This window comes from Allobosea sp. (genome assembly GCF_051860145.1).
Taxonomy (GTDB): Bacteria; Pseudomonadota; Alphaproteobacteria; order Rhizobiales; family Beijerinckiaceae; genus Allobosea.
In genome coordinates, this window is the sequence record NZ_JBHYEM010000023.1 from 1 (window position 1) to 55,949 (window position 55,949).

Below are 55,949 nucleotides of genomic sequence, written 5' to 3' on the forward strand. Positions count from 1 at the left end.
ATCGTCTGCAATATCGGCCATTTCGACTCGGAGATTCAGGTCGCCGGCCTGAAGAACTTCAAGTGGGACAACGTCAAGCCGCAGGTCGACGAGATCGAGTTCCCCGACGGCAAGCGCATCATCCTGCTCTCGGAAGGCCGCCTGGTGAATCTCGGCAACGCCACCGGTCACCCGTCCTTCGTGATGTCCTGCTCGTTCTCGAACCAGACGCTGGCTCAGATCGAGCTCTGGAACCACCACGCCAAATACGAGAACAAGGTCTACACCTTGCCGAAGCATCTCGACGAGAAGGTCGCGGCGCTGCATCTGGCCAAGGTCGGCGCCAGGCTGACCGTGCTCAACGATGCGCAGGCCAAGTATATCGGCGTGGCGCAGACCGGGCCGTTCAAGCCCGAGCTCTACCGCTACTGACACTCCGGCACGGCCGAAATCGACAAGCCCGGCGCTCGCGCCGGGCTTTTTTCATGCGCCGAGCGTCGAAAACCAGCGCGCAGAACTACTACTAATAGATGCAGAGAGCTTCTCAGCATCAACTTGTTGATTTCTTCGCGCGGATTGTCCTGCAACCCCGATTTTCTACTCATTTACCCGTCATTAAGCACTTCCTGCCGGACTCCCACGGTGAGTAGAGTGGGGCTGATTCGGGCGCCAGGCACAGGCGCGGGCCCGGCTATGCTCACCTTGGGTTGCGGCGGTGGTGTGGGTTGCGTCCGATCCGGACAGCGGCGGCTCGACCGATTCCGGCGCAGCGGCTCAGTGCGGCCGATCGCAGACATAAATGACGGAAGCAGGATGAAACGGGCGGCGCGAAGAGGACGAAACGGCGGCGCAGGACGCCATCTCGCGCTGCTGCCCGGCTTCGTCATCGGCGGCACCTCCCTGCCTGCTCGCGCCGAGACGGATTTTCTCGCGTCGCTGCAGCTCGACACGCTGAGCGCCGGCACTCTTTCGACGGTCCTCGTCGGTTTGGTCGTGTTCGCGGCGACGACCTCGATCGTCTATGTGCGCGAACGCGGGCGCTGGCAGCGCCGCGAGACCGAGCTCGCCAGCGAACTGGAAGCGGCGCGCGGCCATCAGGACCGGCTCGCGGCCCTGCTCGCGGCAGACCCGCAGGTCGTGGTGAGCTGGAACGGCCAGAATGCCGAGCCCGTCTTCGAGGGCGATAGCGGATTTCTCGGCGCGCCAGGCGCCGCACTGGCGCTGGCCTATGGCAGCTGGGCGCCGCCGGCCGACGCCAAGAGGCTGGAGCTGGCGACGGATGCGCTGAAGGAGCGCGGCGAGGCCTTCGGCTTCACGCTCCGCAGCCGCTCGGGGCCCTTCATCGATGTCGAGGGCCGGCCGGTCGCCGGCCGCGCCGTGATCCGCTTCCGCGAGGTCAGCGGCGAACGCGCCCGGCTGATGGCGCTGCAGAGCGAATTCGACCGGGTGAGCGCCGACCACGCGACGCTGTCGGCCCTGCTCTCGGCCTTGCCCCAACCGGTCTGGACCCGGGCGCCCGATGGCCGGCTGAACTGGGCCAATGCCGCCTATGCGCGCGCCGTCGAGGCGCCGGCCGGACCTGAGGCCGTGAAGGGCGGCGTCGAGCTTCTCGACCGCAGCGAACGCGAGAGCGCGGCGCGTGCGCGTGACGAGGGCCGCGCCTTCGCGATGCGGGCGCCGGCCGTCGTAGCCGGCCAGCGCCACACGCTCGACATCCTCGAGGTCCCGACGCCGACCGGCTATGCCGGGATCGCGACCGACATGAGCGAGCTGGAGGCGGTCCGCGCCGACCTGCAGCGCCAGATGGACGCGCATGTGCGCACACTCGACCGGCTGAAGACGGCCGTGGCCGTGTTCGACGCCTCGCAGCGGCTGGTCTACTGCAATCCCGGCTTCGAGACGCTGTGGTCGCTCGATCCCGCCTTCCTCGAAGGCAAGCCGAGCGATGGCGAGATCCTCGACCGGCTGCGCGCCGAGCGCCGCCTCCCCGAGCTCGGCGACTACCGCGCCTGGAAGGCCGGCGTGCAGGCCGCCTATGCCAGCCTGCGTGCCAGCGAGGACTGGTGGTTTCTGCCGGACGGGCGCACGATCCACGTCGTCTCCAGCCCTAACCCGCAAGGCGGCGTGACCTATCTCTTCGACGATGTGACCGAACGGTTCACGCTCGAATCCCGCTTCAACGCGCTCTCGCGGACGCAGCGCGAGACGCTGGACTCGCTGCGCGAGGGCGTCGCGGTGTTCGGGTCCGACGGGCGCCTCAAGCTCTCCAACCCGGCCTTCGCCCAGGCCTGGAAGATCCAGGCCGATCTCGCCAGCGCGGCGCCGCATATCGACGAGGTGGTGCGGCTGTGCCGGCCGCTCTATCCCGACGACGCGGTCTGGACGGAGCTGCACAGCGTCGTCACCGGCGTGCGCGACGCGCGCGAGGATTATGGCTGCCGGATGGAGCGCCGCGACGGCTCGGTGCTGGACTGCGCCGCGGCGCCGCTGCCGGACGGGGCGACGCTGATCACCTTCGCCGACGTCACCGCCAGCGTGAATGTCGAGCGCGCGTTGACCGAGAAGAACGAGGCGCTGGAAAAGGTCTCCCGCCTGCGCGAGGACTTTGTCCACCACGTCTCCTACGAGCTGCGCTCACCGCTGACCAACATCATCGGCTTCGCCCAGCTGCTCGGCGCCGAGACGATCGGCGCTCTCAACGAGAAGCAGCGCGACTACACCTCCCATATCGTGCGCTCCTCGGGCGCGCTGCTCGCCATCATCAACGACATCCTCGACCTCGCCTCGATCGACAACGGCGCGCTGGCGCTCGAATTCCAGGAGGTCGACGTCGCCGAGACGATCGCGCAGGCGGTCGAGGGGCTGCACGACCGGCTGACCGACAGCAAGCTGACGCTGAAGGTCGAGATCGCGCCGCAGACCGGGCCGCTGCGCGCCGACGGCAAGCGGCTGCGCCAGGTCCTGTTCAACCTGATCTCGAACGCGATCGGCTTCTCGACGCCGGGCCAGACCGTCCAGGTCACCGCCGGCCGCAGCGGCAGAGATGTCCGCATCACCGTCGCCGACGAGGGCCGGGGCATCCCGGCCGAGGTCAAGGAAAAGGTCTTCGACCGTTTCGAGAGCCATTCGCTCGGCTCCAAGCATCGCGGCGTCGGGCTGGGCCTGTCGATGGTGCGCTCGATCGTCGAGCTGCATGGCGGGCGCGTCGAGCTCGATTCGGCGCCCGGCCGCGGCACGCGCGTCACCGCCGTGTTCCCGTCGGAGGGCGTGCCGCTCTCGGATGCGGCGGAATGACGGACGAGACAGCGAGGACCGACGGGCATCGCGTCGCGCTGCCTGACGAGGCCGCCACGGAAAAGCTCGGCCGCGATCTCGCCGCGATCCTGAAACCCGGCGACATCGTCGCGCTCTCCGGCCATCTCGGCGCCGGCAAGTCGCTGCTGGCGCGCGCCATCCTGCGCGAGCTCGCCGACGATCCGGCGCTCGAGGCGCCGAGCCCGACCTTCACGCTGGTGCAGAGCTACGAGACGCCGCGCGGCGGGGTGATCCATGCCGATCTCTACCGCGTGCGCTCGCCCGACGAGCTCGACGATATCGGGCTGATCGAGGACCTCGAACGCGGGATCACGCTGGTCGAATGGCCGGACCGGGCCGGGACGCGGCTGCCGGCCGGCCGCCGGCTCGACATTGTGCTGGAGGTCGACCCGAAGGCGCCGGAGACCGGGCGCATCGCCCATCTCGCCGGCGGCGTGCTCTGGCGCGCGCGGCTCACGGTCGCGATCGCGACGCGGCGGCTCGTCGATGCGGCAGGCTGGGGCGATGCGAGGCGCGACTTCATGCTGGGCGACGCCTCGACCCGCGCCTATGAGCGGCTGACGCGCGAGGACGGGCAAAGCGCCATCCTGATGATCTCGCCGCCGCGGCCGGACGGGCCGGCGATCCGCCTCGGCAAGTCCTATAGCGCCATCGCGCATCTGGCCGAGACGGTCGACGCCTTCGTCGCGATGGACCGCGGCCTGCGCTCGCTGAGCTATTCGGCGCCGGAAATCCTGGCACAGGACCTGTCGACCGGCCTGCTGCTGATCGAGGACCTCGGCGACCAGGGCGTGATCGATGCGGATGGCCCGATCCCGGAGCGCTACGAGGCGGCCGCCCGGCTGCTCGCCGACCTGCACCGCCATACGCTGCCGACGATCCTGCCGGTCGCGGAAGCGCGCGACCATGTCGTGCCCGACTATGATCGCGGCGCGCTCGCGATCGAGACCGAGCTGGTGCTGGAATGGTATGCGCCCCACATCGCCGGCGTGACCCTGCCGGCCGTGACGCAGGCCGAGTTCAGCCGGATCTGGGGCCGTCTCTTCGACGAGGTCCTGGACGCACCCTGGACCTGGACGCTGCGCGACTTCCATTCGCCCAACCTGATCTGGCTGCCGGAGCGCGCGGGCCATGCCCGGCTCGGGCTGATCGATTTCCAGGATGCGGTGCTCGGCCATCCGGCCTATGACCTGGTCTCGCTCGGGCAGGATGCGCGCGTCGACGTGCCGGCCGCGCTCGAACTCAGGCTGCTCGCCGCCTATGGCGCGGCGCGGCGCGCGGTGGATGACGGGTTCGATCTGGCGGTTTTCGCCCGCGCCTATGCGATCCTCGGCGCGCAGCGCAACACCAAGATCGCCGGCATCTTCGCCCGCCTCGACAAGCGCGACGGCAAGCCGGCCTATCTCAAGCACCTGCCGCGCATCGAGGCCTATTTGCGGCGCAATCTCGAGCATCCGGCCCTGGCGGAGCTGAAGGCCTGGTACCAGGCGCATCTGCCGACGCTGTTCGAGGTGGAGTGAAGCACTCAGCCGTCATGCTCGGGCTTGACCCGAGCATCTCGTAAACCAGCGCCCTCTCGTCATGAGATTCTCGGGTCTGCGCTTCGCTCCGCCCGAGAATGACGCGTGATCATTCGACGAGGGCTTGAGTGATCGCCGCCAGCATGGCTGATACGATCATTGTCCGACGAGATGGAGATTCGCGTGACTGAGACCGGTTCGCGGCCGATCCGCCGGGCGATGGTGCTGGCGGCGGGGCTCGGCCAGCGCATGCGCCCGATCACCGATAGGCTGCCCAAGCCCCTGGTCGAGATCGGCGGCAAGGCGATGCTCGACCATGCGCTCGACCGGCTGGCGGAAGCGGGCGTCGAGCAGGCGGTGGTCAATGTCCACCATCTCGCCGGCCAGATCGAGGCGCATGTCGCCGGACGCACAAGGCCGCTCGTGACGATCTCGGACGAGCGGGCGCAGCTCCTCGAGACCGGCGGCGGCGTGAAGAAGGCGCTGCCGCTGCTCGGCGAGGCGCCGTTCTTCCACGTCAATTCGGATTCGCTGTGGAGCGAGACCGGCGCCTCCAACATCGCCGCGATGGCACGGGCCTGGTCGGCGCCGGAGATGGACATGCTGCTGCTGCTCGCAAGACGCGAGGACAGCATCGGCTTCGACGGGGCGGGCGACTTTTTTCGCGACGAGGACGGCCGCCTGACCAGGCGGGGCAAGGCTACGAGCGCGCCGCTGGTCTATGCCGGCGTCGCCATCCTGAAGCCGGACCTGTTCACCAATACGCCCGAGGGGCCGTTCTCGCTCAACCTGTTATTCGACCGCGCGATCGCCGCGAAGCGGCTGTTCGGCCTCGTGCTGCAGGGCCAATGGCTGCATGTCGGCACGCCCGAGGCGATCGCGCCGGCGGAAGCGGCCTTCGCCGCGGCGCAGCCGCTCGATGCCTGAACTCAACCTGTTCACGGTTCCCGCCGGCGTCGCCTTCCTTGACGTGCTGGCGGAGGCGTTGCTGGAGGGGCGGTTCGGCCCGGTCCATGTGCCGGGCGACCCGGCCGCGATGGCGCGCGCCACGCTTTACCTGCCGACCCGTCGCGCCGCGCGGGCCTTCGTCGCCAGCCTCTCGGCCAAGCTCGGCGGCAAGCCGCTGCTGCTGCCGCGCATCGTGCCGCTCGGCGATGTCGACGAGGCCGAGGCCGCGCTGATCGGGGCCGGCGCCTGGGGCGAAGACCGGATCGGGCCAATCGACCCGCTCCTGCGCCGCATGGTGCTGACGAGACTGGTCGATGCCTGGGGCCGCGCGGCGAACCGCAGCCATCTCAAGCTCGATCCGTCGGAACCCTCGCTGGTGCCTTCGACGCTTGCCGAGGCCTGGGGGCTGGCGGGCGACCTCGCCGCGCTGCTCGACCAGATGCAGACCGAGGATATACCGATCGAGCGGCTGGCCGCGCTCGATGCGACGCGCTTCGACCGGATCTGGCAGCTCAATGCCGATTTCCTCGCGATCCTCGGTAAGGCCTGGCCGGGCGTCCTCGACGCCAGGCAAGCCTGCGACCCGGCGAGCTTCCGCAACCGCATGCTCGAAGCAGAGCGCGCGCGGCTCCTCTCGGGCGCGGCGGCGGGCCCGATCATCGCGGCCGGCTCGACCGGCACGATTCCGGCAACGGCGCGGCTGCTCGCGGCGATCGCGCGGCTGCCGCATGGCGCCGTCGTCCTGCCCGATCTCGATCTCGGCCTGGACGAGGCCGCCTGGAAAGCAATCGCCAGCGAGCCCGCCCCCTCGCATCCGCAGGCGGCGCTGCATCGGCTGCTGCACACGCTGGAGGCGACGCGCGAGGACGTCCGGCCGCTGGCCGCACCCGATGCGGCGCGCGCGGCGCGGAGCGTCCTGCTGCGCGAGGCGATGCTGCCGGCCTCGATGACGGCGCTCTGGGCCGATCTCGGCAGCCGGCTGACGCCTGACGAGGCAGAAGCCGGCTTCGCAGGCCTGCGCATCGTCGAGGCCGCCGACGAGCGCGAGGAGGCGCTCGCGGTCGCGCTGGCGCTGCGCGAGACGCTGGAGGAGCCCGGCAAGCATGCCGCGCTGATCACGCCCGACCGGGGGCTCGCCGAGCGCGTCGTGATCGAGCTGCGCCGCTGGGGCATCGAGGCCGACGACTCGGCCGGGCTGCCATTGGCGCGCTGGCCGGCCGGCGCCCTGCTGCGGCTGATTTTTGAGGCTGCGCTCGCCGGGATGGCGCCGGCGAGCCTGATCGCGCTGCTGGCGCATCCGCTCTGCCGGCTCGGCCTGCCACGCGAGGTCGTGGAACAAGGCGCGGCGGCGCTCGAAATCGGCGCCTGGCGCGGTGAAACCGTGGCGCCGGGACTGGCGGGCTTGCGCGCCAGCTTTGCGGCGTTGCCTGAGCTGATGCAGGCCCGCCATGCGCCGCTGCCCCGCAAGCGGCTGGGACCCGATGATCTTGCGGCAGCCGGCCGGCTCCTCGACGCGCTCGACGCGGCGATGGCGCCGCTGCTCGCCACGCTGGAGGCGCCCGCGCCGCGCTTCGCCGAGATCACGCAGGCCAGCCAGGCAGCGCTCGCGGCCTTCGGGCGGACGGAGGCTGGCATTGTGCCCGCCCTCGCGGGACCGGATGGCGAGGCGCTTGCGGCGCTGTTCGACCAGATCGCGGGCGGACTCGAGGACGCGCCGGAGGGTGGCCAGGCGCGCGACGTCGTCGCGATCCTCGACAGCCTGCTGGCCGAGACGGTGGTCCGCCGCGCCGGGGCCGGCCATCCGCGCGTCAGGATCTGGGGCCTGCTCGAGGCGCGCCTGCTCGAGGCCGACCATGTCGTGCTCGGCGGCTTGATCGAGGGTGTCTGGCCGCCGGAGGCCAGCACCGATTCCTTCCTGAACCGGCCGATGCGGACGGAGCTCGGCCTGACGCCGCCTGAACGGCGCATCGGCCAGACCGCACATGATTTCGTGCAGGGCGCGATGGCGCCGCGCGTGACCCTGACCCGGGCGCGCAAGGCCGGCGAGGCCGAGACCATCGCCTCGCGCTTCTGGCAGCGGCTCAAGGCGGTGACGCCAAACGATGTCTGGGCCGGGGCGGAGGAGGCCGGTGCCCGCCTCACCGGGCTCGCCGCGCTGCTGAGCGCACCCGCCCCAGTCAGGCCGATCGGCCGGCCCGCGCCACGACCGCCGCGGCACCTGCAGCCGACCGCGCTCAGCGTCACCGAGGTCGAGACGCTCTATCGCGACCCCTACCAGATTTTTGCCCGCAAGATCCTCAAGCTCGATGCCCTGCCCGAGCTCGTCGCCGACCCGAGCGCCAGCGACCGCGGCAACCTGCTGCACGAGATCGTCGCGACCTTCGCCGAAACCTATCCGGAACAGCTGCCGGCCGACGCGCTCGCCCGGCTGATCGCGATCGGCGAGCGCCTGTTCCGCGGATTCGAGGCGATGCCGGAGGTGCGCGCCTTCTGGTGGCCGCGCTTCCTGGTCACGGCCGGCCATTTCGTCGGCTGGGAGGAGCGCCGCCGCGGCGAGCTTTCGCGCGTCGCGGTCGAGCGCAGCACGGGCGGGCGCTTCGCCCTGGCGGACGGCACCGCCTTCGGGCTGAGCGGCCGCGCCGACCGGGTCGAGGTGACGCGGTTGCCGGCGTTGCGGATCATCGACTTCAAGACCGGCGCGCCGCCGAGCAAGGCGCAGGTCGAGAAGGGTTTTGCGCCGCAATTGACGCTGGAAGCCGAGCTCGCGGCCCGCGAGGGTTTTCGCGACATGATCGGACCGACGCCGGTCGAGGCCGTGCTCTATCTCAAGCTGCATCACGAGGCGAAAAGCTGGAGCAGCGCCAAGCCGCTCGCCTTCGCCACAGGCTCGCTGGCCGATGTCGCGGCCGAGCATCTGGAACGGCTGCTGACGCATCTCGACGCGCTGCGCAGCGGCCGCGAGGCCTATCTCTCGCGGCGCGCCCCCGACTACATCAAATATGCCAGCCCCTATGACCAGCTCGCCCGGGTGAAGGAATGGTCGGCGGCGCCGGGCGGCGGCGAGCCGGGGGACGAGGCATGAAGCCGGGCTGGATCGTCCCGCCCCTGACCAACCAGCGCCAGGCGCTGGCGGCGCAGCCCGATCTCAGCGCCTGGGTCTCGGCCAATGCCGGCTCGGGCAAGACCCATGTGCTGGTCAATCGCGTGCTGCGGCTCCTGCTCGACGGCGTCGCGCCGAGCCGGATGCTCTGCATCACCTATACCAAAGCCGCCGCGGCCAATATGGCCAACCGGGTGTTCAGGGCGCTCAGCGCCTGGGCGACGATGCCGGACGAGGTGCTCTCGGCAGCACTGCAGGTCCTGACCGGCGCGCCCGCCACGCCGCCCCAGCGCGCCCGCGCGCGCCGGCTCTTCGCCGAGGCGCTGGAGACGCCGGGCGGGCTCAGGATCGAGACGATCCACGCCTTCTGCACGCGCGTGCTGCAGGCGACGCCGTTCGAGGCCAATGTGCCGCCGCGCTTCGAGGTCGCCGACGACCTCGCCCAGGCCGAGCTCCTGCGCGACGCGCGGCGCGACTTGCTGGCCATGGTCGCAGCCTATCCGGAGAGCGACGAAGGGCAGGCGCTCGAGCTGCTCGCCCGCCAGGCGGCGCAGGACACCTTCGACGCGATGATGCAGGAGGCCCTGCGCCAGCGCGCCCTGTTCAGCGACGCCGATGGCCGCCCCCGCTCGGCAGGCGAAATGCGCGGCGGCATCTCGGCCTTTCTCGGCGTCGCGCCGGAACTGCAGCCGGACGAGGTCATCGCCGCGTTCCGGCGCGATATCGCCGTCCTGCCGGGGCTCGCAGCCCTGATCGCCGCGCTCGAGGCCGGCAGCGCGACGCGGCAGGCCTTCGCCGCGACGCTGCAGGCGATCACCGCGCCCGACCATCAGGGCGACCCGATCGCGCTCTGCCGCGCCGGCTTCATCACGGCCGAAGGCACGGTCAACGCCAATATCCGGGGCAAGGGCAAGTCCGAGCTCGAGCCGGCGCTGATGGCGGTGCTCGACGACCTTGCCGGGCTTCTGCTCGGCGCGCTCGACCGGCTCAATGCGATCACGGTGCGCGACCGCAGCGCCGCGCTGGCGCTGCTGGTCACGCGCATGCTCGCCTCCTATCGGCGGCTGAAGAGCGAGCGCTCGCTGCTCGACTATGACGACCTGATCGCCAGGACGCGCTCGCTGTTGGCGCGCGTCGAGGCCGCCTGGGTGCTCTACAAGCTCGATGCCGGCATCGACCATATCCTGCTCGACGAGGCGCAGGACACGAGCGAGGCGCAATGGGCGATCCTGGGCGCGCTCGCCGACGAATTCACCGCCGGCGAAGGCTCGCGACCGATAAGCCCGATGCCCCGGACGATCTTCGTCGTCGGCGACGAGAAGCAGTCGATCTACGGCTTCCAGGGCGCGGCGCCGCGCGCCTTCGGCGAGGAGCGGGCCCGGCTCGGGCAACGCATCGCCGCGGCCGAGCTCAAGTTCGAGGCGGTGGGCCTCAACACCTCCTTTCGCTCCGCGCCCGACATCATGCAGGCGGTCGATGCCGTCTTCGCCCTGCCCGAGCATGCGCGCGGGCTGGTCTTCGACGGCACGGCACGGCCGGAGATCCACGACACCGTGCGCCGGAGCGAGCCCGGCGCCGTCGATCTCTGGCCGCTCGCCGCCGACGACCAGGGCGAGCCGCCCGACGCCTGGACGACACCGGTCGACGCGCCCGAGCGGCGCAGCGGCACGGTCAAGCTCGCCGCCCGGATCGCGGAGACGCTGGCGGCCTGGACGCGGTCCCGCCGCGACGATCTCGGGCGGCCCTTCGCGCCGGGCGACGTGATGATCCTGCTGCGCCAGCGCGGCCCGCTCTTCGAGGCGATCGTCAAGGCGCTGAAGGATGCCGGCGTGCCGGTGACCGGGCGCGACCGCCTGAGCCTCGCCGAGCATCCGGCGGTGGAGGATCTCGTGGTGCTCGGCCGCGCGCTGCTGCTGTCCGACGACGACCTCGCGCTCGCGACCGCGCTGAAGACGCCGCTGATCGGCCTCGACGACGACGACCTCATGCACTTCGCGCCGGAGCGGACAGGCTCGCTGCGCGCCGCCCTGCGTCAAGCCGGAGAGAGCGAGCCGCGTTATGCCGCGATCGAGAACCGGCTCGCGAAACTGGGCGAGGAAGCCGGCCGCTGCGGGCCATTCCGCTTCTTCGCCGATCTGCTCGGGCCGCAGGGCGGCCGCAACCTCGCGCTGGCCCGGCTCGGGGCGGAAGCCGGCGACGCGCTCGACGCCTTCCTCAACGCCGCGCTCGACTATGAACGCCGCCACGGCCCCTCGCTCGCCGGCTTCCTGCACCATGTCGTCGCCGCCGGGACCGAGGTGAAGCGCGACCTCTCGGCCAGCGCCGGCGAGGTGCGCGTCATGACGGTGCATGGCGCGAAGGGGCTGGAGGCGAAGATCGTGATCCTGGCCGATCTGGCGCCCGAGCCCGGCGCCAAGCGCCTGCCGAAGATCCTCGCCGTGGCGCCGCCGCGAGGCCGCACCGTGCCGATCTGGCCTCCGGCCAAGGCCGAGGACGCCGCTGCGACGCGACGCGCGAAGGCGCAGGTCATCGACCAGCTCGTCGAGGAGCACCACCGGCTGCTCTACGTCGCCCTGACCCGGGCCGAGGACCGGCTGATCGTTTGCGGCGCGCAAGCCAAGGGCGAGGCGCCGGCCGGAAGCTGGTACGCCATGGTCGAAGCCGGCCTCTCCGCGTCGGAGGCCGGGCTGATCGAGATCGCCGCGCCAGGCACGGACGGGCCGATCAGGCGCTTCATGACCTCGCCGCCGTCGGCTTTCGACGAGCCTGAAGCCAGCCGCGAGGCGCTGGCTGTCGGCGAGCCCGCCTGGCTGCGCGCTCAGGTTCCGGCCGAGCGCGAGACCTTGCCGCCGCTGAAGCCGTCGAGCGCGCTCAGCGCCGCCGACGCGGCGGAACGCCCCGGCGATGGACCTTTCCTCGCGGCGGCCGCCCAGGCGGGCCGGCTGGCGCATCTGCTGCTGCAAATGCTGCCGGATATCGACGCAGCCGGCCGGGCGACCGCCGCGCGCGCCCTTGCCGGCCTGCGCGGAACCGGTTTGTCGGAGGCGCGGCGCGAGGGAATCGTCGCGCAGGTGCTGGCCTTGCTGGACGACCCCGCGCTCGCAGCCCTGTTCGCTCCCGGTTCGCTGGCGGAGGTTCCGATAGCGGGCGACGTCACGCTGGCGAGCGGCACGGTGCGTTCCGTCTCCGGCCAGATCGACCGGCTCGCGGTGACCGCCGATTCCGTGCTGATCGCCGATTTCAAGACGACGTCGCGTCCGCCGGCCGAGGCGAGCGCGATCCCGCCGGCGACCCTCGCCCAGCTCGCGGTCTATAGGGCGCTGATCCGGCAGATCTATCCGGGCCGACAGGTGCGGGCGCTGGTGATCTATACCGCCGACATGACGGTGCACGAGCCGGGGCCGGCCGCGCTCGACGCCGTTCTGGCGAATCTCGCGGGGTAGCCCTGCTTCAACGGGACGTGAGCACTCCTTGACCCGGACGATGCGCGTTCATAGCTTCGCAGATGAACGCAGCAATGCTGCCAGACGCTTTTGAAAGGCGAGCAAGCCATGGCGACGAACAAGGTGACCGATGCGAGCTTCGAGGCCGATGTCCTCAAGTCGAGCGAGCCGGTCGTGGTCGATTTCTGGGCCGAATGGTGCGGCCCCTGCCGGATGATCGGCCCAGCGCTCGAGGAGATCGCCGGCGAGATGCAGGGCAAGGTCAAGATCGTGAAGATGAATGTCGACGAGAACCAGGCGATTCCCGCCCAGTTCGGCATCCGCTCGATTCCGACCCTGATGCTGTTCAAGGACGGCAAGCTGGCCTCGCAGAAGGTCGGCGCGGCGCCCAAGAGCGATCTCTCGCGCTGGATTGCCGCTGCCGTCTGAGGTCGGCGAGCCAGCGTCAAGACAAAGCAGCCCGCCTTCCTTCTGGAAGGCGGGCTTTTTCATGCGTCATGCTCGCCCTTGTGGCGAGCATCCACGTCTTAAACGCTGCCCTCGATGACCGAAGACGTGGATGGTCGGGACAAGCCCGACCATGACGGGTCAGCTGCCTCGCCTCGCCGAGTGCAATCAGCCCTTCGAGCGGCCGTCGACGCTCCAGGCGCCGGCGCCGGCGAAGACCAGATAGAGGAAGATGAAGCAGTAGAGGATCGCCGCATCGCCGCCATTGAGCAGCGGGTACATGCTGCGCGGCGCATGGAACATCCAATAGGCATAGGCCATCTCGCCCGCGAGCACGAAGGCGACCGGCCGGGTCCAGAGCCCGATCAGGATCAGGAGGCCGCCAAAGGCCTCGAGGATCGCGCCGAACCAGAACAGCGTGAAGGCCGCCGGCAAGCCGCTGGCGGGAGCCGCCGGGAAGCCGAAAAGCTTCTGGGTGCCGTGGGCGATGAAGATCAGCGCCGTGACGATGCGCAGCAGGCCGAGCGCCTGCGGGCTGTAGCGGCTGAGGGAATTGAAGGCTTGCATCCAGGGTCTCTTTCTTGCTCGCAATGGCGCAGATCATCGGCGCAGGGCGGGCTTCAGCCGCGTCGCGACGTCGCATCCGCCTGCGGGCGCGACGTTGTCGGCTTTTCGCGGATTTTCAATTCACAAGAACGTTTGCACCGCAACATCGCCCTGAACGGCGTCCGGCATGGCGAATTTGCCACAAAGGCCGGCGATCGCGACTGCGCAAGGCGATGAAACCGGCCTGGCTTAACTACCCCTTAAAAGCGCCATGTTTGACTCCTGTGTGGAAATTCGAGCTTTCGAGGTAAAATGCCCGCTGGAGCCGGATGCTTTCAGATGGGATCGCACCGCGATCCCATCTGAAAGCTGAATCCGTCTCTCATCAAAGTTAGAGCAGGATGCGAAAAACCGGTTCCCACTTTTTCGCATCCTGCTCTAGCCGGGCTTGAACGGGGCAGAATGAACGACCGGACGAGACGAGGCGGCGAGCGGCGCGAGCCGTCCTTCGAGAGCGGACGCGGCGACAGCCGCGACGATTTCGACCTGCGCCTCTCGGCCGAGGACCGGTCGGTCCGCAGCCATCATGCGAGCCATCGCGCGCCTGCCCGAGCGGAGCCACGTGACATGCCGAAACGCGAGCGCCGCACTGGCAATGGCGGAGGAAAAGGCCGCGGCCGCGGACGCCGGCGACGCTCGATCTTCGGCGGCCTGATCTACTGGACCTTCGTGCTCGGGCTCTGGTGCGTCATCGGCGTCGGCGGGCTCGTCGCCTATCACGCCGCGCAATTGCCGCCGATCAACCAGCTCACCGTGCCGAAGCGGCCGCCGAATGTCGCGATCCTGGCGGCCGACGGTTCGCTGCTCGCCAATCGCGGCGAGACCGGCGGGCGCACGATCACGCTCGGCGAGGTGCCGCCCTATCTGCCGAAGGCCTTCGTCGCGATCGAGGACCGGCGCTTCTACGAGCATTTTGGCATCGACCCGATCGGCATCGCGCGCGCCGTCGTGAAGAACGTGACCGGGCGCGGCGGCGTGCAGGGCGGCTCGACCCTGACCCAGCAGCTCGCCAAGAACCTGTTCCTGACGCAGGAGCGCACCGCCGCGCGCAAGATCCAGGAGGCGATCCTGGCGCTGTGGCTGGAGCAGACCTACAGCAAGGACCAGATCCTCGAGCTCTATCTCAACCGCGTCTATTTCGGCTCCGGCGCCTATGGCGTCGAGGCGGCGGCGCAGCGCTATTTCAACAAGTCGGCGCGCTCCGTGACGATTCCCGAGGCGGCGATGCTGGCCGGGCTGGTGCAGGCGCCCTCGCGGCTCGCCCCCAACCGCAACCCCGACGCGGCCGAGAAGCGGGCGCAGCTCGTGATCGCGGCCATGGCCGACCAGGGCTTCGTTTCGCAATCGGCGGCGAAATCGGCGCTGGTCACGCCGGCGGAAGCGGCCGAGCGCGTCGGCGCAGGCTCGGTCAACTATGCCGCCGACTATGTCATGGACGTGCTCGACGACTTCATCGGCGCGGTCGATGGCGACGTCACCGTGCTGACCACGATCGATCCCAAGCTGCAGTCGCTGGCCGAGACGACGCTGGTCGAGGTGCTGGCGGCGCAGGGCGCCAAGCACAATGCCAGCCAGGGCGCGGTTGTCTCGATGGCGCCGGACGGCGCCTTGCGCGCGCTGATCGGCGGGCGCGACTACACCAAGAGCCAGTTCAACCGCGCCACCGCGGCCAAGCGCCAGCCGGGCTCGTCCTTCAAGCCCTTCGTCTACCTGGCGGCGATCGAGCACGGGCTGACGCCGGACACGATCCGCGAGGATTCGCCGGTCTCGATCAAGGGCTGGCAGCCGGAGAACAACAGCCGGACCTATCGCGGCCCGGTGACGCTGAAGACCGCCTTCGCCTTCTCGCTGAACACGATCGCGGTGAAGCTGAACCAGGAGGTCACGCCGAAGGAAGTGGTGCGCACGGCGCAGCGCCTCGGCATCTCGTCGGGCCTGCAGGCCAATCCGTCGCTGTCGCTCGGCACCTCGGAAGTGACGCCGATCGAGCTGACCTCGGCCTATGCCAGCTTCGCCAATGGCGGGCAGTCGGTGCTGCCCTATGTCATCCGCGAGGTGAAGACGATGGCGGGCAAGGTGGTCTATACCCGCAAGGCCTCGAATTTCGGCACCGTCGTGCAGCCGCAGCCGCTCTCGATGATGAACGCGATGTTCCACGAGGTGATGACCGGCGGCTCGGGCAGCAAGGGCAATTTCCCGAACTGGGAGGTCGGCGGCAAATCGGGCACGACGCAGGATTTCCGCGATGCCTGGTTCGTCGGCTTCACCTCGAAGCTGGTGACCTCGGTCTGGGTCGGCAATGACGACAACAGCGCGATGAAGCGGGTCTATGGCAGCGGCTTGCCGCTCGAGGTCTGGGGCAAGTACATGAAGGCCGCCCATGTCGGCCAGCAGCCCTCGCCCCTGCCCGGCGGGCTCTGGCGCAGCGGACCGAAATCGATCTTCGACGACGGCGCGCCGGTGGCGAGCGCGCAGCCGCCGCAGGGCGTGCCAAACCAGCCGGCCGGCTCGGACCGCGCCTGGATCCCGCCCGCGCCGCAGGAAAAGAACTTCCTGGAGCGGCTGTTCGGCGGCTGAGCGCGGCTTAGATCGCCGTGCGTCCTATCGGACGCAAAGTGGCGATCTATCTCTTTGTTTTAGCATCGGATTTTTCCGAAAAGTGGATTCCACTTTTCGGTCCGATGCTCTAGCCGCGCTTGCCGGCTTCGATATTGTTGCCGTCCGGATCGATCACGAAAGCCGCGTAATAGCGCATCTCGTCAGGCCATTCCTCGGGCCCGCGCGGGCCGGGCCCGCCATTGTCGTGCCCGCCCGCCGCCAGCGCGGCGCGATGGAAGGCATCCACAGCCTCGTGATCCGGTGCGGCGAAGGCGAGATGGATCGGGCTGGCCGAGACGCGGTGATCGGCGCTCCAGAAGGTCGGCTCGTCGGTGCCGATCCAGACGAAGGGGATCGGCTCCTGTGCGCTGCGGCCGAGCAGGAACGAGGACGGGCTGTTGTCGATCGTCTGCAGACCGAGCGGCGCGGCGACCGCATCGTAGAAGCGCCGCGCCGCGACGTGGTCGCGCACCCGAAAACCGATATGGTCGAACATTCTCCTGCCTCCTGCTCGCATGTCTGCTTCATGGACAAGCCGCGGCACCGCGGCCGGTTCCGCCGGCCGGTTCAGGGTTTGCCGGCGCGGATCCGCCGCGAGGCGTGGAACAGCACCAGCGCCGCGATGCCGAGGACCGACATCACCGCCGGCAGCGGCAGCGCCGAGCTGTGCAGCAGCTTGCCGACCAGCAGCCCGACGCAGGCCGAGAACAGCATCTGGCACAGGCCCGAGAAGGACGAGGCCGCCCCCGCCCGCTCCGGGAAGGGCATCATCGCCGAAGCCTGGGCTTGCGGCATGGTCAGCCCAACGCCGACGGCATAGATCGCCCAAGGGATCACCACGCCGAGCGCACCGCCGATGCCGCTGGCGAGCGCGACCAGCATGATCAGGCCGCCCGCCGCGAGGCAGGCGACGCCGAGCGCGATGACGCCGTCCATGCCGCGCCTCCCGACGAGGCGCTGGGCGATGATCGTGCCGAGGATGAAGCCGAGCACGCCGAAACCGAAGGAGAAGCCGTAATCGCGCGGCGACAGGCCATAGATGCCGATCAGCACGAAGGACGAGCCGGAAATGAAGGCGAAGAGTCCGGCATAGGCGAGCGCGGTCAGGCCGACATAGACGCGATAGGCCCGGTTTTGCAGCAGCACGCCGAAGCCGCGGACGATCGCGACCAGCGAGAGCCGTTCCGGCGAGCGGGCGCGGATCGTCTCGGGCATGAGCAGGATGATGGCGGCGGCGAGCCCGAGCGCGAAGACCAGGGACGCGATGAAGGTCGAGCGCCAGCCAAAGGCGTCCTGCAGGATGCCGCCAATGACCGGCGCGACGGCGGGCACGAGACCCATGATCATGCCCATGCGCGCGAGCTCGCGGCCGGCACGCGGCCCGTCATAGAGGTCGCGGACCATGGCGCGGCCGAGCACGATCGGCCCCGAGGCGCCCAGCGCCTGCACGGCGCGCGCGGCGGTCAGCGCCTCGATCGAGGGCGCGAATGCGCAGGCAAGCGTCGCGACCAGGAAGAGCGCCAGCCCGGTCAGGAGCACCGGCCTGCGCCCGAGCCGGTCTGAGAGCGGCCCCCAGAAAATCTGCCCGCCGGCGAAACCGAACAGGAAGGACGAAAGCGTCGCTTGCGCGCCGGAGACCGTCGTGTTCATCACCTCGACGATCTGCGGCAGCGACGGCAGATAGAAATCGGTCGAGAGCGGCCCGAGCGCCGTCAGCATGGCGAGAACGGCGGTCATCGCCAGCGTGTCGGGGCGGATTTTCATGATTTCAAGCTACCGAAGACATTCCAACCGCGTCATCCCGGACAAACCGCGCAGCGGCGCCGATGCGGGATCCATCGTAGGGCTCTGGCGCTCTATGATGGATCCCGGCGCTGCGCTTCGCTCCGGCCGGGATGACGCGCTGCTCTGTTAGCGACGCGAATGGCCACCGTCGAGACTCAGCCGAAGCCGTGCAGCCCGGCACCATGGCGCTTCAGCCAGGCTTCCGCCTCCTCGGTGCGCGGGCAGAGCTTATGGGTCAGCGCCCAGAAGCGGTGGGAATGGTTCATTTCCTTGAGATGCGCGACCTCATGGGCCGCGAGATAGTCGAGCACCAGCGGCGGAGCGAGGACCAACCGCCAGGAAAAGCTGAGATGGCCCTTCGAGGAGCACGAGCCCCAGCGGCTGGTGGTGTCGCGAATGGTGATCTTGCGGGCCGGGATGCCGAGCGTCGCGGTGTGGCGCCTGACGGCGCGCTCCAGCTCCTGCAGCGCAGTCCGGCGCAGGAAGTCCTTGACCCTACGGGACACATGCGCGGCCTCGCCGGCGACCGCGATGATGGCCGAGCCGTCCTTGTCGGTGGCGGCCTGGGTGACGCCGCGAATCCGCGACCAGTGCACGATCCGATGCGGCACGCCGCGAAAGGGCACGACCTGGCCCGGCTCGAACGGCACCGAGAGCGGGCGTTTGGCGAGCCGCGCCGCGATCCAGCCGCCATGTTTCTCGGCGAAGATCCGGCCGGTGAGGAAATCGGCGCGTTCGGGCAAGGTCAACGTGATCTCGCCGGTCGCCTGCGAGACGCGCAGCGTCATCCGCCGCGCCGCCGCACGCCGCTTGACCGCGACGGAAAAAGGCGTGCCGGCATGGACGACCTCGATCCGGTCCGGATCGGGCTGGCGCTTGAAGAGGGAGACCCGCATCGCCCGCGATTGTGCTGGATTCGCGGGCCGGGAGGAAGAGCCCTCAGCTCGCGATCTTCAGGGCCTTGCGGGCGGATGCCGCGCTCTCGTCGCGGCGGCCCTTGGCGGCTTCCATGTCGAGGCTGACCATGAAGTCGGAAATGCGCGGGGCGATCTCGGAGCGGAAACGCGAGCCGTTGAAGACGCCGTAATGGCCGACGCCCTTCTGCAGGTAATGCACCCGCTTCTCGGCCGGGATATTGGCGCAGAGATCATGGGCCGCCTTGGTCTGGCCGACGCCGGAGATGTCGTCGTTCTCGCCCTCGACCGTCATCAGCGCGACGCGGCGGATGGCCTTGAGGTCGACCGGCTTGTCGCGATGCATCATCTCGCCCTTCGGCAGGGCATGCCTGACGAAGACCGTGTCGACGGTCTGGAGATAGAACTCCGCCGTCAGGTCCATGACCGCGAGATACTCGTCGTAGAAATCGCGATGCTTCTCAGCCGAATCGCCGTCACCGGCGATGAGGTGCTTGAACATGTCGTAATGGGCGGTGACGTGACGGTCGATGTTCATCGCCATGAAGCCGGAGAGCTGCATGAAGCCGGGATAGACCTCGCGGAACATGCCGAGATGCGGGAAGGGCACCCGGGTGATGCAGTTGCGGCGGAACCATTCGGTGCCGCGCTCCATCGCGAGCTGGTTCACGGCGGTCGGCGAACGGCGCGTGTCGATCGGCCCGCCCATCAGGGTCATCGAGCGCGGCGCGTCGTCGTCTCCCTCGGCCTCCATGCGGGCGATCGCCGCAATGACCGGCACGGCCGGCTGGCAGACGGCCATGACATGGGTGTCGGGGCCGAGCGTCTGCAGCATCGCGATGACGTAGTCGATATAATCGTCGAGATCGAAAGGCCCCTCGCTCAGCGGCACGAGGCGGGCGTCGGTCCAGTCGGTGATGTAGACCTCATGACCCGGCAGGAAAGCCTCGACCGTGCCGCGCAGCAGCGTGGCATAGTGGCCCGACATCGGCGCGACCAGCAGCACCTTGGGCTGCGGCTTGCGCCGGCCAGAGATCTTGCGGTCGAAATAGACCAGCTTGCAGAAGGGCCGCTCCCAGACGACGCGCTCCTCGACGGCGACCTTGACGCCGTTGATCGTGGTCTCGGGCAAATCGAACGCAGGCTTGCCGTAGCGGCGCGTCATCCGCTCGAACAATTCGCAGGATGCGGCGACGGTCCGCCCGAAGGGCGTATAGGTCAACGGATTGGCCGGGTTCTTGAACGCCAGATGCAGCGCATCCGACATGCCCCGGGCGGGGCCGACCATCGTATGAACCGCTTCATAGGCATGGTAGGCGAACGACATGGCAGCCCCATACATGCGGCGACGTCTCCTTCGGTACCGGATGCACCTGATGATGCGCCGCAACAAAGAACGCAGCGTAGGTTGATTTTGTTCTCATTCAATCAGGCAAAAGGCTAAGATTCCCCTGCGATGCCCATTTGTCACAGTTTTGCACTGCAAAACCCCTCTCTGACCCGGTGCGAGCCGGCGTCATGACGCTTTCCGATCACGTCATCCCCGCGCTGGCCCGCTCCAGCCGGCATTTGCGGCTGGACACGCTGGTCCGGCTGCGCTGGCTCGCCATCGCCGGACAGAGCCTCGCCGTCGCCGGCGTGCATTTCGGGCTCGGCTTCAGTCTGCCTTTCGGCTGGTGCTTCCTGGTCATCGCCGTCTCGGCCTGGCTCAATATCGCGCTGCGTGTCCGTTTCCCGCTCAGCCATCGCCTGCGGGAAGACGCGGCGACCGCGCTGCTTGGCTTCGACATCATCCAGCTCGCCGCCCTGCTCTACCTCACCGGTGGGCTGCAGAACCCGTTCGCGATCCTGTTCCTGGCGCCGGTGATGATCTCGGCCACGGCATTGCCGCCGCAGCGCACCCTGCTGCTCGGCCTGCTCGCGGTGGCGCTGGCGAGCCTGCTCAGCTTCACCCATCTGCCCTTGCCCTGGGCCGGACCGAACCGGCCGCTGCTGCCGCCGCAATACCAGGCCGGCAACTGGATCGCGCTGGTGCTCGGGCTCGGCTTCACCGGCATCTATGCCTGGCGCGTCGCCAAGGAAGCGCGCGACCTCTCCGAGGCGCTGGCCGCGACCGAGCTGGTGCTGGCGCGCGAACAGCATCTCTCGCAGCTCGACGGGCTGGCGGCGGCGGCGGCGCATGAGCTCGGCACGCCGCTCGCCACGATCGCGCTGGTGGCGCGCGAATTGTCGCGGCTCGCGCCCGAGGACGGCGAGATGGCCGAGGACATCACCCTGCTGCGTGAGCAGGTCGAGCGCTGCCGCGGCATTCTCGGCAAGCTCGCCTCGCTGCAGGACGACGATGCCGGGCCGCTCGACCAGCTCTCGCTGCGCCTGCTGATCGAGGAGGCGGCCGGGCCGCAGCGGCCCTTCGGCGTGCCGTTCCGGATCGAGATGATCGGCGACAAGCCCGAGCCGGTCTGCCGGCGCAACCCCGGCATGATCTACGGACTCGGCAATATCGTCGATAACGCGGTCGATTTCGCCCGTTCGGAAGTGGCGATCATCGCGCAATGGACCGATATGCACGTCATGCTGACCATTGCCGATGACGGACCGGGCTTTCCGGCCGACGTGCTGATGCGGGCGGGCGAGCCCTATCTGTCGCGGGCGGCGGCCGAGAGCCGCGCCGGCGGCGGGCTCGGGCTCGGGCTGTTCATCGCCAAGACCTTGCTGGAGCGGGGCGGGGCCGCGCTCGAATTCTCGAACCTGCCCGCCCCGGCAAGCGGCGCTTCAGTCAAGATCGTCTGGCCGAAAGCGGTGTTCGAAGCCGATTCGCGGCCGGCCGGGTCTTCAAACCGGGACGAGATGTCACTACCTGAGGGTGACGGCCTCTCTTCGCCGTCCTGATGCGTGAATCGGACAGTCGCGTTACTATTCCGCCGAAAAGACCGGCGGGAGGAGAGTGAGATGCAAGAGGCGCTGAGCCAAGCCGCCCAAACCGATATGAGCCTGCTGCTCGTCGACGACGACAAGCCGTTCCTGCACCGGCTGGCGCGGGCGATGGAAGGACGCGGCTATTCGGTGCGCGTCGCCGAGAGCGTCTCGGAAGGGCTCGCGGCCGTCGAGGAAGAGGCGCCGGCCTTCGCGGTGATCGACCTGCGCCTCGCCGACGGCAACGGCCTCGACGTGATCGCCCGCCTGAAGGAGCGCCGGCCGGATGCGCGCGGCATCGTGCTGACCGGTTACGGTAACATCGCGACCGCCGTCAGTGCGGTGAAGCTCGGCGCCTTCGACTTCCTCGCCAAGCCGGCCGATGCCGACGAGATCCACTCGGCCCTGGCCGCCGCGCGCGATTCGCGCCCGCAACCGCCGGAAAACCCGATGTCGGCCGACCGGGTGCGCTGGGAGCATATCCAGCGCGTCTACGAGCTCTGCAGCCGCAACGTCTCCGAGACAGCGCGGCGCCTCGGCATGCATCGCCGCACCCTGCAGCGCATCCTGGCCAAGCGCGCGCCGCGCTGAGGCGCCCTTCTCCCCCTGGGGGAGAAGGTGGCTCGGCGAAGCCGAGACGGATGAGGGGTCGCGCGACGTGCCCGTCATGCTCGCCCTTGTGGCGAGCCCCCCGTCTTGAACAGAGCGTTCGATAGACGAAGACGTGGATGGCCGGGACAAGCCCGACCATGACGTGGAAAGGTCGCGCGACCCCTCATCCGCCCCTTCGGGGCACCTTCTCCCGCAAGGGGAGAAGGGAAGGCCCTAAACCCCCGGATCCTCGAGCAGCGCCAGCCGCCCAGCCGCCAGCTTGGCGAAGGCGATGGTCAGCATCTTGCGCCGGGCCGGCGCCAGCGGGTGGCGCGGCGGCTCGCGCAGCAGGTCGCCGCCATAGGCGTCGGCGACGATGAGGCCGACATCCTCCGGCAGGATCTCGCGCGGAAACTCCGGCGCGACGGCGAAGAGGAAGCCGTCGCAATAGTCGCGGTAATCCGGCCATTTGCCGTCGACGCGATAATCCTCGATGCCCGACTTGACCTCGACCACAAGCAATTCGCCCGCCGGCGAGAGCGCGACGATGTCGCCGCGGCGGCCATTGGCGAAGGTCATTTCCTTGACGATGGCATAGCCGCGCTCGCGCAAATGGCGGCCGGCGCCACGGCAGACGGCGCGGGTGATGTCAGGGCGGGCGGGCGGCGGATTCAGTGCGGGATCGGCAAGCGGCATGGCTTCATGTTCACTCTTTGTGCTAGATTTTGCAAGCTTCGCCGACCCGTCGCGATGATCATGATCCGTCGCCGTCAATCGGTGCTAGGCATTTCGGCCCGCTCGATTATGGTGCCGCCGCTTTGGAATCCCATCTCGCCCCCCTCCTGATCGCGATCGTCGCCGCCGGCGCCTCAGCCCGGCTCTGCGTGCTGCTGCGCCCGCTGCTGGTGCGCTATGCGCTGGCGCGGCCGAATGCGCGCTCGAGCCACTCCCAGCCGACGCCGCAGGGCGGCGGCATCGCGGTCCTGACCGGGGCCTTCCTGGCCCTGGGACTGGCGCTGCTGTTCGTGCCGCCCCCAGTGGCCGCGCGCCAGGACCTGCTGCTGGTCATGGCGGCCGCCGTCGCGCTCGCCGCCGTCGGCGCCTGGGACGATATCCGGCCGCTCTCGCCGGCCTTGCGGCTGGCCCTGCAGGCGCTCTGCGTCGGCGTGGTGCTGTTCTGGGCCGCGCCGGACCTGCGCCTGTTCCCTGAGCTTTTGCCGCTGCCGGTCGAGCGGGGGCTGGCGCTCATCGCCGGCATCTGGTTCGTCAATCTCGCCAATTTCATGGACGGCATCGACTGGATCACTGTCGCCGGCATCGTGCCGCTGACGGGCGCGCTGGCGCTGGCCGGCATCGCCGGTCCGCTCGACCCCGCGACCGGCTTCCTTGCGGCGGCGCTGCTCGGCGGGCTCGTCGGCTTCGCGCCGTTCAACAAGCCGACGGCCCGGCTCTTCCTCGGCGATGTCGGCTCGCTGCCGATCGGCCTCATCACCGCCTATCTGCTTTACCGGCTGGCGGGGACAGGCGCCCTGGCCGCCGCGCTGATCCTGCCGCTCTACCATGTCGCGGATTCGACCATCACATTGTTCCGCCGGCTGCTGCGCGGCGAGAAGGTCTGGCAGGCCCATCGCAGCCATTTCTACCAGCAGGCCACGGTCAACGGCTTCGGCATCAGCGAGATCGTGGCGCAGATCGCGCTGCTCAATCTCGGGCTGGTCGCGCTGGCGGGGCTCAGCATCGCCTTTCCGGCCTTCTGGGCGCAGTTCGCCTGCCTGTTCGCAGCCGCCCTGCTGACCGGCATCCTGCTGCGGCGCTTCGCGCGCAAGCGGACAAGCCTGTGAGCGGCGAGCGCGTCCTCGTCACCGGAGCGAGCGGCTTCATTGGCCCGCATCTGATCGCACGGCTGCGCGAGGCGGGTTACCGGATACGGGTCGCACAGCGCAGCGAGACCCCATACCCTGAAGATGTCGAGCAGATCAGGATCGGCGATCTCGCGGGGACGATCGACTGGCGGCCGGCTTTGGCCGATATCCGGCATGTCGTCCATCTGGCCGGGCTCGCCCATGCCGGCCCCGGCCTCGACGAGGCGCTCTACCGGCGCATCAACGCCGACGCGACGCTCGCACTGGCGCAAGCCGCGCGGGAGGCGGGCGTCTCGCGCTTCGTCTATCTGTCCTCGATCAAGGCAAAGACCGGCGCCTTCGACGGCCGGTTCGACGAGAATGGCCCGGACATGCCCGACGATGCCTATGGCCGGTCGAAACTGGCGGCGGAACGCGGTCTCGCCGCGCTCGATCTCGACTGGGTGGCGCTGCGCCCGGTGCTGGTCTACGGGCCGGGCGTCAAGGCCAATATGGCGGCGCTCACGAAGCTCGCGCGCCTGCCCGTGCCGCTGCCCTTCGGCGGCCTGAACGCGCCGCGCTCGCTGCTCGCGGTCGAGAACCTCACTGAAGCGATCGCCTTCGCGCTGACGCCGGCCTGTCCGGCGCGACACTGCTACACGGTCTCGGACCCGGAGCCGCTCAGCGTCGCGCAGATGATCGCGGCGATGCGGGACGGCCTCGGCCGCAAGGCCGGCCTGCTGCCGGTCCCGGCCGGGTGGCTGCATCTCGCCGCCCGGATCGCCGGCAGGGAGGCAGCCTTCGCCAGGCTGGCGGGCGGGCTCGTCGCGCCGCCCGAGGCGCTGCTCAGGGCTGGCTGGCGGCCACGGGTGGCGACGTCTCAGGCGCTGGCAAGGCTGGCGGCGTCTGCTGGCGCTGGCTGAAATCGGGGATCGCCTCTTCCAGCACCGCTTCCGCGGCCAGCCGGTCATTCGCCTTGACGGCGGCTTCCAGCCGCGAGAACCAGCCCTGCATGCGCGAGCGCGCGGCAAAACTCGGCTTGGCCGCCATGACGCCGTCGAGTCCGGTCTCGGCCATCGGCTCGTCGCGGGCGAAGAGGATCTCGTTCAGGCGCTCGCCAGGGCGCACGCCGGTGATGGCGATCTCGATATCGACGCCCGGCTCGTAACCGGCGAGGCGGATCATGCGCTCGGCCAGATCCATGATCCTGACCGGCTGCCCCATCTTGAGCACATAGACGGCGGCGCGCTCGGTTTCCGGCCCGTCGCCACGGGCGTGGGACGCTGCCGTCAGCACCAGGTCGCAGGCCTCACGGATGGTCATGAAATAGCGGATCATCTCCGGGTCGGTGACGGTCAGCGGCCCGCCGCGCTCGATCTGCGCCTTGAACTTGGGGACGACCGAGCCGACCGAGCCGAGCACATTGCCGAAGCGGACCGCGACGAGACGCATGCCGGAGGCGGCAGCGACGAATTCGGCATCGCGCGACTGGGCATACATCTCGGCAAAGCGCTTGGTCGCGCCCAGCATCGAGACCGGCTCGATCGCCTTGTCGGTCGAGATCATCACGAAGATCTTCGCGTTCGCCGCGATGGCGGCGTCGGTGACATGCATCGAGCCGAAGATATTGGTCTTGATGCCCTCGGCCCAATCGGCCTCGAGATAGGGCACATGCTTCAGCGCCGCCGCGTGGATCACGATATCCGGCGCGAAGGCCGTGAAGAGCGGCGTGATCCGGGCCCGGTCGCGGACATCGGCGAGCGCGCCCGAGACCCGCGTCTCCAGCCGGTGAGCCGCGAGCTCCTCGGTGACCCGGAACAAGGCCGGCTCGGAGCTTTCGACGACGAGCAGTTCCGCTGCGCCGAAGGTGGCACAGCGCAGGCAGATCTCCGAGCCGATCGAGCCGCCGCCGCCGGTGACGATGACGCGCTTGCCCTTCAGGAAGGAGCCCAGCCGGTCGCGGTCGATCCTGACCGAGGGGCGGACGAGGAGATCCTCGATCTCGAGCGGCGCGAGCTCGGCATCGCGCACGCCCTCGCCGAAGGAATCGAGCCGCGAGATCGGCAGAGCCAGCTTGCGGGTGCGGGACAGCCATTTGTCGGGCTCGGCCTCGGGCGCGAGCGCGCTCGGCGTCGCGACGATGCGGCGGAACGGCTCGCCGCGCGCGGCCGCGTCGCCGGCGATCGTCTCGATCTCCGCCAGGAGTCCGAGGACGGGCACGCCACGGATCGACTGGCCGAGATCATCGGGGCGCGGCGACAGGATGCCGGCCGGCCTGAGCTTGCGCATGGTCCCGGATTCCATGGCGCGGATCACCATCTCGACCTCGACGCCGCGCCCGAGCAGCAGCGCCGGCAGGGCCGCATCGCGCACGGCATGGTGCCTGGAGCGCGAATACTTGAAGTAGCGATAGGCCAGGCGCGGGCCGCCGAGCAGCGCGTTCTGCACGAGCCAGTAGAGCGCGATCGAGATCTTGCCGAAATAGAACATGCCATAGAGGTTCGGCGCGACCAGGATGTAGTCGACCACCAGCAGCGTGAGCGACAGGATCGTCACCGCCTTGACGATGTTGGACAGGTCCGGCAGCGAGGCGAAGCGCCATTTCGAGCGGTAGAGCGAGAAGAACCAGTAGACCGCGCCGGCATAGACCACGAAGAACGGCAGGAAGCTCGGCAGCAGGCGCAGATGCTCGTCGAGCTGATAGCCCTCGAAGCGGACGATGAAGACGAGATAGATCGCCAGCGCCGTGACCGTCAGGTCATGGGCGATGACAGCGAGCTTCTTTACGTTCTGCTTGTTGATGATGGCCATGGCTGGCGGCGGTATCCCGCTCCGGCCGCAGCTTGTCAACGCGCGGGCCAGCGGAGGCAGGGGCTAAGGGGAGCGGTCCTAAGCCGCCACGGACGAGGCCGGCTCGAGCCCAGACATGATGAACGTCACCAGATCCTCGGCCGTCGGACCGGGAATCCGCTCGCATTGCGTGATCAGCAGGGGATGCATGAACCGGATCATCGCCGTGCGCACGCAGCGGGTCGCCTGCACCGGATCGACGGCGCGGAATTCGCCGCTCTCGACCCCCTCGGCGATGACGCGGTGCAGGACCGCGTCGAAACGCTCGATATGCCCGAGAATCGCGTCCCAGCTCTCCTCCATGGCGGCGCAGACCATTTCCTGCATGCGCAGGTGATCGGAGAAGCGCGCCGCGTTGAGGCGATGGGAGACCAGGAGAATCTCGCGCAACCGGGCCGCTGCCGAGCCGGGCTCGGCGGCGATCAGCGCGATCGCCTCCTCCTGCTCGCGCTTGTAGCGCTCGAGGACCGCTTCGTTGATCGACTTCTTGGAGTCGAAGAAGCGATAGACATTGGCCGGGCTCATCCGCAGAGCCTTGGCGATGTCGGCGACCGTGGTCTTCAGGTAGCCGATGTCACGAAAGAAGCGCTCCGCCGTATCGACGATGCACTGCCTCGTATCGCGCTCAGGGTGACTCAACTCGGCGTCTCGTTCGGTTTTTCGGCGATTGCGGATGAGAATTGACCATTATGACGAATTTCGTCACTCGTCAACTCCATGGCGAATAAAGACTTTAGCCGAATACTGCTGCCATTCTCTGGCCGAAAACAGCCAAACTGACCTGTTTGTCAAATCCCTGAGCGCCGACTTGGTTCCCACGCCCCGGGAAAAGCGCCGGAATTTGCAGGCGCCGGGTTTTCGCGGCGTCATTCCGCGCCCGTCCGGCTCCGCGCCAGAGCCAGCAGCGCCTCGACGTCGAGATACCGGGCAAGGTGAGCGGCCAGGCGGTCGAGCACCGCCTCGACCTCGCTCTCGTAGTTCAGCGCGGTCCCGAGCGGCCGGGTCGCGACGGGAGCGAGGCAAGCCGCACGGACCGCATCGGAGCTGAAGGCGCCATGCAGATAGGTCCCGAGCACGCGCCCGTCGGCGGAGGCCGCGCCGTCGGGACGATCGCCGATCACGAAGGGCGCGCGCGCCGTGTCGGGTCCCTGCGTGCGGCCGAGATGGATCTCGTAGGCGCGGCCCGCGGCTGCGCTGGATACATGGACGAACGCCACCTCGCGCACGGTCTTGCCTGGCTCCAGCACCGTCTCGACATCGAGCAGGCCGAGGCCTGGTGCCTCGCCGGGCGGCCCCTCGAGCCCGAACGGATCGCGCACCAGGCGCCCGAGCATCTGATAGCCGCCGCAGAGGCCGAAGACATGGCCGCCGCGCCGGCGATGGGCGGCGAGATCGATGTCCCAGCCCTCCTCGCGCAGCACGGCAAGGTCGCGCAGCGTCGTCTTGGAGCCGGACAGGATGACGAGATCGGCATCGCCCGGCAGCGGCGTTCCGCGCCTCACCATGACGAGCTCGACACCGTCCTCGAGCTTCAGCGGGTCGAGATCGTCGAAATTGGCGATGCCGGGCATGACCGGGACCGCGACCTTGAGCGCCGCGCCCGGCTTGCGAACGCCGGCGGCCAGATCGAGCCCATCTTCCGCCGGCAGGCGGGCCGCCTCGGCGAACCAGGGCACGACGCCGAGGCAGGGCCAGCCGGTGGCGCGGGTGATCGTGGCGACGCCATCCTCGAACAGGGCGGCATCGCCGCGGAAGCGGTTGATCGCGAAGGCACGAATCATGGCGCGGTCGGCCTTGTCGAGTACGGCATGGCTGCCGACGAGGCTGGCGATGACGCCGCCGCGGTCGATGTCGCCGACCAGCACGGCCGGGACATTCGCCGCCCGCGCGAAGCCGAGATTGGCGATGTCGCGGGCGCGCAGATTGGTCTCGGCCGGCGAGCCGGCGCCCTCGACCAGCACGAGATCGGCTTCGGCCGAGAGCCGCTCGAAGCTCTCGAGGACCTTGGGCAGGAAATCGCCGCGCCGGGCGAAATCGCCGGAGGAGAGCTGACCGGCGACGCGGCCCTGCAGGATGATCTGGCTACCGGTCTCGCCCTCGGGCTTGAGCAGCACCGGGTTCATGTCGACATGCGGGGCGACACGCGCTGCACGGGCCTGCAGGGCCTGGGCCCGGCCGATCTCGCCGCCGGCGGTCGCGGCGGCATTGTTCGACATGTTCTGGGGCTTGAAGGGGCGCACGCGGAGGCCGCGATCGGCGAAAAACCGGCACAGACCGGCGACGAGCAGCGACTTGCCGACATTCGAGCCGGTGCCGAGGATCATCACGGCGGGAGTGGGACTGCGCTCGACCATGAGCCCTGCTTTAGGCGGCGCATTTGGCGCGGGCAAGCAGGGCGGGAGCGAAAGAAAGGGTCACCGGTTCACGCCAATATCCCGCAGCTCCAAAGGGGCGAAGAAACCGCGGGCGCCCGTCGTGAACCGGCGAAAGGGAGATTGGCATTGATCGCTGATGAATGTCAACATTCATCATTCCATATTTGGCAGGAGCCTGAAACGGGGTTTCCTCGTGCACCGCGCGCCGGCTCATGCTAGAGGCGCGGCCTCTCTCGCAGGCAAACCCGACATAATTGCGATGAACCCGATTTTCTCCGCACTGCAGACCAGCGTCTTCGAAGTGATGTCGCGCCTCGCGCGCGAAACTGGGGCGGTCAATCTCGGCCAGGGTTTCCCCGACGATCCGGGTCCGGAGGACGTGCGGCGCAGAGCGGCGGACGCCGTGATCAGCGGCTGGAACCAGTATCCGCCGATGATGGGCCTGCCCGAGCTGCGCCAGGCGACGGCGGCGCATTTCAAGCATTGGCAAGGGCTCGACCTCGATCCCGACAGCGAGATCATGGTGACCTCGGGCGCGACCGAGGCGATCGCCGGCGCGCTGATGGCGCTGATCACGCCGGGCGACGAGGTCGTGCTGTTCGAGCCCATGTACGACGCCTATGTGCCGCTGGTGCGCCGGGCCGGCGGCATCCCGAAATTCGTGACCCTGACTCCGCCCGCCTTCGGGTTGAGCGAGGCGGCGCTGGCCAGGGCCTTCTCGCCGAAGACGCGCGTCGTGCTGTTCAACAACCCGCTGAACCCGACGGCGACGATCTTCAGCGACGCCGATCTCGACCTGCTCGCCGATTTCTGCATCCGGCACGATGCCGTCGCGATCTGCGACGAGGTCTGGGAGCATGTCGTCTTCGACGGAAGCCGCCATGTGCCGATGCTGGCGCGGCCCGGCATGCGCGAGCGCACGGTGAAGATCTCCTCGGCCGGCAAGATCTTCTCGCTGACCGGCTGGAAGGTCGGGATGGTGATGGCAGCGCCCGAGCTGATGCGGGTGCTGGCGAAGGCGCATCAATACATCACCTTCACCACGCCGCCGAACCTGCAGGCCGCGGTCGCGTACGGCCTCGGCAAGGACGAGGCCTATTTCGAGGGCATGCGCGCCGACTTCCAGCGCTCGCGCGACCGTTTCGCCGGCGGGCTGAAGGATCTCGGCTTCAGCGTGCTGCCGAGCGTCGGCACCTATTTCCTCAATGTCGACATCGCCCCGCTCGGCGAGCATAACGACATCGCCTTCTGCCAGCGGCTGGTCACGGAGAATGGCGTCGCGGCGATCCCGGTCAGCGCCTTCTATGCCGAGGGCGCGGTCAAGAACGTGGTGCGCTTCTGCTTCGCCAAGCATGACGCGACGCTCGACGCCGCGCTGGAGCGGCTGGCGGGCCTGCGCCGCGCAGCGTGATCCTCAGCCCTTGCGCACCGGCTGCGCGGCTGCCTGGGCGAGCGCCGCCATGGCGGCCAGGCGCCGCTGGAACGCCACCGCATTGGCGGTAAAGCCCGCCGAACGCATGGCCTCGATGGCGACGGCGATCTGCGTCAGGGCCTGCTTGGTGAGAGCCGGGTCCTTGTGCCGCTCGGCGAGCCGCATCGTCGCCAGCGCCTGATTGGCGGAGCTCGTCGCCCAGAGCAGCGGCACGGTCTCGCGCCGGCGCTCCTCGAGCGCGGCGGCGAAGGCCGCGATCGCCTCCTCGAGCACGACCGGCTCGCTGTAGCGCTCGCCCATGGCGGCGAGCACGCCGCCCATCTGGTCCTGCAGCTCGGCCCAGCGCAGCGGCTCGCGAGCGCGGTCGACCGCCTTGGCGACGCGATTGAAGCCGTTGAAGGCGCGCTCGAGCAGGGCCAGATCGTTCCGGCGCCCGCCGAGCGCGGCGCGGGCACGCGAGATCATGTGCTCGGCCTCGAGCCAGCGCGCCTCGTCGCGGCTGCGATCCCAGACGGCGAGGACGGTGGCGAGCGCCGCGACCGCCTCTTCCAGAAGCGCGTCGTCCTCGCGCGCCTCGCCGAGCGTCACGGCGAGCCGGCCGAAACGGACCTTCAGCGCATGCCAGAGCAGCGGCGCCTCCTCGCGACGAAGATCCTCCAGCCCGGCCCGGCAACGGGCGAGCGCCTCGATGCGGAGATCCGCTTCGCCGGCAATGTCGGCAAGACCTTCGAGAGCGGTGGCGAGCGCGTCCTGCGCGCCGGCGAAAGCGACCGTCTCCGCCAGGCTGTCCAGTCCTTCGAGCAGGCGGCGCAGCACGGTCACAGCGGCGTCGTAGCCGTCGCGTGCGCCGAAATCCTCGCTGATCCTGATCAACACCGTGGCCTGCGCGAGCGCGACGATGCGGCTGCGGTCGATCTCGGCGAGGCCGATCAGGGCCGAGGCCTCGCCATAGCGGCCGGCAGCCTCGCGATAGGCGTCGGGCGCCGTGCGCAGGAAGCTGACCGCCGCCCGGTCGGCGCGATTCTCGCCGATCAGGAGCCGCCGCGCGAGCGGCAGCCCTGAGAGGTCGGTCGAGCCCCCGATCGAATGGAGCTCGGCCTGCGCCAGCGCCTTGTCGGCATCGGCGAAGCGGCCGGCGGCGAGCGCGGACGCCGCCTCGCTGCGCAGGCGCCGGGTCTCCTCGTCTCCGAGCGGCTCCTCGAGCCGCTCGGCGAGAGTGAGGAAATCCGCCGCCTTGCGGTCAAGCAGGGCCTCGGAAGGCCGTGCAGAGCCGGGCCGGTGCAGCCAGTCGGCGACCATGGCCGCCAGCGCCGCCGGCGGCAGGCCATGGCGCCCGGCGACGCGCGCCAGAATCGGCGCGATCTCGTCGAACTGACTGATGGCGGCCTCCCGTTCCGGCTCGGCTCAGGCGTTCACTTCGCGGCGATGACCGCGATCTCGACCGTGAATTGCGGCGCGGCGAGCTTGGCCTCGACCGTGGCGCGGCCCGGCGTCTGGCCGGCGATGACCCACTTGTCCCAGACGCCGTTCATCTCGGCGAAGGTGGAGATGTCTGACAGCCAGATATTGACCATGAGCAACTTGCTCTTGTCCGTGCCGGCCTCGGCCAGCAGGCCGTCGATGATGCCGAGAATGTCGGCGGTCTGCTCGGCGACGCTCTTGCCGGCCGCCTTGTCGGCAACCTGACCGGCGAGATAGACGGTGTCGCCATGCACGACGGCCTTGGACATGCGGGGGCCGATGCCGATGCGCTGGATGCTCATGATCTAGTCTCCTGTAGAAGGGGGCTTGCTGGTAGCCCGAGACATCCGGGCGCGCAAATGCCTAAAAGCGATCCGCGCTATGAGGCCGCGACCCAGCCGGCCCAGAGCGCCGCGTAACGTGCGGCCTTGCCGATGAACACGAGCAGGATGAAGCGCCCGAGCGGATAGTCCAGCGTGCCGGCGACCACCGTCAGCGGATCGCCGCCGAAGGGCAGCCAGGCGAAGAGCAGGGAGGGCCAGCCCCAGCGCTCGAACCAGGCCTGCGCCCGCGCAAGCTTCGCCGGGTCCGGCCGCAGGCGGGCCGGCAGCCGCTCGAGCCCGCCTCGCGCGATCAGCCGGCCGATCCACCAGTTGAGCACCGAGCCCGCCGTATTGGCGAGGCTGGCGACGAGGAAGAGCGCCAGCGGATCGACGTTTCCAGCCGCGAGCAGGCCGAGGAAGACCGCTTCCGACTGCGCCGGCAGGATGGTGGCCGCAACGAAGGCGGCGCCCGCCATCGCGGCGAGCGAGGCGATCATCGCCATGCCCCTTGCCCGATGGATGCGAGGCGGCTCGCGTCATTCCGGCGCGCGGCGAAGCCGTGAGCCCGGAACCCAGAAACGCCGGAGGGAGCCGGAGAAAATTCGTTGGGACGAGAGAGCTTGTCGATTCTGACCTGAGGCTCTGGGTTCCGGGCTCGTCTGCTGCGCAGCCGCCCCGGAATGACGCCGGGGCGCCGATCGTCCGAATTCACAGCCGCCGCAGGGCGACCTGCTGGATGCGATGGCTCGCGCCCTTGGTCAGGATCAGGCTGGCGCGCTGGCGCGTCGGCAGGATGTTCTCCTGCAGGTTCGGCATGTTGATCCCGGTCCACAGGCCCTCGGCGATCGACAAGGCCTCCTCCTCGCCGATCTCGGCATATTTGCGGAAGAAGGAGCGCGGATCGCGGAAGGCGGTCTGGCGGAGCGTCATGAAGCGGTTGACGTACCAGCGGTGCAGGTCGTCCTCATGCGCGTCGAGATAGACCGAGAAGTCGAAATAATCCGAGACGAAGGGGATGACCTTGCCGTCCTTCGGCATCCGGCTCGGCTGCAGGACGTTGAGCCCCTCGAGGATCAGGATGTCGGGCCGCTCGACCGTGACGTGCTCGCCCGGCACGACGTCGTAGACCAGGTGCGAATAGACCGGCGCCGAGACCGCCGGCTTGCCGGCCTTCACGTCGGAGAGGAAGCGCAGGATGGCCGAGCCGTCATAGCTCTCCGGAAAGCCCTTGCGCTGCATCAGGCCGCGGCGCTCGAGCTCGGCGTTCGGCAGCAGGAAGCCGTCGGTGGTGACGAGCTCGACCTTCGGCGTGTTCGGCCAGCGCGAGAGCAGCTCCTTCAGCACGCGCGCCGTGGTCGACTTGCCGACCGCGACCGAGCCGGCGACGCCGATGATATAGGGCACTTTCGGCTCGGCCTCGGCCAGCAGGAAGCGCTGCGTTGCCTTGAACAGCCCCTGCGTCGCGGCGACATAGAGCGAGAGCAGGCGCGAGAGCGGCAGATAGATCGCGACGATCTCGTCGAGCGAGATCGGGTCGTTGATCGATTGCAGCTTGGTCAGGTCGTCGACCGAAAGCGTCAGCGGCGTGTCGGCGCGCAAATGCGCCCATTCGTCCCGCGTGAAGGTCCGGTAGGGCGAGACCAGATCGGGATCGACCGGGGACGGGATGAGACGCTGGTCCATGCTGCCAGGCCCCGCATTCCAGACTTCGAGATTCAAGGCTCGGATATCCTCGACTGGACTTCTGAGCATGGCTTTGTCCGGATGCCGGCGCCGGCCTCCGGTGACATGTCTCAGGACTTCCTCGCCGCCTTCTCAGCCAGACCGGACCGGGCGGTACGGGCCTCAAGCTGGCTCAAGACATCTTGCAATGCAACATCGCGGGCCTTGAGCACGACCAAAAGATGATAGAGCAAATCGGCGCTTTCGGCGATCAGCTCGGCGCGATCGCCCTTCACGGCGGCGATGACGGCCTCGACCGCCTCCTCGCCGAGCTTCTTCGCCGCGCGTTCCGGACCGGCGGCGAGGAGCTTGGCCGTCCAGGATTCATCGGGCGCGGCTTTCGCGCGCTCGGCGACGATCCTTTCGAGGTCGGACAGGGTGAAGGTGGTCACGCTTATGAGCCTTGGCTACCACAGCTTGTTGAAGACATCGACATCAATGGCACGCTCCTGATCGTAAGTACCCGACCATGATCGTATAAATATATCATAATTCCCTACTGGAACATCCTTCAGAAGGTCAATCCTGACCATATCAATAATCCCGCTTTTGATCCATTTCTTATCCTGAAGCACCCAATAAATAATACATTCATCTGATATAACACTATCTATAAAATCGAGCGCGTTTCCAAAATATTCTTCGCTCTCAACTTCCGCGTACCCGCCAAAATGATCATGGAAATAATCCGAAACCCAAACCGTCAATTCGTCGCGATCCGTCACAATAGCAATTGGGCCAATGAGCTTGGCGTTCGGGATTCTGACCTCTAAGGCCTTATGCTGTGCATCCTCGACTTCAATCACCATAGCATGTGCAAGCCATGCCGGCCGATGCTTTGCAATCAATCGCGCAACCGACCGGCTGTATTCACTCAGCTCACTAACGTGCAAGCTGAGCATCGCTTAATCCAGCCGCATCGCCAGCCCGGCCGCCGCCATATGGGCCTTGGCCTGCGCGATCGTATAGGTGCCGAAATGGAAGATCGAGGCCGCGAGGACGGCGCTGGCGCGGCCTTCGCGCACGCCCGCGACGAGATCGTCGAGATCGCCGACGCCGCCGGACGCGATCACCGGGACCGGGACCGCGTCGGCAATACGCTGGACCAGGCCGAGATCATAGCCCGACTTGGTGCCGTCGCGATCCATCGAGGTGACGAGCAATTCGCCGGCGCCGAGCGAGACGACCTCGCGGGCGAAGGCGACGGCGTCGAGCCCGGTGGCGTTGCGCCCGCCATGGGTGAAAATCTCCCAATGGCCGGGCGTCACCTGTTTGGCGTCGATGGCGACGACGATGCACTGGTCGCCGAATTTCTCCGCCGCTTCCTTGACGAAACCGCGATTGGTGACGGCTGCGGTGTTGATCGAGACCTTGTCGGCCCCGGCCAGCAGCAGGGCGCGGATATCCTCGACCTTGCGCACGCCGCCGCCGACGGTGAGCGGCATGAAGCAGGCCTCGGCCGTGCGCGTCACCACGTCGAGCAGGATGCCGCGATCCTCGTGGCTCGCGGTGATGTCGAGGAAGCAGAGCTCGTCGGCGCCGGCCGCGTCATAGGCCTTGGCGGCCTCGACCGGATCGCCGGCATCGACGAGATCGAGGAATTTCACGCCCTTGACGACGCGGCCGTCCTTGACGTCGAGGCAGGGGATGATGCGGGTCTTCAGGGTCATGCCGCCTTGCCCTCGTTGGCCTGAGCGAGGCGCGCCAGCGCCGCAGCCGGGTCGATGCGCCCGTCATAGAGCGCGCGGCCGGTGATCGCGCCCTCAAGGATCGCGGCGTCGGGCGCGCAGAGCCGCTCGATATCGGCCATCGAGGCAAGCCCGCCCGAGGCGATGACCGGGATCGACAGGGCATGGGCCAGCGCGATGGTGCCGTCCCAGTTGATGCCCTGGAGCATGCCGTCGCGGGCGATGTCGGTATAGATGATCGCGGCGACGCCGGCATCCTCGAAGCGCCGCCCGAGATCGTCGGCGGCGAGCGCCGAGGTCTCGGCCCAGCCCTCGACCGCGACGAAGCCGTCGCGCGCATCGATGCCGACCGCGACCTGGCCCGGAAAAGCTTTTGCCGCCTCGCGGACGAAATCGGGATCGCGCAGCGCGGCCGTACCGATGATGACGCGGCGGATGCCCTTCCGAAGCCAGCCCTCGACCGTCGCCATGTCGCGAATGCCGCCGCCAAGCTGCACCGGGAAGGCGACGCGGGCGAGAATGGCCTCGACCGCGGCCGCGTTCATCGGCTTGCCGGCGAAGGCGCCGTCGAGATCGACGACATGGAGCCATTGAAAGCCCTGGCGCTCGAATTCGGCGGCCTGAGCGGCGGGATCGTCGTTGAAGATCGTCGCCTGCGCCATGTCGCCCTGCTTCAGGCGGACGCAGCGGCCTTCCTTAAGATCGATGGCGGGGAACAGGATCACGGCGTCCATCCGAGGAAGTTGGCGATCAGCTTCAGCCCGAACTTCTGGCTCTTCTCGGGATGGAACTGCGTGCCGGCGAGGTTGCCGCGCGCCACCATCGCGGTGACCGGGCCGCCATAATCGGTCAGCGCCAACACATCCTCCGGGCGCTCAGCGGTGAGCGCGTAGGAATGCACGAAATAGGCGTGGAGCCCATCAGGGCCTGTCTCGATGCCGGCGAGCAAGGGATGCTCGTCCTGCGCATGCAGGTTGTTCCAGCCCATATGCGGGATCTTGAGGCTCTCGTCGGTCGGCCTGATCAGGGCGACATCGCCCGGAATCCAGCCGAGCCCATCGGTGACGGTGTATTCCAGCCCGCGGCTCGCCATCAGCTGCATGCCGACGCAGATGCCGAGGAAGGGGCGCTGCTTGCCGCGCACGACTTCTTCCAGGACCTCGACCATGCCGGGCACGGCATCGAGCCCGCGCCGGCAATCGGCGAAGGCGCCGACGCCGGGCAGCACGATGCGATCGGCGGCGCGCACCTGCGCCGGATCGCTGGTGACGCGGATCGTCGAGGCGATGCCGGATTCGCCGGCCGCGCGCTCGAAGGCCTTGGCGGCGGAGTGCAGGTTGCCCGAGCCGTAATCGATGATGGCGACGCTCTGGCTCATCGGCCCCGCGCCTCGGGGAAGAGCCCGATCACCGGCAGCGGGCCGGAGACCGGGAAGCGCGTCGTCGCCGGAGCGGGATCGCGCGGCGGCGCGGCCGGCCGCTCCTCGAGTGCCCGCTCGAAATAGCGGCGCTCGGCGCTGGCGAGGTTTTGCGCCTCGACCACGTCGGCCAGGCGCCAGCCCTGGCGCAGCAGCTTGCGGACGATCAGGTTCTGGCCTTCGAGCCCAAGGAACAGGCCGATGGCGAACTGGGTCAGCAGCGCGGCGCCGCTGGCCAGGCCGAGATCGCGCTGGGCGTAATAGACCGCGCCCCAGACCAGCGCGAAGAGAAGCGTCGCCAGCCAGAGGCGCTTGTAGAGCAGCCAGAGCCCGGTCAGCACGAAGGCCGACCAGGTGAAGCTATCGGGCAGGAGCCGCGCCCGCTCGATCTCGTCGCGCTGGCCGCCGGAACCCGGCGGCGGGATCAGGACAGTGTAGAACGCCATGTCACAGGTCCCTCTAGAGCGCGCCCTTGGTGGACGGCACGCGGCCGCCCTCGCGCGGATCGACCTCGAGTGCCTGCCGCAGGGCCCGCGCCAGGCCCTTGAAGCAGCTCTCGGCGATATGGTGGGCATTGTCGCCATAGAGCGTCTCGACATGCAGGGTCAGCCCGGCATTGATCGCGAAGGCCTGGAAGAACTCGCGCACCAGCTCGGTATCGAAGGTGCCGATCTTCTCGGCCTGGAAGCTGGTGCGGAACACCAGGAAGGGCCGGCCGGAGACATCGACGGCGACGCGGGTCAGCGTCTCGTCCATCGGCAGATGGACGTCGGCATAGCGGCGGATGCCCTTCTTGTCGCCGAGCGCGGCTTTGAGCGCCTCGCCGAGCGCGATGCCGGCATCCTCGACCGAATGATGATCGTCGATATGGGTGTCGCCCTTCACCTTGACCACAAGGTCGATCAGCGAATGGCGGGCGAAGAGATCGAGCATATGGTCGAAGAAGCCGACGCCGGTCGCGATCTCGGCCTTGCCCGTGCCGTCGAGCACGAGCTTCACCGAGATGTCGGTTTCGTTGGTGCGGCGCTTCACTTCGCCCGAACGCATGCTGGCCTCTGTGATCCGGTGGATTGCGGCTCGCTTTAGCAGGCGGGCGGCGGGAAGGCCATGACGAAGGTCGCCGGCCGCCGTCATGTTCGGGCTTGACCCGAACATCTCAGGACGATGAAGCCTGACCTCCACGAGATTCTCGGGTCTGCGCTTCGCTCCGCCCGAGAATGACGCCAAACTGGCCGTTTGAACGGCTTGCTCTTGATACCGGGGCCAAGCCTGAACATGTTGGCGGCACCTGTCACGATCCAGCCGAGGCCAATCGCATGTCCGAGAGCAATGCCCCCGTGATGCACGCCACCACCATCCTGATGGTGCGCAAGGGCGGCCGCGTGGTGATCGGCGGCGACGGCCAGGTCTCGCTCGGCCAGACCATCATGAAGGGCAATGCCAAGAAGGTGCGCCGCCTCGCCAAGGGCGCTGTGATCGCGGGCTTCGCCGGCGCAACGGCCGATGCCTTCACGCTGTTCGAGCGGCTAGAGGCCAAGCTCGACCAGTATCCGACGCAGTTGCTGCGCGCCTGCGTCGAGATGGCCAAGGACTGGCGCACCGACCGCTATCTGCGCCGGCTCGAGGCGATGCTGCTGGTCTGCGACAAGGAGGTCAGCCTGCTCCTGTCCGGGACCGGCGACGTGCTGGAGCCGGAGGCAAGCGAGCACGGCTCGGTGATGGCGATCGGCTCGGGCGGCAATTTCGCGCTCGCCGCAGCGCGCGCGCTGATCGACAGCGAGCTCGATGCCGAGGCGATCGTCACCAAGGCGATGCGCATCGCCGGCGAGATTTGCGTCTATACCAATCAGAGCCTCGTCATCGAGAGTCTGGAGACCGCCTGATGCGCGAGGACGATCTCGACGCGGCCATCGCGGATGGCATCATCGACCGCGCCCAGGCGATCCGCCTGCGCCATCTCGTCGAGACGCGCCGGGCGGCGGAAAAGGCGAGCGGAGCGGCGCTGGCCCCGACCTTCGCGGCCGAGGACGCCCGGCCGATCGACCCGGACGACGAGCGCTTCCGCCTGATCGGCGGCTTCAACGACGTGTTCGTGACCATCGGCGTCGGATTGCTCGCCGGCGCGCTCCTGGCCCTGGCGCGCGTGCTGGGGCTCGGCGAGGCTTTCGCGCTGACGGGCCTGATCGTCGCCTGGGGCCTGGCGGAGTGGTTCTCGCGCCGGATGCGGCTGGCCCTGCCCTCGATCGCGCTGGCGCTGATGTTCGCGGCTGCGGCCGGTTTCCTCGCCGCGAGCGGCATGCGGGCTCCCCTGCGCATGGCGGCGCTCGGCCGCGACGCCACCGAGGGCTGGATGATCCTCGCCGCCGGGCTCGCCGTCGCGGCCGCGGCAGGGCTGCACCACTGGCGCTTCAAGGTGCCGATCGACGGCGCGATCGTCGCGGCCGGCTGCGTCGGCATGCTCGGCGGCGCGCTGCTGGCGCTCGTGCCGTGGCTCGTCCGCGACTACCTGACGCCGATCGCCTTCGTGGTCGGCGTCGCGGTCTTCATCGTGGCGATGCGCCTCGACATGGGCGATCCGCGACGCCTGACCCGCCGCTCCGACAGCGCCTTCTGGCTGCATCTGCTCGCCGCCCCGCTGATCGTCCATCCGGTCATTCACCTCGCCACCGGCGGCCTCGACCAGATCTCGACGGTGCAGGCGCTGGTCGTCCTCGCGCTCTTCGTCCTGCTGGGCTTCGCGGCGCTGGTGATCGACCGGCGCGCGCTCCTCGTCGCCGGCCTGAGCTATGCCGGCGTGGCGATCGCCTATCTGATCTCGCAGAACGTCTCGAGCAATCTGAGCCTGCCGCTCGCGCTGCTCGGACTCGCGATCGTCGTGCTCGCGCTGTCGGCCGGCTGGCGCGCCTTGCGCACGTGGCTCATGCCGCTTCTTCCGCTCGGACAGTTCGCCGACCGGCTTCCCCCCATCGCTCTACCGGAATCCAGATGACGTCCTTTTCCCCCCGCGAGATCGTTTCCGAGCTCGACCGCTTCATCGTCGGCCAGAAGGACGCCAAGCGCGCCGTGGCCATCGCGCTGCGCAACCGCTGGCGCCGGCAGCAGTTGGAGGGACCGCTGCGCGAGGAGGTCGCGCCCAAGAACATCCTGATGATCGGGCCGACCGGCTGCGGCAAGACCGAGATCGCGCGGCGCCTCGCGCGGCTCGCCAACGCGCCTTTCCTCAAGGTCGAGGCGACCAAGTTCACCGAGGTCGGCTATGTCGGCCGCGACGTCGAATCGATCATTCGCGACCTGGTCGAGATCGGCATCGGCCTGGTGCGCGATTCGAGGCGCAAGGACGTGCAGGCCAAGGCCCATGTCGCCGCCGAGGAACGCGTGCTCGACGCGCTGGTCGGCTCGACCGCGAGCCCGGCGACGCGTGATTCCTTCCGCCGCAAGCTGCGCGCCAACGAGCTCGACGACAAGGAGATCGAGGTCGAGATCGCCGGAGGCGCCTCGACCACGCCGATGTTCGAGCTGCCCGGCATGCCCGGCGCCTCGATCGGCGCGATCAATCTCGGCGACATGTTCGGCAAGGCGTTTGGCCAGAAGGGCAAGCCGCGCCGCGTCCTGGTCAAGGACGCCTATGGCCCGCTGGTCGCCGAGGAGAGCGACAAGCTGATCGACCAGGACGCCATCGTGCAGGCCGCGATCCGCGAGGTCGAGAATAACGGCATCGTCTTCCTCGACGAGATCGACAAGATCTGCGCCCGCGAGGGCAAGGGCGGCGCCGACGTCTCGCGCGAAGGCGTGCAGCGCGACCTGCTGCCTCTGATCGAGGGCACCACCGTCGCGACCAAGCACGGACCGGTGAAGAGCGACCATATCCTGTTCATCGCGTCGGGCGCATTCCATGTCTCGCGCCCCTCCGACCTCCTGCCCGAGCTGCAGGGCCGGCTGCCGATCCGCGTCGAGCTGCAGCCGCTCGACGTCGAGGATTTCAAGCGCATCCTGACCGAGACCGAGGCGAGCCTGATCAAGCAGACCGTGGCGCTGATGGCGACCGAGGAGGTCACGGTCGATTTCACCCCCGACGCGATCGACGCCATCGCCCGCATCGCCGTGATGGTGAACTCCACGGTCGAGAATATCGGGGCGCGACGGCTGCAGACCGTGATCGAGCGCATCCTCGACGAGATCTCCTTCACCGCGACCGACCGCTCCGGCGAGACAGTGACGATCGACGCCGCTTACGTCGAGGCGCGCATCGGCGATCTGGCGAAGAACGCGGACCTGAGCCGGTTCATTCTGTGATGCAGCCGCCGGCGGAAGCGACGCCGGCCAAATCTCGCATCGCCCGCGATTCCGTCATCGTCGGCGCGGCGACGATCCTGTCGCGCCTGCTCGGCTTCGCCCGCGACGTGCTGATCGCCCGCCTGCTCGGCGTGGGGCCGGTGGCGGATGCCTTTCTCGCGGCCCTGCGCCTGCCCAATCTCGTCCGGCGCGTGCTCGGCGAGGGCGGGCTGAACGCGCCTTTCGTGCCGCTCTATCTCGAGATCAAAGGCGCCCAAGGCGAGGCGGCGGCGCGCCGCTTCGCCGGCGAGGCGGCGGCGCAGCTCGGCCTGCTGCTCGTCATCCTGGTCGCGCTCGGCGAGATTTTTGCGCCCTGGCTGGTGCTGGGGCTGGCCGGCGGCTTCGCGGACGAGCCCGACACGCTGGCGCTGGCCGCGCACTATACCCGCCTGATGCTGCCCTTCCTGCTGCTGACGACGCTCGCCGCGCTGCTGGCGGCGCTGCTCAATGCCGAACGGCGCTTCACCACCGCGGCGCTGGCGCCCGCGCTGATGAACGCCATCCTGCTCGGCGTGCTTCTCTGGCTGCTGTGGCAAGGGGCGGAAGCCGCGGCCAGCGCCAGCCTGCTCGCCTCGTGCGTCAGCCTGACCGGGCTCGCCCATCTCGGCCTGATCCTGCTCCGGCTGCGCGCCTCCGGGCTGCCGCGCCCGAGCCTGCGCTGGTCGCCGGAGATGACGCGGCTCGTGCGCACGGGCGGCGCGACGTTGCTGGCCGCCTCGGCCTCCCAGCTCGTGCTGCTGCTCGCGACGCAGATCGCCTCGTCCGAGCCCGGCTCGGTCGCCGCGCTGTATTACGCCGACCGGATCTTCCAGCTCCCGCTCGGCTTCGTCGGCGTGGCGATGGGAACGGTCGTGCTGTCGGACATGGCGAGCGCGAATGCGAGCGAGCATGACGCGACGCTCGGACGGGCGCTGACGCTCGGGCTCGCGCTCGCCGTTCCGGCCGCGGTCGCGCTGGCGGCGCTGGCCGAGCCGATCGTCTCGGTCCTGTTCGAGCATGGCCGCTTCAGTGCCGAGGATCGCGGGCGCACCGCGGCAGCCCTGGCGGGATTCGCGCTCGGCCTGCCCTTCGCGGTGATGGCCAAGGTCTTCGGACAGGTCTATTTCGCCCGCAACGAGCCGCGCGCGCCGCTTCTCGCCGGATTGGCGGCGGTGCTGGTGGCCGGATTCGCGGGCTTCGGCGACGCCGGTGGCCGCGACGCCGCGGCGGTGGGCGCGCTGGCGGCGAGCCTCGCCTTCATCGCCCAGGCGGTCCTGCTCTCCCTCCAGCTTCGGCGCGAAGGCGTCTGGCGACCGAGCCTCGCGAGCCTGCGGCCGATCATCGCGATCGGCGTCGCCAGCGCGGCGATGCTGGTGGCGCTGCAGCTTCTCCAGCCTTTGCTGGCGGCGGCGCTCGCGCCCGGCCAACCGGTGATCGGACGGGCCGCAGCGCTGGCGGCGCTCTGTCTCGGCGGGCTTGCGACCTACGGGCTCGTCGGCGCTCTCCTTGGCGCTTTCGGAGCGCCGCTCTTGCGCCTTTCCCGCGCTTCCGCCAGAACGCCGCGTTCCTGATACCCGCTCGCGACTTGAGGAGCGCCCGATGGCCGGTTTCCCCCAACGCGTCTTTTCCGGCATGCAGCCGACCTCGACGCTGCATCTCGGCAATTATCTCGGCGCGCTGACCAACTGGGTGGCGATGCAGAAGACGCATGACTGCATCTATTGCGTCGTCGACATGCACGCGATCACCACCTGGCAGGATCCGGCCGAATTGACGCGCGCGATCCGCGAGGTGACCGCGGCCTATCTCGCCGCCGGCGTCGATCCCAAGAAGAGCATCATCTTCAACCAGAGCCAGGTCGCGCAGCATGCCGAGCTCGCCTGGGTGTTCAACTGCGTCGCCCGGCTCGGCTGGCTGAACCGGATGACCCAGTTCAAGGAGAAGGCCGGCAAGGACCGCGAGAACGCCTCGGTCGGCCTCTATGCCTATCCGAACCTGATGGCGGCCGACATCCTGGTCTACAAGGCGACGCATGTGCCGGTCGGCGAGGACCAGAAGCAGCATCTCGAGCTGGCGCGCGACATCGCGCAGAAGTTCAACAACGACTTCGGCGACGAGATCGCCGCCAGGGGCCTCGGCACCGGCGATCTCGGCTTCTTTCCGCTGCCCGAGCCGATGATCCAGGGCCCGGCGCCGCGCGTGATGAGCCTGCGCGACGGCACCAAGAAGATGTCGAAATCCGACCCGTCCGACTATTCGCGCATCAACCTCACCGACGATGCCGAGACGATCGCCCAGAAGGTGCGCAAGGCGAAGACCGATCCCGAGGCCCTGCCCTCCGAGGAGAAGGGCCTGGAAGGCCGGCCCGAGGCCGAAAACCTCGTCGGCATCTATGCCGGCCTCAGTGGCGAAAGCCGGGCGCAGGTGCTGGCGCGCTTCGGCGGCGGCCAGTTCTCGGCCTTCAAGGGGGCGCTGGTCGACCTCGCCGTGGCGAAGCTCGCGCCGATCGCCGGCGAGATGCGTCGGCTGCTCGCCGAGCCTTCGCATATCGACGCGATTCTCGGCGAGGGCGCCGAGCGGGCGGCCGCGATCGCCGCGCCGATCATGCGCGACGTCAAGGACGTCGTCGGCTTCGTCAGCCGGCGCTGAGCCTGGCTCCAGCGACATTTGGCGGGGGCTTGCGCTGACGTTGCGGCGCGGGCCACCATGACCCCTCCTGAAGCGGCGGCAGGTTCACGACAATGGTGACGCGACGGCGGTCCTATGAAACGGGCCATCGCCCGAAATTCCTCGCGGTGGTGGATGACAGCGACGAATGCTCCAAGGCCGTGCGCTTCGCCGCGCGGCGCTGCGCCCGCATCGGCGCGTCGATCGTGCTGCTCGGCGTGATCACGCCGCCCGAGCACGAGACCTGGCTCGGTGTCGGCGAGGTGATGCAGGCCGAGGCTGAGGCCGAGGCCGAGCGGCTGATCGACGAAGCGGCAGCGGCGGTGCGTGCGCTCGCCGGACTCGAGCCCGAGAAAATCGTCCGCACCGGCGTCAAGGCCGACGAGCTCGTCAAGCTGATCGAGGCCGACGAGGACATCTCGCTGCTCGTGCTCGCCGCCGGAACCGGCCGCGACGGCCCGGGACCGCTGGTCAGCGCGCTCGCCGGCAAATCGGCCGGCACCTTCCCGATTCCGGTCGCGATCGTTCCCGGCCACCTGGCGGACGAGGAGATCGACGCGCTGGCGTGAGCGCGCGTCGATGCGGCGCGCTTCGCGCTGGAATCATTCCAGCGACGTGCCTATATCGAGCGGAGGAGCGGCGGCCTTGAACCGTCCGTAACCGGAGGCGACCATGTTCATCCAGACCGAAGCCACGCCGAACCCGGCGACGCTGAAATTCCTGCCCGGCCGCACCGTCATGCCAGACGGCACGCTGGAGCTGCGCGATGCCGACCAGGCGGACCGCTCGCCGCTGGCCTCGCGGCTCTTCGCCGTCGACGGCGTCTCGGGCGTGTTCCTCGGCTCCGATTTCATCACCGTGACCAAGTCCGGTGGCGAGTGGCCGCATCTCAAGCCCGCGATCCTCGGCGCCATCATGGAGCATTTCATGTCGGGCGCGCCGGTGCTCTCGGACGGCTCGAGCGCCGACGTCACGGACGAGGGCGAGTTCTTCGCACCGGAGGACGCCGCGACCGTCGACACGATCAAGGACCTCTTGGAGACGCGCATCCGCCCGGCGGTGGCCGGCGATGGCGGCGACATCACCTTCCGCGGCTACAAGGACGGCGTCGTCTATCTGGCGATGAAGGGCTCCTGCGCGGGCTGCCCGTCCTCGACCGCGACCCTGAAGCACGGCATCCAGAACCTGCTGCGCCACTTCCTGCCGGATGTGCGCGAGGTCGAGGCCGTCTGACACTCCTCTCCGCGGTCATCCCGGACGCAGCGAAGCGGAGATCCGGGATCCATGCCTGAACATCTCTCGGCAGCGCTCCGGCATGGATCCCGGGTCTCCCTTCGGTCGCCCGGGATGACATGCTATGGGCTGTTCATGAATCAGTATCCGACGGGGCAGTGATGCGCATCCTGGCGATCGACACCGCGCTCGGCGCCTGCTCTGCCTGCGTGCTCGAGATGGGCGAGGCCAAGCCGCTCGCCCGCGAGCAGATCGCGATGGACCGCGGCCATGCCGAAGCGCTGATGCCGCTGATCGAGCGCGTGATGAACGCGGTCGAGGGCGGCTTCTCCTCGCTCGACCGCGTCGCCGTCACCATCGGCCCGGGCAGCTATACCGGGCTGCGCGTCGGGATCAGCGCGGCGCGCGCCATCGCCCTGGCGGCCGGAATCCCCGCCGTCGGCGTGACGACGCTGGCCGCCACGGCCGCGCCGCTGGTCGGCCGCGAGCCCGGCCGGGTGATCGCGGCGGCGCTCGACGCCAAGCATGGCCAGGTCTGGTTCCAGGCGCTGAACGCGCAGGGCAAGCAGCTCGTCTCGGTGCGTCAGGTCAATCACCGCGACGCGGCGCGCGCGATCGGCGCGGGTCCGGTCAGCCTGGTCGGCTCGGCGGCACTCGCCATCGCCAACGAAGCCTGGGCGATCGGGCTCGACGCGCTGGTCATCGACGACGCCAAGGCGCCCGACGTGACCTGGGTGGCGCGGCTCGGCCTGCTCGCCGACCCGGCCGCCGCGCCGCCGCGCCCGCTCTATCTGAAGGAGCCGGAAACCACGCCGCAGGACCGCGCCCGGCTGCCCCGGCGCTGATTTCATCGATTCCGCGCTTGCCAGGCCGCCGGAACATGCGATCAAGCGGCATGGACTGGCTGCACCGACTGCTCCACCCCGATAGCGGACCGCTGCGCACCGCCCGCCTCGACGTGCGGCACGCACGCCATGTCGCGGCGCTGCATCATCTCGGCGGCTTTGCGCGCGGCTGGGAGCCGGGCGAATGCGCCGGGCTCCTGGTCGATGCGGCGGTCGTCGCCGACGGCGTCTTTCCCGGCAATGCCCCCAACCCCGCTGGCTTCGCGATGTCGCGCCTGGCGGCCGACGAGGCCGAGATCCTCAGCATCGTCGTCGCGCCACAACGGCGCGGCAGCGGCTTCGGCCGGGCGCTTCTCGCCGCCCATATCAGCCAGCTCGCGGCCAGGGGCGCGGCGCATGTCTATCTCGAGGTCGAGGACGGCAATATCGCAGCCGACCGGCTGTACCGGCATTTCGGCTTCCGCGAGGTCGGACGCCGCAAGGGCTATTATCCGAAGCCGGATGGCAGCCGGACGACCGCCGTCACCATGCGGCTGGATCTGGCATGAACGGCCTGCACCCCGGCGCGATCCTGCGGCTCACGGTGCTGGCGATCGGCACGCTCGTGCTGCTTCCCATGCAGCTCGTCGCGCTGCGGCTCGGGCCGCGCCACGGCTTGGGACTGCCCCTGCTGTACCATCGCTTCGGCTGCGCCTGTCTGGGCGTGAGGCGGCGGGTGCGCGGAACGCCTCCTCCGGCGGGCGAGGGCGCGCTCATCGTCGCCAATCATGTCTCCTGGCTCGACATCTCGGTGATCGGCGCCGAGCGCCGGCTCTGTTTCGTCGCGAAATCCGAGGTCGCGGGCTGGCCGGTGTTCGGCCTGCTCGCGAAGCTCCAGCGCACTCTCTTCATCGACCGCTCGCGCAAGACCGCGACGGCCGGCGTCACGGCCGAGATGGGCCGGCGCATCTCGGACGGCCAGTCGGTCGTGCTCTTCGCCGAGGGCACCACCGGCGACGGCACCCGCACCCTGCCGCTGCGCTCGGCGCTGCTCGGCGCCGCGCATGAGGCGCTCGGCCGCAACGGCGGCGACGGCGACATCACGATCTATCCCCTCGCCATCACCTATACCGGCTTTCACGGGATGGCGGGCGGGCGCGTCGAACGCTCGGCGCTGGCCTGGTATGGCGATATGGAACTCGCACCCCATCTCAAGGCCATGCTCGATGCCGGCGCGATCGATGTCGAGCTCGCCTGGGGCGAGCCGATCCGCATGGGGCACCGGACCTCGCGCAAGGAGGCCACGCGCCTCGCCGAGCGCGCGATCCGCGCGGCCCGCCGCGAGACGATCACCGGGCGGCCGGGGGCGCCGGATCAGCGCCACCTCGATGGCGCGGATGTTGCTTGAAGAACCGCCTATGGCGGAAGACATTTCCACCGGGCGCGATCCGGAGTAAGGAGACGGTTTGGAGACCCGATCCGCAACGATGAAGAAAGTCCATATCAAGTCCTTCGGCTGCCAGATGAACGTCTATGACGGGCAGCGCATGGCCGATATCCTGGCTGGGCAGGGCTATGAGGAGACGGCGACGCCCGAGGGCGCGGACCTGATCCTGCTCAATACCTGCCATATCCGCGACCGGGCGGTGCAGAAGGTCTATACCGAGCTCGGCAAGCTCCGCGATCTCAAGAACGGCCAGAACGCGACCGGGCAGGACACAAGGATCGTCGTCGCCGGCTGCGTCGCCCAGGCCGAGGGCGCCGAGATTCAGCGCCGGCAGCCGGCCGTCGACCTCGTCGTCGGGCCGCAGGCCTATCACCGCCTGCCGGCTTTGCTCGATGAGGCGCGGCGCAGGCGCGTGGTCGATACCGACCTGCCGATCGACGACAAGTTCGGCCATCTGCCGGCGCCCAAGCCGGCCGCAATCCGGGGCCGCGGCATCTCGGCCTTCGTCACGATCCAGGAGGGCTGCGACAAGTTCTGCGCCTTCTGCGTCGTGCCCTATACGCGCGGCGCGGAATTCTCGCGCCCGGTCGCAGCGATCGTCTCCGAGATCGAGCGGCTGGCGGAGGCGGGCGTGCAGGACGTCACGCTGATCGGCCAGAACGTCAATGCCTATCATGGCGACGGGCCGGACGGCGCGGTCTGGAGCCTGGCGCGGCTGATGCACCGCGTCGCCGAGGTGCCGGGCGTCACCCGCATCCGCTACACCACGAGCCATCCGCGCGACATGGACGACGACCTGATCGCGGCCCATCGCGACCTGCCGCAGGTGATGCCCTTCCTGCATCTGCCGGTCCAGGCGGGCTCCGATCGGATTCTGGCGGCGATGAACCGCAAGCACACGGCCGACGAGTATCGCCGGCTGATCGAGCGCGTGCGCGCGGCGCGGCCCGATATCGCGCTGTCCTCGGATTTCATCGTCGGCTTCCCCGGCGAGAGCGACGCCGATTTCGCGGAGACGCTGCGCCTGGTCGAGGATATCGGCTTCGCCTCGAGCTATTCCTTCAAATATTCGCCGCGGCCCGGCACGCCGGCCGCCGATCTCGGCGACCAGGTCGCGCCCGAGCTGATGAGCGAGCGCCTGCATCGATTGCAGGAGCGCATCGAGCACCACCGCCAGGCCTTCAACCATGCCATGGTCGGCCGGACGGTCGATGTCCTGCTCGAACGCGTTGGACGGCATCCGGGACAGCTTGCGGGAAAATCGCCATACCTTCAGGCTGTCCAGATCGAAGCCAGGGCGAATCAGATCGGCGACATGGTCAAGGTGGTGATCGAGCGAGCGGGCTCGAATTCGCTGTTCGGCCGCGAGGCCGGGCCGGAGGGCCTCGCCGCTTGAGCGCCGCCGCTTCCAGCCCGGCCCCTGTGCCGGCTTTCGGACCCTGTCATCAGGATGAGATCGACTCATCGAGTTATGCACCAGGACTACCCGGCCCCACGCTCCTGTCCGGCCGGCATGCGCGCCAGGGAGACGACGCTTTTGGCACAGGCTGACCAGGTGACACCGAGATCCGATCGAGAGCCGCGCCGCGAAGGCGCATCGCCACGCGTCGAGAGCCTGACGCGCGACGGGGTCCCGGCCACCGAGGTCGTGCTGTCCTTCGAGGACAACCGGCTGGCCAGCCTCGTCTTCGGGCAATACGACCAGAACCTGGCGCATCTCGAGCGCCGGCTCGGCGTCGTCATCAACCCGAACGGCAACCATGTCACCATCAAGGGCCCGCGCGAGACCGCCGAACAGGCCGGACGCGTGCTGAAGACGCTTTATGCCCGCGCCAAGGCCAATGCGCCGGTCAATCTCGGCGAGGTCGACGGCGCGATCGAGGAAAGCAACGTGCAGCGCTCGCTGTTCCCGGCGGAAAACACCGGAAAAGCCTCCTTCGAGGCGATCGTCACGCGCAAGCGCGGCCCCGTGCGGGCGCGCAACGCGGCGCAGGATTCCTACCTGCGCCAGCTCAAGCGCAACGAGCTCGTGCTCGCCGAGGGACCGGCCGGCACCGGCAAGACCTGGCTCGCCGTCGGCCATGCCGTCTCGCTGATCGAGCAGGGCGTCGTCGAGCGCATGGTGCTGTCGCGGCCGGCCGTCGAGGCCGGCGAGCGGCTCGGCTTCCTGCCGGGCGACATGCGCGAGAAGGTCGACCCCTATCTGCGCCCGATCTATGACGCGCTCAACGATTTCATGGAGGCGCGCCATGTCGAGCGCGCCCTGCAGACCGGCATGATCGAGATCGCCCCGCTCGCCTTCATGCGCGGGCGCACCCTGACCAACGCGGTCGTGCTGCTCGACGAGGCGCAGAACGCGACCTCGGTGCAGATGAAGATGTTCCTGACCCGCCTCGGCGAGGGCTCGCGCATGATCATCACGGGCGACCCGAGCCAGATCGACCTGCCGCCCGGGCAGCGTTCCGGCCTGATCGAGGCGGTGAAGCTGCTTTCCGGCGTCGAGGGCGTCGGCCATGCCCGCTTCGAGGAAGGCGACGTCGTGCGCCACGATCTCGTGCGCCGGATCGTGATGGCCTATGAGAGCGCGGCGCGCCAGGAGCGCGACCAGCGCGAGGAACGCGCCCGCGCGGTTGTCGCCGACGCGCCGCCGGCCCCGGTCGAGGGCGACAGCGAGGGGCTGAAGCGTACCCTCTCGCGGGAGCGGCCGCGATGAAAGACCGACCTCCCACGCGGCGCCCGGCGCCGCCGACACAACAGCTCTCGATCGCCATCCGGACGCAGTCGCGGCGCTGGCGCGAGCTCGCAGACCTGCGCGAGCGGGTGGCCTCGGCCGCCGACGCGGCCCTGGCCGTCGCGCCCGTCAAGCCGCGCGAGGCGGCCGAGCTCAGCCTGCTGCTGACCGACGACAAGCGCATCCGCGCCGTCAACCGCGACTGGCGCGGCTTCGACAAGGCGACGAACGTGCTCTCCTTCCCGGCGGCGCCGCCGGAGCGGATCGCCACGAGCCCGGTCCTCGGCGATATCGTGCTGGCCTATGAGACGGTCGCGCGCGAGGCCGGCGACGAGGGCAAGAGCATCGGCGATCATCTCAGCCATCTCGTCGTCCACGGCCTGCTGCACCTGCTCGGCGAAGACCACGAGACGGAGGACGAGGCGACGCGGATGGAGGGTCTCGAAGTCGCCGCGCTGGCGCGGCTCGGCATCGCCGATCCCTATGCCGGCACCGAGCCGGCCTCTGCCCCGAAGACGCAACACGAACCAGACCATCCGAGATCATGAGCGACGACAGTAGACCGGCTCCAAGCGAACCTCCCAGTCGCGGCCTGGCCCAGTGGCTGAGCCATTTCCTCGACCGCCTCGGTCTGCGCAACGGCGCGACCATTCGCGAGGACATCGCCGAAGCGCTGGCCCAGGGCAGCGGACAACTCGCCGATCTGAGCCCGCAGGAGCGGGCGATGCTGTCGAACGTGCTCAGCCTGCGCGAGCGCCGCATCGCCGACGTGATGGTGCCGCGCGCCGACATCATCGCCGTGTCGTCCGAGGCAACGCTGGGCGAATTGCTGGCGCTGTTCCGTACCGCCGGCCATTCGCGGCTGCCGGTCTATGGCGAGACGCTCGACGACCCGCGCGGCATGGTCCATATCCGCGACTTCCTCGATTTCATCGCGGCGCGGGCCAAGCCCGGCCGGCGCAGCGGGCAGGCGGCCGCGATCGGCCCCAGCCTCGGCGCGATCGACCTCTCGGCGCCGCTCGCCTCGGCCAAGATCCTGCGGCCGGTGCTCTATGTCCCGCCCTCGATGCCCGCCGTCGACCTTCTGGTGCGGATGCAGGCGACGCGGACCCATATCGCGCTGGTGATCGACGAATATGGCGGCACCGACGGACTGGTCTCGATCGAGGATCTCGTCGAGATCGTGGTCGGAGACATCGAGGACGAGCACGACCTGGACGAGGCGCCGACGATCGCTCCGGCCGGCGACAACCGGTTCACGGCGGATGCCCGCGCGACGCTCGAGGACCTCAAGGAGGCGACCGGAATCGACCTGTCGGAAGCCGAGGTCGCGGAAGAGGTCGACACGCTCGGCGGCCTGATCGTGACGCTGGCCGGCCGCGTGCCGGCGCGCGGCGAGCTGATCCAGGGCCCGGAGGGGCTCGCCTTCGAAATCCTCGACGCCGATCCACGCCGCATCAAGCGGCTGCGCATCCACCGCAGCGCGCCCATGGTTCCGGACTCGCCGGCAGCGGCGGATACCGGCTGATGCGCTTTGCCGCCCTTGCCGACCGGGTCATCCTCGCCTGGGGCTGGCCCCGGCGCCTGATCGCGCTCGTGGCGGGCGCGGCGGGCGCTCTCGCCCTGCCGCCGCTCGACCTCTGGCCGCTGATCGTCGTGCCGATGACGATCGCCGTCTGGCTCATCGACGGCGCGGTCGGCACCACCCGCTGGGCGCGGGTCCGGGCCGCCCTGGCCGTCGGCTGGTGGTGGGGGTTCGGTTTCTTTCTCGCCGGCTTGTGGTGGCTGGGCGCGGCCTTCCTCGTCGAGGCCGACAAATTCGCCTGGGCGATGCCGCTCGGCGTCGTCGCCTTGCCGGCCGGGCTCGCCTTGTTCCCGGCGCTCGGTTTCGCGGCGGCGCGCCTGGTCTGGCCGCAAGGCAGCGGCCGCATCCTGATCTTCGCCGTCGCGCTCGCGCTGAGCGAGTGGCTGCGCGGGCATGTGCTGACCGGCTTTCCCTGGAACGCCTATGGCATGATGCTGGCGGGGCAGGCCTGGATCGCGCAATTCGCCTCGCTCGCCGGGCTTTACGGGCTGACCCTGGTCGCGGTCGCGATCGGCGCGGCGCCGGCGACGCTGGGCACCGGCAAGCCGGGCCCGGCGCGCTGGCGGGCGCCCGTCCTCGCCCTCGCCGTACTGTGCGGATTGCTCGGCTTCGGCGCCTGGCGCATCCCGGCCGCCCCCACGCCTGATGTCAGCGGCGTCAAGCTGCGCCTGATGCAGCCCAACCTGCCGCAGGACGCCAAGTTCAACCCACGCGCCGGCGAGGCGATCCTGAGCCGCTATCTCGCGCTCAGCGACCGGGCGACGAGCCCGCGCACGCTCGGCGTCCAGGACGTCACCCATCTGATCTGGCCGGAATCGGCCTTTCCCTTCCTGCTCGGCCGCACGCCGCAGGCGCTGTCGCGGATCGCGGCGCTGCTGCCGCCCAACGCCACGCTGATCACGGGCGCGGCGCGAGCGGGCGAGACCCTGCCCGGCGAGAGCCGGCCGCCGATCTTCAACTCCATCCAGGTGGTCAATGACGAGGGCGCGATCGTCGCGAGCTACGACAAGGTCCATCTCGTTCCGTTCGGCGAGTATCTTCCGGCCATCCTCGAAACCTTGATCCGCAGCGTCGGACTCTCCGAGTTCGTCGCCGTGCCCGGCGGCTTCGCCGCCGCGTCGCGCCGGATGCCGCTCACCATACGCGGCCTGCCGCCGGCGGCGGCCCTGATCTGCTACGAGGCGGTCTTTCCCGGCGAAGTGATGCCGCAGGGCCCGCGCCCCGGCTTCATGCTCAACCTCACCAATGACGGCTGGTTCGGCCAGACGAGCGGGCCCTACCAGCATTTCGCCCAGGCGCGGCTGCGCAGCGTCGAAGAGGGATTGCCGCTCGTGCGCGTCGCCAATACCGGTATTTCGGCCGTAATTGACCCCTACGGCCGGGTCACCGCGAGCCTCCCGCTCGGAACCGAAGGCGTGCTTGACGCCGCTCTGCCGATAAATGTCCCCGCTACGCTCTACGCGCAATTCGGGGATGTCTTTTTTGCAGGGCTTGTCTTAGCATTCCTGCTCCTGTCCCGTCTTCGCCTTACGAGGTAATCCCATTTGGAACTATTTCCACGGCGCAAGATGTCGGATAAGAGGTGGTTATAATAGACCTTAGTATCATGCTTAACCACAGGACGCCTGCCGGATTGCGGCTTCGGCAGACCGTCCTTACCCAAGGCCCGTCGGTCCATGCTCAAGAAAATCCCCAATCCAATCGATCGTCATGTCGGCAGCCGTGTCCGGATGCGCCGCATGCTTGCTGGTGTCAGCCAGGAAAAACTCGGCGATGCGCTCGGCCTGACTTTCCAGCAGGTCCAGAAATACGAGAAGGGCGCCAATCGCATCAGCGCCAGCCGCTTGCAGCAGATCGCCAAGATGCTGGATGTGCCGGTCTCCTTCTTCTTCGACGGCGCTCCCACGGGCGATACGCCGAGCGGAGGCTTTTCCGACTCCGCCTCGACGACCTACATCTCCGACTTCCTGTCGACCAGCGAAGGCGTGCAGCTGACCAAGGCCTTCGTGCGCATCAAGAGTGGACGAGTCCGCCGCCGGATCATCGACCTGGCCGAGGCTCTTGCCGAGGAAGATAGCGAAAAGAGCTGATCACAGCGGTTTTTCGTTCGTCTTGACGAACATCTCTCCCGATAAACGGATTTCGGCGCTTGACGCCGAACGCCTCCGCTGCAAAAACGCTGCGCCCTGCTCCGGTCGGGCCTCCGCTGGCGGCCGCCAGCTTTCCCGTGGATGAAGGATCCTTCGCCCGTGTCACGCCAAAATTACCTGTTCACCAGCGAGTCCGTTGCCGAAGGTCATCCCGACAAGGTCTGCGACCGGATCTCCGACGAAGTCGTCGATCTGTTCTTCAAGGAAGCGGCCAAGGCCGGAATGGACGCGAGCCAGGTGCGCGTCGCCTGCGAAACGCTGGCCACCACCAATCGCGTCGTCATCGCCGGCGAGGTCCGCACCTCGCTCGACGAGAAGGCGATGAAGAGCAAGGTCAAGTCGGCCGCGCGCAAGGCGATCCGGGCGATCGGCTACGAGCAGGACGGCTTCCACTGGAAGAAGTGCAAGATCGACGTGCTACTGCACGCCCAGTCGGCCGATATCGCCCAGGGCGTCGACGCCGCCGGCAACAAGGACGAAGGCGCGGGCGACCAGGGCATCATGTTCGGCTATGCCTGCCGCGAGACGCCCGAGCTGATGCCGGCGCCGATCTACTACGCCCACAAGATCCTCGAGGTCCTCGCCAAGGCGCGCCATGCAGGCGAAGGCCCGGCCGCCAAGCTCGGCCCCGACGCCAAGAGCCAGGTCACCGTCAAATACGAGAACGGCAAGCCGGTCGGCGTCACCCAGATCGTGCTCTCGACCCAGCATCTCGACGACAAGCTCTCCTCGGGCGACGTGCGCAAGATCGTCGAGCCCTATATCCGCGACACGCTGCCCGATGGCTGGGTCTCGAAGGACACCGTCTGGCACGTCAATCCGACCGGCAAGTTCGTGATCGGCGGCCCCGACGGCGACGCCGGCCTGACCGGCCGCAAGATCATCGTCGACACCTATGGCGGAGCGGCCCCCCATGGCGGCGGCGCCTTCTCGGGCAAGGATCCGACCAAGGTCGACCGTTCGGCCGCCTATGCGGCGCGCTATCTCGCCAAGAACGTCGTCGCGGCCAAGCTCGCCGACCGCTGCACGATCCAGCTCTCCTACGCCATCGGCGTCGCCAAGCCGCTCTCGGTCTATGTCGACCTGCACGGCACCGGCAAGGTCGACGAGGCCAAGCTGGAGAAGGTGCTCGGCGAGGTCATGGACCTCTCGCCGCGCGGCATCCGCACCCATCTCGGCCTCAACAAGGCGATCTACGCCAAGTCGGCCTCCTACGGTCATTTCGGCCGCAAGGCCGGCCGTGACGGCAGCTTCTCCTGGGAGAAGACCGATCTCGCCGACACGCTGAAGAAGGCCGTCGCCTAAGCCGACATCCGGCCCGCCGGAGACCAGGAAGGCCGGAGCAACCGCTCCGGCCTTTGCTTTTGCGGCAGGCGTTCCAGGCAGACGCCGGCTGATTTCCACCTGACCGCATCGTGCTCTAAAGACCGCCAGCATGACCGAAGACTACGATACGGACCGGGCCTTTTTCGGCCGGCGCAAGGGCAAGCCCCTGCGCGAAGGCCAGAACGCCGTGATCGCCGGCGTGCTGCCCCGCCTGCGCCTGCCCGACGGCGAGATCGGCGACCTCACGACGCTCTTCCCGAACCCGGTCGAGGCCGTGCGGCTGGAGATCGGCTTCGGCGGCGGCGAGCATCTGCTGGCGCGGATGCGCGAGAGCCCGCAGATCGGCTTCATCGGCTGCGAGCCTTTCGTCAACGGCATGGCGAAGTTCCTGGCGATCGTCGAGCGCG

Annotated in this window: 51 protein-coding genes (1 of these 51 running past the window's edge); 31 read left to right on the forward strand and 20 right to left on the reverse strand. The window is 68.9% G+C overall.

Annotated elements, in window-relative coordinates:
- The 7 genes from ACTIF2_RS24015 to trxA form a co-directional block, all read left to right on the forward strand.
- On the forward strand, positions 1-411 hold a 411-nt coding region (locus ACTIF2_RS24015; protein ID WP_439499657.1), incomplete at its 5' end, for an adenosylhomocysteinase.
- A gap of 381 nt (positions 412-792) precedes the next feature.
- Positions 793-3,273, forward strand: a complete 2,481-nt coding sequence (locus ACTIF2_RS24020; protein ID WP_439499658.1) for a sensor histidine kinase — start codon at positions 793-795, stop codon at positions 3,271-3,273.
- Positions 3,270-4,814, forward strand: a complete 1,545-nt coding sequence (gene tsaE / locus ACTIF2_RS24025) for a tRNA (adenosine(37)-N6)-threonylcarbamoyltransferase complex ATPase subunit type 1 TsaE (RefSeq protein ID WP_439499659.1) — start codon at positions 3,270-3,272, stop codon at positions 4,812-4,814. Before ACTIF2_RS24020 ends, tsaE begins: the two co-directional genes overlap by 4 nt.
- Positions 4,815-4,985: 171 nt before the next feature.
- Complete coding sequence (locus tag ACTIF2_RS24030) at positions 4,986-5,741, forward strand: nucleotidyltransferase family protein (RefSeq protein WP_439499713.1); 756 nt, start codon at positions 4,986-4,988, stop codon at positions 5,739-5,741.
- Entirely contained in the window at positions 5,734-8,844 is a 3,111-nt protein-coding gene (gene addB / locus ACTIF2_RS24035) for a double-strand break repair protein AddB (protein WP_439499660.1), read from the forward strand. The genes ACTIF2_RS24030 and addB overlap by 8 nt, the downstream gene beginning before the upstream one ends.
- Positions 8,841-12,305: a double-strand break repair helicase AddA gene (gene addA, locus ACTIF2_RS24040; RefSeq protein WP_439499661.1), complete on the forward strand. Its 3,465-nt coding sequence runs from the start codon at positions 8,841-8,843 to the stop codon at positions 12,303-12,305. The genes addB and addA overlap by 4 nt, the downstream gene beginning before the upstream one ends.
- A 108-nt stretch (positions 12,306-12,413) precedes the next feature.
- Entirely contained in the window at positions 12,414-12,734 is a 321-nt protein-coding gene (trxA, locus tag ACTIF2_RS24045; protein WP_131855385.1) for a thioredoxin, read from the forward strand.
- Between the two features lie 186 nt (positions 12,735-12,920).
- Here the strand turns inward: trxA and ACTIF2_RS24050 are convergent, their stop codons facing one another.
- A complete protein-coding gene (locus ACTIF2_RS24050; protein WP_439499662.1) occupies positions 12,921-13,319 on the reverse strand; it encodes a DoxX family protein in 399 nt (132 codons plus the stop codon).
- A gap of 441 nt (positions 13,320-13,760) precedes the next feature.
- Between ACTIF2_RS24050 and ACTIF2_RS24055 the strand changes: the two genes are divergently transcribed.
- Positions 13,761-15,935, forward strand: a complete 2,175-nt coding sequence (locus ACTIF2_RS24055) for a transglycosylase domain-containing protein (protein ID WP_439499663.1) — start codon at positions 13,761-13,763, stop codon at positions 15,933-15,935.
- Positions 15,936-16,044: 109 nt separating this feature from the next.
- Here the strand turns inward: ACTIF2_RS24055 and ACTIF2_RS24060 are convergent, their stop codons facing one another.
- The 4 genes from ACTIF2_RS24060 to ACTIF2_RS24075 form a co-directional block, all read right to left on the reverse strand.
- Positions 16,045-16,452: a VOC family protein gene (locus ACTIF2_RS24060; RefSeq protein WP_439499664.1), complete on the reverse strand. Its 408-nt coding sequence runs from the start codon at positions 16,450-16,452 to the stop codon at positions 16,045-16,047.
- A gap of 71 nt (positions 16,453-16,523) precedes the next feature.
- Positions 16,524-17,720, reverse strand: coding sequence for a multidrug effflux MFS transporter (locus ACTIF2_RS24065; protein ID WP_439499665.1), 1,197 nt, complete (start codon positions 17,718-17,720; stop codon positions 16,524-16,526).
- Between the two features lie 176 nt (positions 17,721-17,896).
- A complete protein-coding gene (locus tag ACTIF2_RS24070; protein WP_439499666.1) occupies positions 17,897-18,637 on the reverse strand; it encodes a M48 family metallopeptidase in 741 nt (246 codons plus the stop codon).
- 43 nt (positions 18,638-18,680) lie between these two features.
- The gene (locus ACTIF2_RS24075; protein ID WP_439499667.1) at positions 18,681-19,997 is read right to left on the reverse strand and encodes a polyhydroxyalkanoate depolymerase; all 1,317 of its coding nucleotides are present in this window, start codon (positions 19,995-19,997) and stop codon (positions 18,681-18,683) included.
- 176 nt (positions 19,998-20,173) lie between these two features.
- On the opposite strand from ACTIF2_RS24075, the gene ACTIF2_RS24080 reads away from it, so the two are divergent.
- Positions 20,174-21,544 (forward strand): ActS/PrrB/RegB family redox-sensitive histidine kinase, encoded by a 1,371-nt coding sequence (locus ACTIF2_RS24080; protein WP_439499668.1) that lies wholly within the window; start codon positions 20,174-20,176, stop codon positions 21,542-21,544.
- A 60-nt stretch (positions 21,545-21,604) separates the two neighbouring features.
- A complete protein-coding gene (locus tag ACTIF2_RS24085; protein WP_439499669.1) occupies positions 21,605-22,159 on the forward strand; it encodes an ActR/PrrA/RegA family redox response regulator transcription factor in 555 nt (184 codons plus the stop codon).
- A gap of 234 nt (positions 22,160-22,393) precedes the next feature.
- Here the strand turns inward: ACTIF2_RS24085 and ACTIF2_RS24090 are convergent, their stop codons facing one another.
- On the reverse strand, positions 22,394-22,855 hold the full coding sequence (locus tag ACTIF2_RS24090) for an MmcB family DNA repair protein (protein WP_439499670.1): 462 nt from the start codon (positions 22,853-22,855) through the stop codon (positions 22,394-22,396).
- 122 nt (positions 22,856-22,977) lie between these two features.
- Between ACTIF2_RS24090 and ACTIF2_RS24095 the strand changes: the two genes are divergently transcribed.
- Positions 22,978-24,000, forward strand: coding sequence for an MraY family glycosyltransferase (locus ACTIF2_RS24095; protein ID WP_439499671.1), 1,023 nt, complete (start codon positions 22,978-22,980; stop codon positions 23,998-24,000).
- Complete coding sequence (locus ACTIF2_RS24100; protein WP_439499672.1) at positions 23,997-24,923, forward strand: NAD-dependent epimerase/dehydratase family protein; 927 nt, start codon at positions 23,997-23,999, stop codon at positions 24,921-24,923. Before ACTIF2_RS24095 ends, ACTIF2_RS24100 begins: the two co-directional genes overlap by 4 nt.
- Here the strand turns inward: ACTIF2_RS24100 and ACTIF2_RS24105 are convergent.
- The 3 genes from ACTIF2_RS24105 to ACTIF2_RS24115 all read right to left on the reverse strand — a co-directional run bounded on the left by ACTIF2_RS24105 (position 24,847) and on the right by ACTIF2_RS24115 (position 29,204).
- Positions 24,847-26,802, reverse strand: coding sequence for an SDR family NAD(P)-dependent oxidoreductase (locus tag ACTIF2_RS24105; RefSeq protein WP_439499714.1), 1,956 nt, complete (start codon positions 26,800-26,802; stop codon positions 24,847-24,849). The two genes, ACTIF2_RS24100 and ACTIF2_RS24105, sit on opposite strands and share 77 nt — an antisense overlap.
- A gap of 87 nt (positions 26,803-26,889) precedes the next feature.
- Entirely contained in the window at positions 26,890-27,489 is a 600-nt protein-coding gene (locus tag ACTIF2_RS24110) for a TetR/AcrR family transcriptional regulator (protein ID WP_439499673.1), read from the reverse strand.
- A 227-nt stretch (positions 27,490-27,716) separates the two neighbouring features.
- A complete protein-coding gene (locus ACTIF2_RS24115; protein ID WP_439499674.1) occupies positions 27,717-29,204 on the reverse strand; it encodes a cobyric acid synthase in 1,488 nt (495 codons plus the stop codon).
- A gap of 280 nt (positions 29,205-29,484) precedes the next feature.
- Here ACTIF2_RS24115 and ACTIF2_RS24120 point away from each other — a divergent pair, with 280 nt between their 5' ends.
- Positions 29,485-30,636, forward strand: a complete 1,152-nt coding sequence (locus ACTIF2_RS24120; protein ID WP_439499675.1) for an aminotransferase — start codon at positions 29,485-29,487, stop codon at positions 30,634-30,636.
- Between the two features lie 3 nt (positions 30,637-30,639).
- Here the strand turns inward: ACTIF2_RS24120 and ACTIF2_RS24125 are convergent, their stop codons facing one another.
- From ACTIF2_RS24125 to hisB, 11 genes are all read right to left on the reverse strand, one after another.
- Positions 30,640-31,956, reverse strand: a complete 1,317-nt coding sequence (locus ACTIF2_RS24125) for a hypothetical protein (RefSeq protein ID WP_439499676.1) — start codon at positions 31,954-31,956, stop codon at positions 30,640-30,642.
- A 113-nt stretch (positions 31,957-32,069) separates the two neighbouring features.
- Entirely contained in the window at positions 32,070-32,420 is a 351-nt protein-coding gene (locus ACTIF2_RS24130; protein WP_439499677.1) for a RidA family protein, read from the reverse strand.
- Positions 32,421-32,497: 77 nt separating this feature from the next.
- On the reverse strand, positions 32,498-32,944 hold the full coding sequence (locus ACTIF2_RS24135) for a YqaA family protein (protein ID WP_439499678.1): 447 nt from the start codon (positions 32,942-32,944) through the stop codon (positions 32,498-32,500).
- 205 nt (positions 32,945-33,149) lie between these two features.
- The gene (coaA, locus tag ACTIF2_RS24140; protein WP_439499679.1) at positions 33,150-34,124 is read right to left on the reverse strand and encodes a type I pantothenate kinase; all 975 of its coding nucleotides are present in this window, start codon (positions 34,122-34,124) and stop codon (positions 33,150-33,152) included.
- Positions 34,125-34,234: 110 nt separating this feature from the next.
- Positions 34,235-34,555: a phosphoribosyl-ATP diphosphatase gene (locus ACTIF2_RS24145; protein ID WP_439499680.1), complete on the reverse strand. Its 321-nt coding sequence runs from the start codon at positions 34,553-34,555 to the stop codon at positions 34,235-34,237.
- 15 nt (positions 34,556-34,570) lie between these two features.
- Positions 34,571-35,065, reverse strand: a complete 495-nt coding sequence (locus ACTIF2_RS24150; protein ID WP_439499681.1) for a hypothetical protein — start codon at positions 35,063-35,065, stop codon at positions 34,571-34,573.
- A gap of 3 nt (positions 35,066-35,068) precedes the next feature.
- The gene (gene hisF, locus ACTIF2_RS24155) at positions 35,069-35,833 is read right to left on the reverse strand and encodes an imidazole glycerol phosphate synthase subunit HisF (protein ID WP_439499682.1); all 765 of its coding nucleotides are present in this window, start codon (positions 35,831-35,833) and stop codon (positions 35,069-35,071) included.
- Positions 35,830-36,585 (reverse strand): 1-(5-phosphoribosyl)-5-[(5-phosphoribosylamino)methylideneamino]imidazole-4-carboxamide isomerase, encoded by a 756-nt coding sequence (gene hisA, locus ACTIF2_RS24160; protein WP_439499683.1) that lies wholly within the window; start codon positions 36,583-36,585, stop codon positions 35,830-35,832. Before hisA ends, hisF begins: the two co-directional genes overlap by 4 nt.
- Positions 36,573-37,229 (reverse strand): imidazole glycerol phosphate synthase subunit HisH, encoded by a 657-nt coding sequence (hisH, locus tag ACTIF2_RS24165; RefSeq protein WP_439499684.1) that lies wholly within the window; start codon positions 37,227-37,229, stop codon positions 36,573-36,575. Before hisH ends, hisA begins: the two co-directional genes overlap by 13 nt.
- The gene (locus tag ACTIF2_RS24170) at positions 37,226-37,714 is read right to left on the reverse strand and encodes a DUF2628 domain-containing protein (RefSeq protein ID WP_439499685.1); all 489 of its coding nucleotides are present in this window, start codon (positions 37,712-37,714) and stop codon (positions 37,226-37,228) included. Before ACTIF2_RS24170 ends, hisH begins: the two co-directional genes overlap by 4 nt.
- A gap of 13 nt (positions 37,715-37,727) precedes the next feature.
- The gene (gene hisB / locus ACTIF2_RS24175) at positions 37,728-38,315 is read right to left on the reverse strand and encodes an imidazoleglycerol-phosphate dehydratase HisB (protein ID WP_439499686.1); all 588 of its coding nucleotides are present in this window, start codon (positions 38,313-38,315) and stop codon (positions 37,728-37,730) included.
- A gap of 269 nt (positions 38,316-38,584) precedes the next feature.
- Here hisB and hslV point away from each other — a divergent pair, with 269 nt between their 5' ends.
- The 18 genes from hslV to trmB form a co-directional block, all read left to right on the forward strand.
- Complete coding sequence (gene hslV / locus ACTIF2_RS24180; RefSeq protein ID WP_439499687.1) at positions 38,585-39,151, forward strand: ATP-dependent protease subunit HslV; 567 nt, start codon at positions 38,585-38,587, stop codon at positions 39,149-39,151.
- Positions 39,151-40,257 carry a hypothetical protein gene (locus ACTIF2_RS24185; RefSeq protein WP_439499688.1) on the forward strand — a complete coding sequence of 369 codons (1,107 nt, stop codon included), beginning with the start codon at positions 39,151-39,153 and terminating at the stop codon, positions 40,255-40,257. Before hslV ends, ACTIF2_RS24185 begins: the two co-directional genes overlap by 1 nt.
- Positions 40,254-41,561 carry an ATP-dependent protease ATPase subunit HslU gene (gene hslU / locus ACTIF2_RS24190; protein WP_439499689.1) on the forward strand — a complete coding sequence of 436 codons (1,308 nt, stop codon included), beginning with the start codon at positions 40,254-40,256 and terminating at the stop codon, positions 41,559-41,561. Before ACTIF2_RS24185 ends, hslU begins: the two co-directional genes overlap by 4 nt.
- Positions 41,561-43,150 carry a murein biosynthesis integral membrane protein MurJ gene (gene murJ, locus ACTIF2_RS24195; RefSeq protein WP_439499690.1) on the forward strand — a complete coding sequence of 530 codons (1,590 nt, stop codon included), beginning with the start codon at positions 41,561-41,563 and terminating at the stop codon, positions 43,148-43,150. Before hslU ends, murJ begins: the two co-directional genes overlap by 1 nt.
- Before the next feature lie 28 nt (positions 43,151-43,178).
- A complete protein-coding gene (gene trpS / locus ACTIF2_RS24200) occupies positions 43,179-44,228 on the forward strand; it encodes a tryptophan--tRNA ligase (protein WP_439499691.1) in 1,050 nt (349 codons plus the stop codon).
- Positions 44,229-44,320: 92 nt separating this feature from the next.
- A complete protein-coding gene (locus ACTIF2_RS24205) occupies positions 44,321-44,815 on the forward strand; it encodes a universal stress protein (protein ID WP_439499692.1) in 495 nt (164 codons plus the stop codon).
- Between the two features lie 103 nt (positions 44,816-44,918).
- On the forward strand, positions 44,919-45,479 hold the full coding sequence (locus tag ACTIF2_RS24210; protein WP_439499693.1) for a NifU family protein: 561 nt from the start codon (positions 44,919-44,921) through the stop codon (positions 45,477-45,479).
- A 161-nt stretch (positions 45,480-45,640) separates the two neighbouring features.
- Positions 45,641-46,324 carry a tRNA (adenosine(37)-N6)-threonylcarbamoyltransferase complex dimerization subunit type 1 TsaB gene (gene tsaB, locus ACTIF2_RS24215; protein ID WP_439499694.1) on the forward strand — a complete coding sequence of 228 codons (684 nt, stop codon included), beginning with the start codon at positions 45,641-45,643 and terminating at the stop codon, positions 46,322-46,324.
- A 35-nt stretch (positions 46,325-46,359) separates the two neighbouring features.
- Positions 46,360-46,872 (forward strand): GNAT family N-acetyltransferase, encoded by a 513-nt coding sequence (locus ACTIF2_RS24220; protein WP_439499695.1) that lies wholly within the window; start codon positions 46,360-46,362, stop codon positions 46,870-46,872.
- Complete coding sequence (locus ACTIF2_RS24225; protein WP_439499696.1) at positions 46,869-47,711, forward strand: lysophospholipid acyltransferase family protein; 843 nt, start codon at positions 46,869-46,871, stop codon at positions 47,709-47,711. The genes ACTIF2_RS24220 and ACTIF2_RS24225 overlap by 4 nt, the downstream gene beginning before the upstream one ends.
- 79 nt (positions 47,712-47,790) lie before the next feature.
- Positions 47,791-49,146: a tRNA (N6-isopentenyl adenosine(37)-C2)-methylthiotransferase MiaB gene (gene miaB / locus ACTIF2_RS24230; protein ID WP_439499697.1), complete on the forward strand. Its 1,356-nt coding sequence runs from the start codon at positions 47,791-47,793 to the stop codon at positions 49,144-49,146.
- A 141-nt stretch (positions 49,147-49,287) separates the two neighbouring features.
- Positions 49,288-50,463 (forward strand): PhoH family protein, encoded by a 1,176-nt coding sequence (locus tag ACTIF2_RS24235; protein ID WP_439499698.1) that lies wholly within the window; start codon positions 49,288-49,290, stop codon positions 50,461-50,463.
- Positions 50,460-51,029 carry an rRNA maturation RNase YbeY gene (gene ybeY, locus ACTIF2_RS24240; protein WP_439499699.1) on the forward strand — a complete coding sequence of 190 codons (570 nt, stop codon included), beginning with the start codon at positions 50,460-50,462 and terminating at the stop codon, positions 51,027-51,029. The genes ACTIF2_RS24235 and ybeY overlap by 4 nt, the downstream gene beginning before the upstream one ends.
- Entirely contained in the window at positions 51,026-52,009 is a 984-nt protein-coding gene (locus ACTIF2_RS24245; protein WP_439499700.1) for a hemolysin family protein, read from the forward strand. Before ybeY ends, ACTIF2_RS24245 begins: the two co-directional genes overlap by 4 nt.
- Positions 52,009-53,604, forward strand: coding sequence for an apolipoprotein N-acyltransferase (gene lnt / locus ACTIF2_RS24250; protein ID WP_439499701.1), 1,596 nt, complete (start codon positions 52,009-52,011; stop codon positions 53,602-53,604). The genes ACTIF2_RS24245 and lnt overlap by 1 nt, the downstream gene beginning before the upstream one ends.
- A gap of 138 nt (positions 53,605-53,742) precedes the next feature.
- Positions 53,743-54,156: a helix-turn-helix domain-containing protein gene (locus ACTIF2_RS24255; protein WP_439499702.1), complete on the forward strand. Its 414-nt coding sequence runs from the start codon at positions 53,743-53,745 to the stop codon at positions 54,154-54,156.
- A gap of 159 nt (positions 54,157-54,315) precedes the next feature.
- A complete protein-coding gene (metK, locus tag ACTIF2_RS24260) occupies positions 54,316-55,521 on the forward strand; it encodes a methionine adenosyltransferase (protein ID WP_439499703.1) in 1,206 nt (401 codons plus the stop codon).
- Between the two features lie 130 nt (positions 55,522-55,651).
- A protein-coding gene (trmB, locus tag ACTIF2_RS24265) for a tRNA (guanine(46)-N(7))-methyltransferase TrmB (protein ID WP_439499704.1) crosses the window boundary here: on the forward strand, positions 55,652-55,949 show its start. Its footprint extends 395 nt past the window's final position; 298 of the gene's 693 nt are visible here — the first part of the coding sequence; its start codon is at positions 55,652-55,654; its stop codon lies off the right edge, out of view.

What these genes read in the sequence shown, in the direction of transcription:
- ACTIF2_RS24020 (WP_439499658.1), top strand. Translation starts at nt 793, where the DNA reads ATGAAACGGGCGGCGCGAAGAGGACGAAACGGCGGCGCAGGACGCCAT.
- tsaE (WP_439499659.1), top strand. Translation starts at nt 3,270, where the DNA reads ATGACGGACGAGACAGCGAGGACCGACGGGCATCGCGTCGCGCTGCCT.
- ACTIF2_RS24030 (WP_439499713.1), top strand. Translation starts at nt 4,986, where the DNA reads ATGGAGATTCGCGTGACTGAGACCGGTTCGCGGCCGATCCGCCGGGCG.
- addB (WP_439499660.1), top strand. Translation starts at nt 5,734, where the DNA reads ATGCCTGAACTCAACCTGTTCACGGTTCCCGCCGGCGTCGCCTTCCTT.
- addA (WP_439499661.1), top strand. Translation starts at nt 8,841, where the DNA reads ATGAAGCCGGGCTGGATCGTCCCGCCCCTGACCAACCAGCGCCAGGCG.
- trxA (WP_131855385.1), top strand. Translation starts at nt 12,414, where the DNA reads ATGGCGACGAACAAGGTGACCGATGCGAGCTTCGAGGCCGATGTCCTC.
- ACTIF2_RS24050 (WP_439499662.1), bottom strand. Translation starts at nt 13,319, where the DNA reads ATGCAAGCCTTCAATTCCCTCAGCCGCTACAGCCCGCAGGCGCTCGGC.
- ACTIF2_RS24055 (WP_439499663.1), top strand. Translation starts at nt 13,761, where the DNA reads ATGAACGACCGGACGAGACGAGGCGGCGAGCGGCGCGAGCCGTCCTTC.
- ACTIF2_RS24060 (WP_439499664.1), bottom strand. Translation starts at nt 16,452, where the DNA reads ATGTTCGACCATATCGGTTTTCGGGTGCGCGACCACGTCGCGGCGCGG.
- ACTIF2_RS24065 (WP_439499665.1), bottom strand. Translation starts at nt 17,720, where the DNA reads ATGAAAATCCGCCCCGACACGCTGGCGATGACCGCCGTTCTCGCCATG.
- ACTIF2_RS24070 (WP_439499666.1), bottom strand. Translation starts at nt 18,637, where the DNA reads ATGCGGGTCTCCCTCTTCAAGCGCCAGCCCGATCCGGACCGGATCGAG.
- ACTIF2_RS24075 (WP_439499667.1), bottom strand. Translation starts at nt 19,997, where the DNA reads ATGTATGGGGCTGCCATGTCGTTCGCCTACCATGCCTATGAAGCGGTT.
- ACTIF2_RS24080 (WP_439499668.1), top strand. Translation starts at nt 20,174, where the DNA reads ATGACGCTTTCCGATCACGTCATCCCCGCGCTGGCCCGCTCCAGCCGG.
- ACTIF2_RS24085 (WP_439499669.1), top strand. Translation starts at nt 21,605, where the DNA reads ATGCAAGAGGCGCTGAGCCAAGCCGCCCAAACCGATATGAGCCTGCTG.
- ACTIF2_RS24090 (WP_439499670.1), bottom strand. Translation starts at nt 22,855, where the DNA reads ATGCCGCTTGCCGATCCCGCACTGAATCCGCCGCCCGCCCGCCCTGAC.
- ACTIF2_RS24115 (WP_439499674.1), bottom strand. Translation starts at nt 29,204, where the DNA reads ATGGTCGAGCGCAGTCCCACTCCCGCCGTGATGATCCTCGGCACCGGC.
- ACTIF2_RS24120 (WP_439499675.1), top strand. Translation starts at nt 29,485, where the DNA reads ATGAACCCGATTTTCTCCGCACTGCAGACCAGCGTCTTCGAAGTGATG.
- ACTIF2_RS24125 (WP_439499676.1), bottom strand. Translation starts at nt 31,956, where the DNA reads ATGGTCGCCGACTGGCTGCACCGGCCCGGCTCTGCACGGCCTTCCGAG.
- ACTIF2_RS24130 (WP_439499677.1), bottom strand. Translation starts at nt 32,420, where the DNA reads ATGAGCATCCAGCGCATCGGCATCGGCCCCCGCATGTCCAAGGCCGTC.
- ACTIF2_RS24135 (WP_439499678.1), bottom strand. Translation starts at nt 32,944, where the DNA reads ATGGCGATGATCGCCTCGCTCGCCGCGATGGCGGGCGCCGCCTTCGTT.
- coaA (WP_439499679.1), bottom strand. Translation starts at nt 34,124, where the DNA reads ATGGACCAGCGTCTCATCCCGTCCCCGGTCGATCCCGATCTGGTCTCG.
- ACTIF2_RS24150 (WP_439499681.1), bottom strand. Translation starts at nt 35,065, where the DNA reads ATGCTCAGCTTGCACGTTAGTGAGCTGAGTGAATACAGCCGGTCGGTT.
- hisF (WP_439499682.1), bottom strand. Translation starts at nt 35,833, where the DNA reads ATGACCCTGAAGACCCGCATCATCCCCTGCCTCGACGTCAAGGACGGC.
- hisA (WP_439499683.1), bottom strand. Translation starts at nt 36,585, where the DNA reads ATGGACGCCGTGATCCTGTTCCCCGCCATCGATCTTAAGGAAGGCCGC.
- hisH (WP_439499684.1), bottom strand. Translation starts at nt 37,229, where the DNA reads ATGAGCCAGAGCGTCGCCATCATCGATTACGGCTCGGGCAACCTGCAC.
- ACTIF2_RS24170 (WP_439499685.1), bottom strand. Translation starts at nt 37,714, where the DNA reads ATGGCGTTCTACACTGTCCTGATCCCGCCGCCGGGTTCCGGCGGCCAG.
- hisB (WP_439499686.1), bottom strand. Translation starts at nt 38,315, where the DNA reads ATGCGTTCGGGCGAAGTGAAGCGCCGCACCAACGAAACCGACATCTCG.
- hslV (WP_439499687.1), top strand. Translation starts at nt 38,585, where the DNA reads ATGTCCGAGAGCAATGCCCCCGTGATGCACGCCACCACCATCCTGATG.
- ACTIF2_RS24185 (WP_439499688.1), top strand. Translation starts at nt 39,151, where the DNA reads ATGCGCGAGGACGATCTCGACGCGGCCATCGCGGATGGCATCATCGAC.
- hslU (WP_439499689.1), top strand. Translation starts at nt 40,254, where the DNA reads ATGACGTCCTTTTCCCCCCGCGAGATCGTTTCCGAGCTCGACCGCTTC.
- murJ (WP_439499690.1), top strand. Translation starts at nt 41,561, where the DNA reads ATGCAGCCGCCGGCGGAAGCGACGCCGGCCAAATCTCGCATCGCCCGC.
- trpS (WP_439499691.1), top strand. Translation starts at nt 43,179, where the DNA reads ATGGCCGGTTTCCCCCAACGCGTCTTTTCCGGCATGCAGCCGACCTCG.
- ACTIF2_RS24205 (WP_439499692.1), top strand. Translation starts at nt 44,321, where the DNA reads ATGGTGACGCGACGGCGGTCCTATGAAACGGGCCATCGCCCGAAATTC.
- ACTIF2_RS24210 (WP_439499693.1), top strand. Translation starts at nt 44,919, where the DNA reads ATGTTCATCCAGACCGAAGCCACGCCGAACCCGGCGACGCTGAAATTC.
- tsaB (WP_439499694.1), top strand. Translation starts at nt 45,641, where the DNA reads ATGCGCATCCTGGCGATCGACACCGCGCTCGGCGCCTGCTCTGCCTGC.
- ACTIF2_RS24220 (WP_439499695.1), top strand. Translation starts at nt 46,360, where the DNA reads ATGCGATCAAGCGGCATGGACTGGCTGCACCGACTGCTCCACCCCGAT.
- ACTIF2_RS24225 (WP_439499696.1), top strand. Translation starts at nt 46,869, where the DNA reads ATGAACGGCCTGCACCCCGGCGCGATCCTGCGGCTCACGGTGCTGGCG.
- miaB (WP_439499697.1), top strand. Translation starts at nt 47,791, where the DNA reads ATGAAGAAAGTCCATATCAAGTCCTTCGGCTGCCAGATGAACGTCTAT.
- ybeY (WP_439499699.1), top strand. Translation starts at nt 50,460, where the DNA reads ATGAAAGACCGACCTCCCACGCGGCGCCCGGCGCCGCCGACACAACAG.
- ACTIF2_RS24245 (WP_439499700.1), top strand. Translation starts at nt 51,026, where the DNA reads ATGAGCGACGACAGTAGACCGGCTCCAAGCGAACCTCCCAGTCGCGGC.
- lnt (WP_439499701.1), top strand. Translation starts at nt 52,009, where the DNA reads ATGCGCTTTGCCGCCCTTGCCGACCGGGTCATCCTCGCCTGGGGCTGG.
- ACTIF2_RS24255 (WP_439499702.1), top strand. Translation starts at nt 53,743, where the DNA reads ATGCTCAAGAAAATCCCCAATCCAATCGATCGTCATGTCGGCAGCCGT.